Here is a 57,671-nt window from a genome sequence, read left to right as displayed (position 1 = left end):
CGCGTGAGGAAGCGCGTGGCTGGAGAAAGATGACTGATCACCGTCGTCACCAGATTCTCAACGAAAGATCCCGGCGACAGGCGAAGCTTGAGCGCGACGCGCCGCGTGCCACACGCGAGGACTGAGGCAATCCCGCCCCTGGCCCATGCGCTCAACGCGGCGCCATGATGCGCAGCACAGGATGTCCGTCGACATCCTTGAGCGGAAACCACGATTGGTGCGTGGCCGCATCGGCACCAACAACGTGGGCATTTTCCCCCACCCACCCCTCGCTGGTTTTCTGCACGCGCGAAAGATGATGGGTGAGCTTTTTCAGGAGACGGCAGAGCGTGTGAAGACCCGCAATCCAGCACTCGCCGCCAGGCTGCAGCATGCAAATCCCCATTGGCCGCGACATACGGACGCAACACATGCGCTCAATGCAGGTGTTGAGCTTGTGGCCGTATGCGATAACCTGCGACATTCATCAATAGCGACAACCTCGACCTGCCTGCACGGAAACGACCGGCGGCGCGCACATCCGGCAGGCGCTGCATTCGGACGCACCCCATCGCGACACTAGCGCTTAATCCTTCGATAGCCGCACGCACTTCCCCCCAACTGAAGATACGTCGCTCCATTTGGAACAGCCCGCAGGGCGGACGCTCGTTTGATCAAAGAGCAACTTACAGTCTGCAGCAGGCTGTCTCGCCAGACGAGACGTGGGCAAGTAGAAATAAATTACAGCGAAAGGCAAAAGTTCAAAGCTTGTACCGGAAATAACACTTCCGTCTCCCACGTTGCGTTGCTAACCTGTGTCTCGGATGACCAACACAAAGGCAACACGATGGAGCGCCAACAATTCCACCGTTTCTCGAACGATCTGATGCGCCTCGGCGCAGAAGGGATCACAGCGCCCCAATTCAGTCTTGGACAATCAGGGGGCTACGAACTCCGGTACACGCCTTTCGAGTACGTCAACCGAGATGCAAAGCTGGTCATCGTGGGAATCACTCCCGGCAATACCCAGCTTGAACTGTCGTATGGCAAAGCGCAGGAACTTCTCCGACAGGGGCTTCCGTTTGATCAGACCCTGCGCGAAATCAAGAAGTTCGGTGCCTTCGGTGGATCATCGATGCGCCCGAATTTGTTGAAGATGCTACGGCATTTTGAGTTCGAGCGACTGCTTGGAATCAGCGATGTTGAATTGCTATGGGGGGAGCACGCTGACCGTCTGCAGTCAACATCGGTGGTGCCTCACGCTGCCTTCAAAAGAGGAAAAATGTTCGCCGGAAGCTTCGACGAAGTTCTGGCATCATCGCTCCTCAGCGAATGCTTTCGCGACTGCTTCGTGCCCTCGGTAAAGGAAATGAGTTCAGACACGCTGTTTGTCGGTCTCGGCCCCTGTCCTCAAGCCGCGTTAGACTGGTGTATCCGAAACGGCAACCTCCACCCCAAGCAAGTCCTAGGAGCGTTCTGCCACCCCTCCGGCGCGGGCGGCAGTACAACCCGCTACTACCTGAGGGAAGTCGTCAGGGAAGAGCTTGATGCCAAGAATCCGGTTCGCAGTCGGGCCGACTGGCTTGACAGCGCCTACGAACAGATGCGTGCGGCAATCTCTTCGCTTCTCGGTCAAGCTACTCAGGAACTGCCAGCAAAGCGCGACGAAGACCCTGAAATGCCGACATCCAGTATGCCGTTATCTCGACAGACCAACCTGCCTTTGGCCAACGCCAAAGACGCCATGGTTAGCAAAGACACTAACGATGAAGTTGCGGTCATCCTTGTCGAAGTTCAGAGGGCTGGCTACACACTGACAAACCAGACTTTGAAACTCGCGGAATTCGTCGCCCCACGCGGCCAGACCATTTATCTAGTCAAGACTACATCGACGACGAATCGCATCAATCTAATGGTGCATCCCAGCCTGATACCTGCCTCGGTAAGGGCATTACCAGGAGTCGCATCGGTCAGCGAAGAGCATCGCTTCCACTCGAACATGACCCGGTTTCCGAAACGATTGAATCGTGGGAAGACTGCGACCGCGTACGGATGGCTGGTAAATCTCGATGCGCTCGGTGATCTACCTAATTTCCTCGCCGCTTTTGCTAACGCGGAATTTGATTGACCAGCTTACTCTTGAACCGCCGACCGATAAAGTTGGGCTAGTTTGTTCAACTGCAGGCTGGAGAGCCTCTGCATGTCAATAGGCAGCATGTCGATCATTTGAGCGGGAAACTTCACACCGAGAGGGCCCTATTGTCAGTCAATGCCAGAGCCGGGACGTGAATATATCCGCCAGCCGCATCGCCAAAAGCATGCGTCCGCCCTTCCAGTACAAATATCGCAGTTAGCGCGCACAGCGCGGCATCGAAGTCGTCAATTGCCTTCAAACTCTTGTATCGATGTTCGCGCTTTCTAGTCCCTCGGATCGTTGGCGGCGCTTTCCCATACGATGCCCCGCACCAAGGCTTCGTTGATCTACCGACGAACGAAGAACCTTCCGGCGCTGCAGCTATTGCGTGGGCACACCAAGTTGGAAAGTACAATGCGCTACCTCGGCATTTAAGTCGACGACGCCCTCCAGACGGTGGAGCAGACCGAGGTCTGACAGCAGCATGGCCGGCGAGCGAACGCTTGCCGGTCAATCGCCTTGATGCTCGCGCAGACATTCAAACGTCGGCTCGACCCTGCGGATTCAACCGGTCGACGCAATTGTTTTCCCGTTCAGCCGGCGTTTCTGTGCACGGTACTGGGCCGTGACTCGAATGCTAATCAACGCGGAACAAGCGGCCCGATTGCGGACACACGGCGGCTGGTGAGCCGTTGAACCAGACTTGCTCTTTCTCGAGTTGCAGCGACGTCGAGGAAGCAATATCGAAAACGATCTTCAGCGCGCTTCCAATATTGGCGTCTTCTATGGGCAGTTCCCACGTCAGGAAAATCTGGGCGAAGTCCTGGTCCGGGGCGAATTCGGCCGCAGAAAAACTGTCACCCTCACCACGATCACCCTCGGTGGTTCGCTTACCTCGTTATGCGCCGTGCACTTTGCCCCAATTTGCCCCCGGTTTAGGCGGTACTGCGGGTACTGCTGCTCCCGGTACTAGCTGCGCATCGATGTCGATTATTCCTCCGTCTATCGACACTTCATGCCCATCGCTCTCCCGGCGCCGTATTCCCATGCATCGCAGGACGAGGCTCGGCTCTGCGCCTGGTAGATTACTGTACCGTTGGCAGCGAAATATGAAACTCATACGGCCGATGCCTTTGTCTCCGACAAGCACGAAACCCGTCATTGCGCCAGGACCGCGGGCCTCGTCAGGTACAAATTCCGCGCGGTCAATAATAATCGGAGTCCACCCGCATCGACCAGGGCTGTAGCGATCGAGGTAAATGTGAACTGAGAATTTCGATTCCCCGGCAGGCACGCGTACGGTGTCGTAGATCGTCTGCGCTACCTTCGGAGCGCCAGTCAATACCATAGCAAGCGAACGCGCACGGCATGCGTCGTTGGTCGTACTGTAAGTTGCAATAAACCAAAGCTCGATACGGGGATCCTTTTTTCCTTGGATGACAACGTCCGCGTGCGGACTCGGATTCAGTTCCGGACTATCGCTGAACGAATTCTGTGGCTCCCGGCGGTGGCTCTCGAAGTTCATCACCCTCGCCGGTGCGGCTTGTGACAGTGCTGTAAGTACGACCGCACAAATGACGAGACGTCGTGCATTCATGTTGCCTCCCAGCTGTAGTTTTTTCGAAAAGCCACTGGGATCAAGCATCGCATTTGCTTGAGTCCTCAGACATGTTCGTCCCCACTACTGGTAGATGCCCATTTCTTCACCCAAACGAATTGCAGAATCGCGTCTGACTTGACGAGGTGTATGTACGATGCCGAACGATATGCTGTCGAGCTTCGTACCGACCGGCTGTTAGAGTTCAGAACCAGCCGTTCGGCAAAGAACGGGGGAACGGCTGCAACGGGTCGACTACAGGCAACTGAATAAGGCAGAAGCCGACCTTTGAATGATGGCAATCCGTTCGGTCGCCGCCGCTTACTGACCGAACATTGTCGCCGAGTTGTCTGTCAAAGGCGCAGGACACCTCTTCACGCAATGTGAGCGAAGCTCCTTGTGTCGGTGCAACTGACGGTCATCTCTTTTCAGACAGGAAACGCAACAACGCAGCCACAATGGCTTCCGGAGCGTCCTCTTGTACGAGATGCCCGGCGTTGGCAATCACTTGCAGTTGTGCGCCAGGGATAGCGAGCTGCAACTGCCGACCGCGCTCCGCAGGGATCCATTGATCGTCTTCCCCCCAAAGCACTAACGTTTGGCAGCGCACCTTTGAGTAGAGCGCGGAAACTTCCTCGGTGTAGCGCTGATCCATCTGTGCAATCTGGCGGTAAAACGCGGCTTGCCCCACGGCGCCTAGCCAGGGTTGCACATAGGGGTGAATCTCCTCGTCAGTCATGGGACGCTGTATGGCACCACGTACGTAGGCAGGCACGATGGCGCGGTGAATATATTCCGGAAGACCGCCAAACGCAGCTTCGTGCTGCCGGACATGTTGCACGAATGGGGAGCCCCAGGGCGATAGCGCCACCGGATCAATAAGCGTCAGACTGCGGTATTCCTTGCCCCCCAACAAATGCGCCCTTAAGGCCGTAGCACCACCAAAATCGTGTGCTACGACGTCCGGCCGCTCCACCGCCCAGTGATCAAGCAATTCCGCGAGTAGCAGATTTTGCAGGCCTAGCGATACGTCTTGTCCTTGCCGTTGCTCGGACTGTCCATAGCCGAGCAAATCGTAGCAATGCACTCGATGGATCGCGTAAAAGTGCGGAGCAATGCGACGCCACACGTAAGAGGAGAAAGGCGTGCCATGCACAAAGATCAAGGGTGAGCCTTCGCCTCGTATCGAGTAGCGAACTGCCTGACCACGAAATTCGTAACAACGATCGAGACCCCAGCCCATGGCGCCCTCGTCTAACGGTCTAAATGGTATTCACGCATTACTCTACCTTGTTTTCATCTAACGTGTAAAATTAGTTTTAAGCGTTATGTTTCGGTGACTGGAAAGCGACAATGGACGATCAGGAATGGAACGCCGGCAGTTTTGCTGGAGGGGCTTTGTGCCTGGATTTTGCGAACACCCAGGGAGGCTGGGACAAGACGCGGGACCACGAGCGCTTACCTGACTATTCGGCAGCCATCGAATGGGCCTGCGCCGCTGGCGCGGTTTCTGAAAGTGAGAGCCTGCGTCTGCGGGCCATGGCCCAGCGAGTACCCACGGAAGCCGAATGCAACGCCAAGAAGCTGCGATTTTTTCGGGAATGTCTGTATCGGCTCTTTTCCGCGCTAGCAGCTGGCCACGAGGCGAAATCTGAGGATGAGGATTGCTTGCGTGCTGCCATTGCCGCAGCACTCGACACCGCCCGTTTGAAGAGTTACCCCGGTGGGTACGATTGGAAGATCGATCAGGAAAAGGCTGGCCTGAACACGATGCTGAACCGTATCGCTCTAGATGCTCAGAAGCTTATTTTAGGCAGTGAAACGCCCAACGTGAAGGAGTGCGAACGCTGCTCCTGGCTGTTCGTCGATCGCTCAAAGAATAAGCGCAGGCGGTGGTGCAAGGCTGAGACCTGCGGAAATCGGACCCGTGCGTCCAAGCACTATCAGCTAACAAAAGCCTGAGCGTGCATTACGCGTCGGTCGGCAACTGCCGTGGCTAAGCGCCAGCCCGAAATTTCAGGTGACTCGGTCGACCGGTATTCACTGAAACCTGCCTCTGGACGTCGACGGAACGAACGGCAGAAACGGGTCGCACACCGTCACTGACGGTCGACGGCTCTGAGATATGCCAAGCTCAGTGCGTGAACATCTCGGACGAGTGCCGAGCGGTAATCGAGGAACCAGGCGCCGTCAAGATTGAAAAGCTTTAGCAGGTCGGCTTCGTCACGAGGTAAAGGCAACGTGTGCACCTCTTGCGCCATCCAGCGGCGAGCTTCAATCAACTTCGCCCGCTCGAGCCAGTCGCAATATGCCCCATTGGACGATAGCCAGATCTGACAAGATTCGATCAGATGATCGGTTCGCATCTACTCGTCACTCTGGGCATACGCGAGTAATTCTCAAATCGGAAACCACAACCCCGACGTTGTGAACTGCGCTCAAGCGCAAGACGCAGTGTTCTCGAACTCCGTAACAGCCAATCCCGGAGCGCTGCCGAAAGACGCCCTACTCAATGCTCCGGATTGGTCTCCGCCTTCGGGCAATGGGCCTTCACAGCCGCGCCAGTTCGGCTTGCTCCTGCTCTAACGTGTAACGTGTGGCTTCATCGCTCCGATACGTCCAGCAGTCTGCGTGCTTCCAGAAAATATCACCACCCATGTCAGTCCCCGGAACTGCAGCGGAATACGGAAGTACATCCTTGATGACAAAACGTTGTTCCAGCGTTTTCCCCGAATTTAGGAGTTGCTCCTCTAAGCGTGTAGCGTCAAAGCACCTTCGCCATGGAACTCTCAGAAAACGATAGGCGAAACGGGGCATCTTTAACACCGCGGCCCGAATTATCCTCAGTCGTTCGCATCAGTCGCAGCGGTCTTGGCCGGCCGAAAAACAATCAAGCCAAACATGGTGACAGCTATAACGAGCCAAGTGCCGAAGAAAGTCCAGCCGAATGACTCTAGCCAGTCGGGCACCGATGCACTGTGGCTACCACTCACGCCGGCTGCACTTATCAGAACTGCGATGAAACCCGGCCCTGGCGATGCAATCAGAAACACAAGCCCGGTTAAAAATAGCCGGGTTCTTGAAAGATAGGCCCATATATCTCGGGACGTTCGGTTAATCCAGTACAGCTTGCAGGGGAGATAGACGAATAAACCCATACTGTAAAGCAACGAAGCAAAGAACGTTAGAGCAATCGCTTGCACAAGATTTCCCGGGCTTGGATATTGGAAAATAATACTCAATTAGCGATTGGATGCAACGAAAGTAGCGCCTTAGACCCGACGATCGCCATAGCTGGGCAAATCGCCGGCGACGCACCGGATTTACTCAGCCACGCTCGCATCGTCTGTATGCCTCGATTGACAGCCATCCTGCCATCTAGCCGGACGTGACAGTCGTGCCCCTACGTTTCGTAGCATGACACTCCAAGAACCTTTTAGACCAGCTTCACTGATCGCCCTCGGGCAGCAACGGCGAGTGCGCTATCCATTTTTTCCCGACCATGCTCGACTGTTTCACGCAGAATCTCACTCTCCATGGTCTTCATATGGATGCCTCCGGCTTGCGAAGAACTTGTTGCCGTAGCCGTAATAAAAGTAACACCGTTGCGACGATAATTGTGTCACCACTCACGGCGCAATCGAAACGGTGCCAACCGGATCGCGCTGAGGAGCAGGTGCGGCAAGCACCGCCGCCGCCGGCTACGAATTGCTGATCCCGGGCTGGGTCGTTCTTCCACCTGAACCGACCTGGCGCGGCACAAGACCCAATGACGCAGCGAATTCACGCCAGACTTGAAGGTCTCCGCGTCACCGATTGTCACGACGGCTGCTGTCGCTGTCATACGCCCGACGCCAGGAATGGCACCGATTGCCCGCACGCGCGCGTCTTCACTCATTCAATGTTTGAGCAGTTGCTCGATGCGCGCGAACTTCTCATCTCTAAGCATTTACGCAGTCTCGCCAGCTTCCATCGACGCGTACCGTAGCGCATATTCCCCCGTAGGTCAGCCTCACCTCTTTCGCAGTCGAAACGACATCATTCATCTCCCGGCGCGGGCTGGGCAATCAGGATGGCACCACACGTAGTCTTATGCCCCTCGATCGCCATCAGTTGTCCGAAATCCTCACAACCCTCCAGGCCCTCCGCTATTTCAAACAGATGGGGAGCACAACGCGGACAGGTGACCTGGTCGCCCTTCCGGGCGATGGGAATCCTGGCCGCACTCCAGGTCGATGACGGACTGCCTGAAATGACCTTGCCACCGTGACTGGTCATATCGCCCACTACGATCTGCGCTTTTCCCTGCAAGCTGGCTCGTTGCATCCAATCGTCCCTCGCTGATCACTGAGCCCCACCGCTCTGAGCCGAGAAGTCCGGTGCTTCAAATGGCGGCGGCATGTACGAGGTATCAATCTTGAACTCATGCGGATCAAGCCTGGCCTCGACAACATTCCGTTCATTGCGAACCGGTGCCAGCCTGTCGGATAAATACTTCTTCCAGTGCCGCTTCTTGTCATCGTCGTCGTCTGAAAAATACGGCGAGTAATTGTCAGCCGCGGTGCTGATCTTGATACTCACCAGATAACGCCCCACGTCAGGGGCATTGGACGACCAGTACGATAACGTCAGATTCAGAAAAATTCCGTCCGCATAAAATTCCCACACCGGTTCAGCAACAACGAGCCGCTTCCACTCTTCGGGCGTGACGGTATAGGTCGAATCAAGTGAATACGTCTGTCCGGAGTGCGACAAGGCATACAACATTGCCTGTTTTCCCGACAGCCGAGGATCGGATCCTTCGATATACCTCTGCCATCCAGCAGCGCGTAATTGGGCCAGCAAGGACGTGATCTTCTTGCGTGCGTCTTCGTAAGAATCCATTTTCTCGGGGCCTAGTCCGAGCATGAGACTCCAGTTGTCAACGCCATTTTCTGGGAAGTTGCGATCGCCCAATCCCGTCAAGATCGTAACGTTGGAGACTTCGAACGAGTTCTTACCGTGTGAAAACCTTACAACGCCTCGCTCTTTCGCGTCATCCCAGTTCTTGGTGTAGGAGTACACACCCGATGGATGATTCATGACATGGAAGCCCTGATTTTTGACACTACGATCAGGACCCGACTGGATCTCAGTTATCGCTTGATTCATCGCCATCTCCGCCTGCCCAGTTTTTGCCCCCACCTTTCCAAGCAAGATGAACGCAGCGCCAACCACTACAAGTACCAGAAGAACTACCGCTCTCTTTTTTTGCAGATTTTTTATCATTTCGTCACGTCATCCCACCCGTCGCGGCGATTTTATTGAGTTCAGCTACCATGTACGCTTTTTTCTTGTTCATCAAGTAGTGGAAAAGCTCTCTTGTTTTCTTGATCCACGCCATCCGCTCAACATAGTCCTCCAGTTTCATATCAGGCGGCCCGTCCTTCTTCGCGTCTGAGCGGTATTGATTGTCATCAGCATACTCATCTGCCGTGAAACTCAACTGCAGGGGTGGAATCATGGCGTTAAGTGGACGTAATGGCGAAAGCCACCACTTATCGGAGCTAGTCGCCTTATCCATTTTTCGCTGGAATGCGAGCTTATCCATAAACGCCTTGTCATTGTAGATCAGGCATTGCAGCACCTCACCCTGTTCGTGCTGGGCCATGACCCAGAGGTGATTGAATGCAAGCGATGATTTCTTTTTTTTATCTGCTGTTGTTTCCCAGTTTTTGACAAAATCAAAGCCAATGGATACTCGGGGCGTCCACTTGAAATATCCTGGATTTTCCGTATCTTTTCCTATGGGCGCGCCCGATCCAGCGTCACCAGGTCCATTATCGTCACCGTAGCTTTTCGATGACTCATTCACAACCGGACATTTCGGCACGACTTCTGCCGCCCACTTCTGGCGCATCAGATTTGACTTGACGGTCTCATGGAACTCCCGACTATCGCGTTCTATCGCGCATTTTTCGAAGGATTCCGGGTCGGCTGCGTAGCCGTAGCACCACGGTAGAAGATCGTTATAGATCCACAGGTTTCCTTTCCCCAGTGCATCGTGCACCACTCCCATGAGGGGATTGTCCTCAACCTGCCAGGACTTGATATTGCAGGCAACCTGCTTGGCTGCGAACGCGCCCAATCCCGTCCAGTCGAATCGTCCTAGCTTGCTCTCGTCACCGAGGTGAAATTTTTCGAGAAACATCCGTGCATAGCTGGAAGCGACCCGCTGGGCTCTTGCAGCATAATGAAAATACTTCGTGCCTACGAATGACGCATCACCCGATTCAATCGGTGTTTCCTTGATGCTGTGCGAGCTGAACCGGTAGTCTGGCGTGCCGTTCTTCAATATCGGTGTCCGGGTATCGAGCTGAGCCATCGCGTATTGCTGGGCGAGCGACCAGACGAACTTGCAGTTGCAATGCGCGTCAACGCAGGTGTTGCTTTCTGGATCGGTCTTACTTTGCGCCAGGGTATCCATAGCTGTGCGGCCTTTTATTCGTCTGTATCGGTAAAGAGCTCGTCCCAGTGTGGAGCGAATTTCACGTTCTCTTCCTGTTGGGTGTTTAGCGTAGCCGAGCGTCCAAGCTGGTTGGTCTGGAATACATGCTCGCCTGAATCTGCTGTCATCCGGTAAGCGACACCAGGCAACGGGCGCCCGGATGGCGCGAGCATTCTGAATATCTGATCATTGGCCTCGACCGTTGGCGTGCCGGCGGGCGAGACCCCCATCGGCTTGGGTGGCATATTGCTGACCTGCGCATTCACCTGATACTGCCCGGCGCCCACAGTGATCTTTCCCTGTGCAAGCTGGATGTAGCTGTCGCCGCCGTTGAGTAAGACCTGCTTAGTTGCCTTGATGGATATGCTTCCGCCGTCTGGGTGATTTCGAGTTTTGCCAGCAGGTTCAGGTTTTTCTGAAGCGCCTTGATGTCAATGTCGCCCGCGTATGAGACCATCCTGATGCCCAGCTTGTAGGCAAACAAGCGTATGGCGTTTCTGGCCGTAGCGAGCAGATTGTCGCCGCTGCTCACGCTGACATGACCACCGCTCGTCAGCGCTGTGTGCTCGCCACTCGCAAGATGAGTACTGCCTTGAGCGGTCGCCTCGATTCCAGCAGGCGACGCAAAAACCAGGTGCGGCTTTGATAACTCTGGAAATGTTGCGTCGCCTTGCGCCGCCCCCTGTCCTCTGATTTCGTCGTTTTGCTTCCCGATTGCGCTGGTAACGTCAGATCTGTCCTGCTCGTCGTGTGCCTGTGCCTGAACAGCGGCGTTGCCCAGCGTATCGTGTAGATTCGTCGCTTGCGCGAGACGCTGGATCGTCTCCCCCATGTCTTTCGCCGCAGCCATCGCACCGGATCGTGACTCGGTGGTCACCAGCATGCCGCGGTTTGCACGCAGCACGCCCCATGAGTTGGTCGCGAGTTCCCACCCGGTGCCACGCGCCTGCCCTCGACCTGCGTTCCCGTCAATGCGCGTGTTGTACCCGACAACAAGGCGTGACTCCTTATGGTCGCTCGATATTTGCGCCTGAAGTTTTCCTGGGGTGTCGTCGGCGAGAATATGATTTGCCTGCGAACCATCAAGGTCACGAGAGCGCATTCCGGAGAGCGCGCGGTTGTCCGGCAACTTCCACTGGACGAAGTTGGTGCCGTTTGCCACGCGGCCCGTGATCAAGGGCCTGTCGGCTGATCCATCGAGAAACGACACGACGACCTCGTCGCCTATCCGGGGAACCTGGATCACCCCGAATCCCTGGCCTGCCCAAGGATGGCTCACCCGGACCCAGCACGAGCTATTCTCGGTGCGCTGTCCGATCCGATCCCAGTGGAACTGTACCTTTACGCGCCCCAACGCGTCTGTATAGACGGGCTGACCCTGCGGTCCCACCACAGTCGCTGTCTGCATCTGCATAACTGGCTTCGGGTGTTCGAAAGGGCTGTGAAACGGAGCGGATTTGCGCTGCGCTTCGATCTCAACGATAAGCAGACCTTCGGAACCGTCGAAATGCGTGGTGGTAGCATCAGGTTGTCTCGCACGAGCCGCATTCGCCTCGGCCAGCCGTGCCTTCAGACTATGCGGAAAGTCCCCATGATGGGCCGACCCGGGCAGATTATTCTCGATCAGCCACACGACTTCGATGACGGCAAATTCGCGCCGCACGCTCGAGTCACGATCATGCTCCGGATGTCCCACAAGCTCAAACCAGCGGCCGGCGTCGATCGCACGCAAGCTGCCAGTTCCATAGAACCGCTTTCCCCGCGACTCCCATTCTTCCATCCGCACTTTCGTGAGGTGATCTCCGCGGTCCTGGTCCAGGTAGGTGTACGGGCCGGTGTATTCGTACATTTCCAGCTCTTCGGGCAATTCGTGCGACAGCGTCGGAATGCTGGTGCCCTTGGGATTGGCTAGAAGCGAGGGATTTTTATAGTCGAATGTGCGGGTCGTCAGGGACGCACTGTGAATCGATCGCAGGCCGGACCAATGAGTCAGCCCATCGACCTCGCTACTTGTGCCGTTACGGGAGAACTGGACTGTTCGCGGAGCAAGCGGCTCGCACGCGTCGAGGCGGTCCGTAACCGTCAGCGTATGAGACTTGCCATCGTCGGCCTGCTTCCAGATGCCGAACAGACCTTCCTCCTCCATCAATCGATGGACGAAGTTCCAGTCGTCTTCGTATTGCACACAGTACGAACGGGACGGCAGTGGTCTGGAGAGCGCGAAATCAAACCGTCCGTGCGTCTGCGAATGTGCAGCGAATACATCCCCGAGAATCTGGTCGACGGCCTTGTCCTGCCAGATCCGCTGGTCGCGACGGAATTTCAGGAAATGCATCCATGAAGCGAAATGAATCTGGTAGCTGCTAAGCCCGCCTTCTGCGCCCAGTCTGCGCACGGCGTACACGTATCCGTTTCGAGGAAGATAGGTCCGGTCGGTTTGTTGAATCCAGAGCGTGACAGATTTTCCTATCAGTTCCTTCAGCTTAAGATCGCCGCGCGTGGACAGGACATCCAGAGCGAAATCGAAATCCCGACCAATCCGCGACCAGCCTACCATCCGTTGCGGTAGCAACATGTTGTCCCCGATCGGGGTATCCAGCTTGAGGAGTCGATCCTGCTGGAGCAATCCACCTTGCATCGCGCTCACGATGTCCAGCGCACTCATCCCCATCCCCTTTCCGAATTATGCGATATGAGTTTTTGAATTTTTAACTTTTATCTTAAAAAGATTGAGATAGATTAATATATTCTGATTTTCTACTCAAGATACTATATTCCATAGAAATTCGACTCAAAAAACATAGTCGGCAAAACATCCTCAAACCGGGTGATCGTCCGCGAAGCATCGGAAAATTTTCCCGTGACCGACATCCTGCGAGACAGTCCCGACGGTCTGTTCAATCAGTTTGAAGTAGTACCAAATGTGAGAACTACCTGAAGCGACGTCAATCGCAATGCAAAACACTATTTGCATTCGGCCTGAAATGGCCAGAGAATTCGGCGCTTACCGCTCTCCGCAGGAATTCGAATCGACTGACGGGCTACAAACGGGATATCGAGTTGTTGATAAGAAACACCTCCGGCCATGCCGTGATCGCCGATGACCTCGACTTCTCGCTGGAAGAAGGCTTCGTCGATACACCTAAAAGCGGCACCAGCATCGCCCCCAACACAAATTAGAAGAAAATGATGAAAGGCGCATCAATGGACCAATTTCTCCGGATATTCGCTTACAAGTCGAAGGTGTTTGAATGCGGTCTGCTTTTTCTTGTCGGTTTCGCAATCGTTTGTCCCGCGCACGCGTACACGACGTCGACCTGTCAGGAGACATGGTATGCACCAGCCAAAGGCGAGGAGTTTACGGGCTCGATCCATTCATGGACGAAGGTGAAAGAGCAGCCTTGCAGGTCACAGTCCGTGAAAGTTTTGAAGCTTGCAGGCCAGACTCAAGACGACTATAGCGACGTATCCGGCGCGACAGATGCAGAAGGATTCGCGACAGTGAATGGCGGCGGATACCTCGTGCATTTCCTCAGTGTGAGCCAGGGTCCGTATTGCGGCGGGGGCGATGTTCCCGGGCTGGATCCGGAATGCCTTCTGCCGCAGTGGTTGAGGCATTATGAAATACACCGGGAGCGCGATTACTACCAGATCACGCCAGATCGCGAACTGAGTCTGATGGACAAGGAAAAGCCGGATTTGTGCGGAGGCTGGTATGCAACAGACGGCCAAAACGTTTACCTGATATCGCACGCGTTTGATGACGAATCGGGCAACTTCCCCTATACGCCCGTCCGGATCGACAATGCTGACATCGCGACATTCAGATGCTTCGTCCCCGACGGCGCTAAAGACAGCGTTGCATACGAATGGTCTCTCGACAAGGACCACATCTTCCTCTTCGGACGCGCCATCAAGCAGATGTCTCCGGCATTCCCGGTCCATCTGTTCATCGATCAACTCGCGTCGGTCGACAGCCCGGCGATCAATGGACAGCAAGTCTTTAGAATTGGTTTTGATCGCGCGCAATTGATGCCTGGAATCGGTCCGAACATCCGCATCCTGTCGAAGGCGTTCTTCACCGATGGGAAAGCCGTCTTTGATCGAAACTTTCGAAAAATAGCTGGCGTCAGCGGGGATAAATTTCGCGTGGTGATGCCTGTTTGCCCAGTTCCCGGCAACCCGGAGCTCGCTTGCGAGACGTACTCAAGACACGAAACGGATGCAACCATAGAAGTCACAGGCGGTGGGATTGGAGTGCAAAGTGGATCGATCATACTCCCGGTAAACGACTCTCCCAGCAGAGTCGTTATAAACGGAGCAAACGGTGAAAACATCAACTACTTTATCGTTTCAAACTATCCGGGAGCCGTTTATCGTACTGCACCATTCATGCTATTTAACAGCAAGCTGTACAATCTGCTGGCGCTCGCCAGCAAGGACCTCAGCGACGGAGTGCCAATTCACGGATCACTAAGAAGTGCGAAGTGTGGCTACGTCCTGGATGATACTGGAGCAATAAACCTCGTAACTCTGAAGCGAGTTTCCCGGGATAAGATTCCTGAATTTTGCTGACATTTCACTGGCTCGCCCAATGGCAAGCGTCAGTTTCTGGAGAGCCCCGTTGAATATAACCACCGGATCCATGGACGTGGAGAGTGGATGGCAGCGCCAAATGTGTGCGCGTGACGCGCGGTGGTTCGCCGCGCGATCAGCGGCATACCTCACCATCGCGTTGGGCATAGCAACTCACAACACATGGGGCGCGACGTCGGTCGACGCTACCGTTGAGCTTCCTGTCTGGTCCCGCACCTGGACAGGCACGCTTGGCGGCAAGTCCGTTATCGTGGAACTGACACGCACGGCAGACGCGCTGTCTGGCGATTACTGCTACCAGCCATGCGCAGATGCCGTCCGACTGCGCCTGCAGTTGACTGGAACGATTGATACGCAGGAAGCCCTTTTAACAGAGCGCGACATGGGTGCGAAGACACCCGATCAGTCGACAGGGGTCTGGATGCTGAAATCTCTCGATGCCGTTGCGAAGGGCACATGGAGTTCCCCCGATGGCAAACGTACGTTGCCGGTCGTCCTCTCGCAATCCACTTCGGGACGACCATTCCCCTACGATATCCGTCTCCTCGCCGACGCATTGCCGAAAGCCGTTGCCCGTTGTACTTCATCTCACGTCAGCGCAATTCTGCTCTACAGGCAAAACCACCTCGTGCAGGAGTTGCCGACGGACTCACGAGGCACCTGCAGCCTATTCATCCCGGAGGTCATCGACGCGAACTTCGACGGCTGGCCTGATCTGCGCATTCAACTCGGTCAAGGTGCGGGACCTAACGAAGCCTACCAGACCTGGCTGTTCGACCCTAACGCGCAACGGCTTGTTGATGCACCGCGGTCCTTGCAGGACGTGCTATCGCCCGTATTCGATCCGGCACACCGTATGGTGTGGTCTGAAGTTCGCGCGAGTTGTTGCGAATATGGACTGACGACGTATCGCTGGCAGAAAGGTGAACTGAAGGAAATCGAAGCGCAGTCCAGTTACACGCTACCCGTACTCGACGGCACGACGCGACGCTATTGCCTGGCGGCGCCGGATTACGCCGATGGTCACATCTATTTTCCACGTCGCGTCGAGCAATCGGGTCATAGACTGACCCTGACGTTTAAGGATATTGAATCGTGCGATACCGAACTGGGGATGCCCGATGAAGCCGGGGTCGACATCTGGCATACCAATCCCGGCGGTTCGCCTCAACTATTGAAACGGGAAACGAGCACGTGGGCACGTGTATCCACTTCGATTGGGCCACGCTTCTGCCCGGAGGTGCCATTCTTTGCCCATGGCGCGATCCAGCGGATCGTGCTTCGCGATGATCCGGCGCGTTGTTCCGGGAGCGATCCGCGCAAGAACTGAAGGTCCGTGGTCGACTATGCGACCGATTTACCATTGGCTCGTGTGAACATCAGACGAACGCTGCAAGTGCCGATCGCGACCGCCCAGGCTGAACGGCGCATGAACAGCAAAAGTGGAAATTAAGCTATACCGTCGCTGGCGCTCACCGGTTCGTGATGCGCTAGAAGTCCCAGACGCGTCGCGAAGCGCCCTCCGGAACCAACTGATCATGGGGGTAAAATAAGAGGTCTATTGACAGGATAGCGCACACGTCATCGTGACTGAATACACCCTGGAAGACCTTATCGCTCTCGGCGAAAGTGTGGACGTTGAGTTCAAAAAAGGCTGTCGGCCGGGACGGCAAGGGTGAGCTTCCGAAGGAGTTCTGGCCGTCGTATAGCGCTCTCGCGAACACAGAAGGTGGCGAGATTGTTCTTGGCGTCGAAGAGCTTCCCGACGGAGCAGTCCGGCTTCATCATCTTGCGCACGCGTCAGCGATGCGGCAGGAAATCTTCAATCTCGCAAACAACCGGCAGAAGATTAGCGCGAATCTGATTCGCGACGACGACGTGCAGATTGTCCACGTCGGTGAGTGTGATCTCGTCCGGGTTCGCATCCCGCGTGCAGCGCGTCGCCAGCGACCAATCTTCGTTGGCGAGAATCCCCTTCGCGGCACCTACGAGCGACGGAACGAAGGCGATTATCTTTTGCCGGAAGACCGCGTGCGACAACTCCTCGGCGAACAGAGCGAAACACCGCGGGATGCCACGATCCTGCCGCGCTACGACACGGATGACCTGGATCTCGAGACGATCACGGCATACCGCCAGATTTTCGCGAGTCGTGCACCAACTCACCCCTTTATCTCACAGTCGCTTCCTGAGTTCCTGCGCTCGGTTCAGGCGTGGAAGAAAGACCGGGAAAGTGGGAATGAAGGTCTGACCATCGCGGGTTTGCTCATGTTCGGCAAACTCAACTCCATCCTCGACGCTGTCCCAAACTACATCGTCGATTACCAGGAGCGGGCGGAGGCGCGAACTGAAGCTCGGTGGGTTGACCGCCTTACGACCGACGGGTCGTGGTCCGGGAATCTTTTCGATTTCTATCGCAAGGTTCTCGGTAAATTGACCGCGGACCTCAAGATTCCATTTGTGCTCGACGGCATGGTGCGCAAGAACGTCACGCCCGTTCACGAAGCCATCCAGGAGGCACTCGTGAACGCGATCGTTCACTCGGACTTTTCAGGCCGTGTGTCGGTGCTGGTCGTCAAGCGTCCTGACATGTATGGGTTCAGGAACCCGGGACTCATGCGCGTACCCATTGAGCAGGCGATCCGTGGGGGCGACAGCGATTGCCGAAACCGCCTCATACAGAAAATGTTCCAGCTCGTTGGCGCCGGTGATCAGGCGGGTTCCGGTGTTCCCCGCATCTTTGGCGTATGGAAAGAGCAATCATGGCGCTCGCCTGTGGTTCACGAGAAACGTGAGCCCGAGCAAACGCTGTTTGAATTACGGATGGCCAGTCTCCTGCCCTCGGACGTTGTTGCCGAGCTAGAGGCCGCTCACGGCGCCCAGTTCACCGGCTTGAGCGCACTAGAAAAAATGATTGTGGTCACGGCTGCGGTCGAAGGCTTTGTCGATCACAAGCGGGTTCGTGAGATCACTGACGAGCACCCCGCCGATATCACCAAAACCCTGAGCAAGCTTTCCCGCGAAGGCCTGCTCGTGCCGTCGGGCCACGGACGGGGCACCATTTATTTCGAGCGCCACTACGTTCAACGTCTTTCCTCCCCCGACCTGGCCGAATTCCAGCGCATCGAGCCCGCTGTGACAGGGCTCAACGTGCCGCCCGTCAACGCGCCGGACTCGGTCACCCTCGCCAGCCGTGCAAACTCCGGTGGTTTGAAGACAAGCTCCGGTGGTTTGGACGGGAACTCCGGTGGTTTGGAGACTGGAAGTCCGGATGATAGCGATCCGCTCGCGATGGCCGAAAAAGTTTTGGCGCGCGAATTCCCGAGCGGCCTGCCTGGCAAGCTGCGAACGGAAAGCATGCAGAAGCTGATCGCCATGCTGTGCGCGGCCGACGGACTCACTCTCAAGGAATTGGCTACGGTACTCAAGGGCCAACGTCGACTTAACGCCATGAAGTATTGCGATGCTTTTGCCAACGGTTGAGATGGTCATGGCGCTACTCCACAATGGGTCGTCAACGCGACCAGCGCTGGACAATGACTTGAGAATTTTTCGGTGTCCGAATAGTAGACGGCCCTGCCTGCAAGCGGGCGGTAGATTGGCGGGAGAGTCCGTTCGCGGATAATCGACTTGCCACAATAAAGCCCGAGAGTCGCCAGATATCTTGGACTCGCGTTCAACTTCACTCCCCCTTTCGCAGCACATCTGGGCAGCTGACTGATCTTCAGAAAATCACAACTTCGAGTGCGAATTAGGCAGCCCATTCACGACGACATAGCTGCTTGAGTTCGCCTGTGATCCGATGGACAAGAAGGACAGCGTCTTCGGGATCAAAATTCCACTCGTTTGATTTCCCGCGCCAAGGTTCCTCGGACGAAGCCGACGACTTCCAAGTCTCCCGCGTCGCGCATTGCATCCCAGCGTGCCACAGTTACGCGAAGCACCCGCTGCCAGCCGCAGCGGCGCAATTCACAATACGGATGGGTGTCAATGCAACCGCTTCTTCTGATCGCAGTGCTTTTCAAATACATCGATTCCCGGGTACACACAGCGTGCCCTGAACTCCTGACCGATGAACCACGTAGGCTTCGCGGCGTGTTTCTGGAAATGGTAGAGCCGCCTCGCTTGGGTCGACCGCGCTCGAGATTTTCATCCGGACTCGGCGAACCTCAGCAGCGAGAGTCGCAGCTCGGCCAGTTTCCCGACCACTCTATTGCGACGTTTCGCTGCGCCATTCACAACGTCTTGAATATGTGATCGCGCGCCATCACGTTCGCAACGGAAGAGACCATCGCTATTGACTAGCGCCGTAGTTACACGTCGATAGACATTCCCTGTTGTGTGGCGACAAGCTTCGGAGGCGGGGCACAATTACAGATACACAAATCATCGCTTAGTGCTGTCCGGCGTCCGTCGGGTCCTGGCATTGAGAGGCGCGGGCCATCGCACTGAATCTTGCCTGTAGAATTGCACACCGGACACACCACGTCGTCGCCTTCATGTGCGACTTGCCGACCGCTAAATGACAGGGTCGTCGGCTGTGCCCGAACCTTTCCTGATACTGTCGTGTGATCGCCGTCAAGGATTAGATATCGCTTCACAGTCTGCCCCCTATAATCGAAACGTCTCGCTTCATCGATGTACGCCACGTGTGCCATACGAATGCTGCTCGGCCTACGATTTCCTCCTCGAGAACGTCGATAGCGGCAGACCAGTGGCCGGATCGAGTTGCTTCGCCTTTGCGAGCTGATCGATGAGTTCGTCGGACGGTTGCCTTTGTAGCGCCCGTAAGCCGCTGCGATGCGATAGAAGCGTGCAAAATCGTTAAAGTCTTTCGGTCCATCCTTCGTTTGCAGAAACCTTCCATACTGGAACAAGGCATCGACCTTCGGATCGAGAGCGGGCAGATGATCCGACTCGTGCGTACACGTGAACGCGAGATTGGCGCGAACAGCGCTCATGTCGGGTAGCGAGGGTGCCACTGTATTTTCTTTGGACGTGCAGGCACAGGCAAGCAAAGCGAGTGAGGCAAGCAAGGATACTTTCGTCAAAAGGTCGCCACCCTGAATCAAATATCGCTTCACCCTCTTTCGAGAGGATCGCAAAGTCTCATGCTCGCTCAATGTACGCTACCAGCTCCCACGCAACCTTAGCAGTCCTCTGGCGCCTCCCCACTATGCGATCCAGAAACGCAAGCTGGCGCGCCTCGCGGACGTTGAGGGAAGGCAGAGTGTTGCCCTTGAGGAATCGTTGCTTCGAATCTCCCGTCTGTCCAACCTCAAGCTTCGCTTGCCAGACGCCATCTTCTGGACAGGCTTCGCCAGTCTTCGCGAGGGTACCAAGCGGAACACGTGCCCCGATGTTTGAGGATTCGTCAGCCTGCGATGTCTTGTCCGTAAATCCAGATAGGGGCAGGCCCGTAGCCGGATCGAGCTGCTTCGCTTTTGCCAATCCATCAATGAGTTCGTCGGACGGTTTTTGCGGCGGTATCGCAGCATCCTGATGTTTCTGCCATTCGAACGTGCCATCCCACGCCGGTAGCTTTGCAGGCGGTAGCGGCACGATCTCGTCGATGTCAGGAACCTTTGGATTTAGCCCATCGTTCGCGCGGAGGAACTCCTGAATCGCGCGGTATCGTGCCGAACGCTCGGGGTCGTCGTTCAATCTAAGATAGTACAAACTGTCAGATGGAGGTGGAGCCTTAAACCCATTACTCAAATATGAGGCAGAGGTAATATCGCCCGCCTCTACGCCTTTTTGAAACACCTTAAGAGCATCGGAGTAATCCGACTGATTCTGCAAAAAAATCCCCAACATATTTGCGGCATCGCCATAACCCTGATCAGCGGCGCACTGACGCATCTGTCGAGCGATATCGGGAGCCTTATCGTGTGGTGCAAGCTGTTCAGCGACATAGGCCTGTGCTTCGGGACTTCCTAGATCAGCCGCCTTGCGGAAATAACGTAACGCCATTTCCTCGTCCTGCTTCAGGCCATAGCCTGTTTCGAGGTAGTGGCCGATGTCATAGTACCCACCTGGAATCTCCTCCCTGACCAGTTGTGCAGCAAGCGCAATCGCTTCTTTCGGCCCGTCGGGAGAGTTCGCAAGCCCCTGAGAAATCAGCACCTGCGCATTGTGATTGGCCTTGTAGTGCCCATAAGCCGCTGCTATACGGTAGTAACGTGCAATGTCATTGAAGTCCTTCGGGCCATCCTTCTTTTGCAGATATCGTCCATACTGGAACAAAGCATCCGCCTTCGGATCAAGAGCGGGCAGATGATCAGACTCATGGATGCAGGTGAACGCGAGATTGGCGCGAACAGCGCTCATGTCGGGTAGCGAGGATGCCACGGTGTTTTCCTTGGACGTGCAGGCACATACGAGCAGGGCGAGAGCAACGAGCGAATATGTTTTTTTCATTAGTCAGTCCGAGTAACTACGGACATTGGACGTGCGCGTAAAGCCGACGAGCGAGGCATAGGGCTGTTGCGTGCCCCCCTGCTGCCGGACCGTGTTCTGCTTGACGATGTCTGTCCACGAATCAAATGCATCCCCTGGCTTATCCTGGGTGCCTATATTGTTCGTATGGAGACTCCACAACTGATGACGCAGCGTCTTCGTCACCTGACTGTTCTCGTGACAGATATTCAGTTCGCTATCTGCTTCCATGCTTCGCGTGTTGATATTCGCAGAACCCAAGGTCATAAATGCGTCATCGATTGTCATCAACTTCGCGTGCACGTAGACTGGGACCCACTTGCCCGCAGGAGAGTCCGGTGCGACGAGCGTACAGATCTGTACTTTCAATCCAGGGTAGTCCCGATTCATGGGCTCTTGCGGTGCACTTTTCATCTGCGATTCTATCTGAGACCTTTGCTGCTTCAGTTGCGCAACCTTCTGCTGCGCATCCGCAACACGCTGTTGGGTCGCAGCCGAATCAACCATACCTTGCATCTGTAGCGCGCCGAGCAGATTGTTATTGGCATCCTGCTGGTGGTACGCGACATCCACTAACTGCTTCTTCAGTTCTGCCTGCCGCGCATCTTCTTGTTCGAGGGTTGCGACACCTGGAATGCTCTTTGCCTGCCCTAACGCGTCGAGCATGCGATAGGTATTGACAGTCCCCGAGCCGACCGCGTCGTCACTGGAATTGGTAATGACGAACAGGTAGATCAGACCATGTGTGCGCGCATCGCGTCCTTCCCGAACATGATTTTTCGCTGTGTCCTTGATTTTCTCTGCAAGCGGCACCCAGCGAAAATACTGGTTCTGGATGAAGATGTGCTGCGTGGCGTTATTAACGGCCTGAAGATACAGCTTCTCGATATCCCGCTTGCCTTTCTGCGATTGCGTGCGCAACACCTGCGCCATGACGGGCGTGTCACCGCCCGGTTCGTACTTTACGGTGAGCCGCTTGTAGAGGCCCTTACGCGCCTCGGTCAGATTCTGGCCAGTGGCGTCGTCCCAGGCCTCGCAAAAATTCGCGTTCAGATACTGAAGCACGGGTCCTGTGACCCAACTGGACATGTCCTGCCACGGATACAGGCCGTTGCGTCCCGTCGACGGCGTCTTGCGTACGCAGCTATGCGCGCTCGTATCCCAATATTGATCGAGCATGTTGTGCCCCATCACGAAACCTTTGGCATTCTCCGGGTCTTCATAATCGACCAGAACCATTTTCTGATGATGAGTCGGCTCGGCCCATCCCATTATGACGCTGTTCTGTGCCGCTAACCGCGTATCGCGCTGCTCGTCCTTGCCATGCCAGAAGGTATGCCATGCAATCTCAGCGCGATTCCCTGCGCTGAAACCGCGCGTGGCGAAGTCAATATTCTTGAAAGCCTGTTTCCGGTAGTAGAGGGAGTGCGCTGCCTCGATCGCCCTCGCAGTAAGCGGGGTGAGGATCGAGTGGCTCGTCACGTTGTTCAGATTCGCGTGCCAGTACCAGGCCTCATCGAACTTCCGCTCATCATCCGTCTGATAATCGCGCGAAAGCAGTGAAAAGCGCGCATAGGCAGAGTTGGGCAATTTCTGCTTCAGCTCAGTGACTGAGCCATTCCCTGGCATATTGTTCTCACTGAGCGACGAGACCCCAAGGGGATCACTCCAGCAGAGTAGTCGTACCTTAACCCCCGCTGCACCTTTTTGTTCGAGCAAGGTACCAATCGGAACGCCCTGTCCGTTTCGCAAAAAATACATCGACGGCTGAAAGCCCCAACAGATAATGTCAACGGAATATTTCGCCTTTGAGATAGCGTCGTATACATGACCAAACGCTTCCTCTCCGTTGACAAGCGGACGGAATGTGGCATTGATTGGAGAGTACTCCGTATGCTGCACAAACCAGCGCATGGAAATATTCCCGCTGTTCGTCTGGTTTAGCGCAATCGGAGTCGTCGCGATAAAAACATCAGTCGTTGTTGCCATCACCTATTCTTCCGAAGAAGGATTAAGCAGATTGCTATAAAGCTGCCGGTGTTCAGAGCGGTCAACGGTTGCGGTATCGCCTTCCGGCTGCCCCTGGTGAAACTGGAATCCCTGATTCGCAAGCGTCCCGTTAGCGGCATCGCGATAATCACCCGGAACCGGGATTTCATGCTTGTCGCCGTTCGCCAGCTCAAGGGTGTACTTCTGCGTCGTGACCTGATGATCAATGGGTAATTGCCCGGTACGGTCAAAAACACCCTGCTTCACCAATGCCCCGTCCGCATAGAGCTTGTATGGCATGCCGATGGGCACGACGTTCGTGGCGGAAGGCGACGCCATCGTATTTAGTGCCAGGCGCCGCGTTGGCATGTCCTTGAAGGCCGGATTGGTCACGTCCATTCTCGTCGGCCCGCTGAACGGGAAGCTCGCGCCCTTGAAGTCGATCGTGCCCGGCGCGTGGATCTCGATGTTGCCGTCCTTGATGCGGATATAGGCACCACCGGACGTCCAGAGTATTTCCTGTTGCGCGGCGCCTTGAATCTTTTCCGTGGCTGATGCGAGCAACAGCGATCTCTGGGCAGTCAATTCGACATTGTCTGCATGCGCCTGAACTTCAATCTTTCCTTTCGCGGCAAATAGCTTCATGCCTGCGTTCTGTACGAACAGGCTCAGCTTCTGTGTGACGCTGGCCACCAGCGATTTGCCCGTTGCGATGTGCGTGCTCTGACCGCTTACCAGATTGATATGCTGGTCCGTCGCGACATGGGCGGACTTCTGGGTCGATAACGCGATGCCTGCAGGCGTAGCGAATAGCATGACGGGTTGCTTAAAGGTATTCGCGTTACCGGTCCCGCCTCCTGCCGTGTTACCACCACCTCCTGCCGGGCCCGCTACACTGTGCTGCGTCGCATCCGTGAAAGACTTCAGGGCGTCCTGTCCGTCCTTCAGGCTTTCTGCATTCGATGCTTCGCTTGCCTGCGATGCAGCTTCGAGCACGCCCTGCGAGCCCACAAGCTGGTTGCTGGCGATTTGCGTGTCGAGCGGCTGCCCAGCGACAGGATGCGACGACACGTATAATCCTTGTCCCGCACGCAGCGCGCCGTAGGCATCGGAGCTCAAATCAAATCCGCTGCCGAGGAAGTTGCCGCGCGTATTACCGGCGTGATCAATCAGATAGCCCAGATGCAGTTGAGCATTCGTGCTGCTGCTATATAGTTGAACGCGATTCTGGCCGGTTGCATCGTCCATCACCATCTGGTTGAAACCACTACCTGAGAATTCATTCGAGCGGAAGCCCGAGAGCAATCCATTTGAGTGCCATTGCGGTTTCGCCGCTCCGTTATATACGCGATGCAATGCAATCGGCCTGTCGATGTCATTTCCGATGTAGCCGATCAGCAGCTCCTCACCTGCGCGCGGCATATGCACTGCACCGTATCCGTCACCCGTATCCGACTGAGCAACCCGCACCCAGCAGGATGCGCGTTCGTCGCCGTCGTTAAGCCGGTCCCAGACGAACATGACCCTGATCCGGTTTAGCTCATCGGTGTACGCCTCAGCTCCCTTCGGCCCGACCACGATCGCGGTCTCCAGCTTGGCTTCCGGTTTGTCGTGTTCAAAAGGGCTGCGATAAGGCACAGTTGTGCGCTGCGCCTCTATCCCAACGCGGTAAAACCCGGTTGATCCATCCGCGGAAGAAACGACAAAGCGCCGTCCTGTATCGGCTTTTTGCGCCAGCTCAAGATCCTGGGCCAGGCTGTAGGGGAACGATGTCTCATGCCCAGATGCGGGCAGGTTGTTCCCGATCGTCCAGCTCACCTCGATAGCCGCGAATTCGCGCTGGTCCGCGGCGTCAAGGTCATGCTCAGGATGCCCGGCAACCGCAAATCGCAACCCCGCATCGATTGCGCGAAGCCCTCCTTCACCGAAGAAGCGTTTTGCCTCCGACTCCCATTCTTCCATGCGGATCTTCGAGAGTTCGTCGCCGCGCGACTGTTCCGCATAGGTATAGCCGCCCGTGTATTCGTAGACTTCCGCCTGGGACGGCAATGAACCTTGATTGGCCATGGTCGGCACATTTGTAGCCTTCGGATTGAATGACGTCGAAGGGTTTTTGTAATCAAATGTGCGCGTGGACAACAATGCAGATTGCAAGGTCCGCGTTCCCGACCATTGCGTCAGCGCATTTGTCTCACTGCCCGTTCCAGCACGATAGAAGTCAACCTGTTCTGGTGATATCGCGGGGAGGCTCTGCAACTGGTCGGTGACGACAAGCGTATGCGATTTACCATCGGCGCCCTGCTGCCAGAAACTGAAGAGGCCTTCCGATTCCATCAACCGATGGACAAAATTCCAGTCCGTCTCGTCTTGCCGGCAGTATGAACGGGAAGGCAGCGAGCGCGAGAGCACGAAGCGGTACATCCCCTGTGCCTGCGGGTGCTGGGCGAAGATATCCGAGATAATCTGATCGGCAGACATATCCTGCCAGTATTTCTGGTCGCGTCGGTAGCGCAGAAAATGCATCCAGGATGCATAGGCAAGTTGATAAGATGTCAGTCCGCCGTCTGTACCAAGCCGACGAGCCGTATGTACGTATCCGTGATGCGGCAGATAGGTGCGGTCGGGCTGCTGGATCCAGAGTGCCACCGGCTGCGCAATCAGCGTTTTAAGCTGGATGTCATTAGATGTGGAAATGACATCAATCGTCCAGGCGAAATCGCGACCTATCCTGGAGCGCCCAACAGCTCGTTGGGGAAGCAGGATATTGCTTCCCAGAGGCGTATCGAGCCTGAGAAGACGTTCATTTTGCGAAAGACCATTGCCGATTTCCCCGGCTAGATAGCGGGTATCCATAGAGCCCCTGATTTTTATTTTTAATAATATCGACCAGATTCTACATCGCAATCATCAAGTTGAAAAACAAAACAATTAGAGAATAGTTAAACAAGATAAAACAGGAACTTATTACACACGAAAATAAGTTCAAGTACAAAATACCACTGCATATGCATTTAACATATTCAATCCGTATTCCAACGCGCTATCACAATCCCTTCGGACGCCACGAGCCTTAGCGCCGGTAATTATGTCCGTAACGACGATCATGTTCGCGTCGAGCACGTGACGCTCGACACCAGTTGGTTTGCTGTGGGGTCAGTCCACTCTCATGCTTCCGAAGTGCATGGCAGTGCAATAAATCGCGACCCTCAGGGTGCAGGGTGAGCATGCTGGAGGGGCGCGCGGGCCTCCGCGGCGCGGATCAACGTCTAAACGTTGCCATTCCGTCTGGGCAAGACTGCGGGCGGAAACGACAATACCTTGTCCAGATTAGGAAGTTTCAGTCGACCTCCGTACCCTTCGACCGTCAACATCCGTTAAGCGATCGCGAACCTGCCTCGGAACAGCTGGTTTCGTGCTCGGATGCACACCAGTGCGACACGATTGGTAGCAGGATCGACTTCGGATGAGACCGACCGGAATGCAGGCAAAGGCATATTGAAAGTGAATCAGATTCCGCAGGCTCTTTCCAACCATCGCAGATCAATCGGAGTCCGAATGATTTTGATTTGAAATCCAGTTCCGTGGCCACCTTGCGCCCCGACAATCAACCGCGCCGGAGCAAGTTGTCCGTCCGTAGCGCTCGATACGCGGTAGCCTATCGCAGGCGTCGGACAAAATGTGCGACAGGCAGGCCACCACAGGACATGATGCGACGGGGGACGCAGAAACGTTCATGAACGGGCTCAACTACGAAGCGCTGCTCGCGCACCGGCATTTCCCGCGTCGGATCGTAGATCACTCTTCGGCTATGGTGCCGTGCCAGGCAAACCGGCAGGAATTGCTGACAGCACAGCTGGTCATCGCCGGCGAGGGTCTGCAGTCGCCTCAATCGCGCACAGCACCAGGTGATGCCGACCACGACGCGCCAGTTCGCCGATAAGCGCGTCGTCAAGACACGAGCGTTAAGTAACTATGGTAGCCACTGCATGGAACCGTCGACACTGACAGGCTTGGGCATCCGGTAGTAACAATGGCGGGACGTTTCACAGCATGGGGCAGAGATCGGGCGGTTGATCTACAGCACCGGGCGAACCGGGATCTGTGCATCCAGCAGAGTGAGCGGCCCTTCCAGCGCTTGGTAGCGCAACGGCGCTGTCAGTACGATGGTAGCCAGCTATCCCGTTCGGACCTGCCATTGCCCTCCGTCCTCGCGAGTCCCCCGGTTTCGGAAGGCGGGCTAACTACTTTCGTTCCCCACGCGCAACCTTGAGCGCGCGGCTTCAATCGACTGATGGAGTTTGGCTTCAAGCGTTTCGCGCGGTGGGAGCACCGTCAGGTACTCTGCAACATGAATACCGCTCTTGCCCAGTTCCAGCAACTCGATCTGCTCCTGCTTCTTTCCCGCACACAGGATGATACCGATGGGCGACTCTTCCCCTGGCTCCTGCTCGTGCCTGGCCAGCCAGCGTAAATAGAGTTCCATCTGGCTTTTGTATTCCGCCTTGAATGCGCCGAGCTTCAGTTCGATCGCCACCAGCCGCCGGAGCTTGCGGTTATAGAAGAGCAGGTCGAGATAGAAGTCATCGTCGTCAATCAGCAGGCGCTTTTGCCGCGCGACGAACGAGAAGCCCGCCCCCAGTTCGAGCAGAAATTGCTCCATCTCCCTGAGGATGGCGTCTTCAAGATCCTTTTCCAGATACCGGTCATTCAACCCCAGGAAATCAAGCAGGTAGGGATCCTTCAGTACCAGCTCCGGCGTGACCTGCTGCTCAGTCCGTAGTTGCGAAAGCTCCTGCTGGATCAGCTCAGTCGACTTGCGTGACAGCGCACTTCGCTCGAACAACATCGAGTGGATGCGTTCTTGCAGTTGTCGGGACGACCAGCGCTCAAGCTTGCACAGCTCAATGTAAAAGTCGCGCTTAAGCGGATCATCGATATAGATCAGCGTCTTCAGGTGTGTCCAGCTCAATTCTCTCCGCACTGCGGAGAAATCGGCTCGTCCGGGAAGATTTCAGCGGCGCGGATGCAATGGCGCAGTTGCTGGACACTCCACCCCCGTCCGTATTCGACGGTCAGCTGGCTGGCGAGCGCCGCAATCATCTGCTGACCGTATCCGGCCCGCTCACCGCCCAGTACTTCCTTCCCAACGATCCGGCCAATCTGCCAGTACAACAGGCTCAGTTCAGCGTTGACAGCGGCGGCGGCACGCGCGCGGGCGCGGGCGATCAGGGTGCTAACTTCTTCAAACAGGGCTTTGGGTAAAAGCTGATTCATGCGTCTGCCCGAAACGTGATTTTTACTCGGAAAGGGGCACGTTACCCTAACAGCCGCGCCACCGGTGAATTGTCTCCGCACTGCGGAGACAATTCACCATCACAGGCTTGCAGGACATCACTGCGCGACCTACTTGCTCGACCTATGAACAACAGCGACTAGAAAAGTCCCCCCTGCCGTGCATCGCGCGGAGGCGGCAGCGACACCTTCGCCCGTCGCGCCCCACGCCGCCGCACGAACCGCATGTGCGCGATGAGCTCGGCGCAAACCGCCTGCGCCACCACACGAGCAAGTAACAACGCGCGCCCTCGAGAGCAGCAGCCGCGGGAGCTTTTATGACACGCTGCGAGGCTCGCAGGGCCAGCCACCGTGCACAGTCCAGCAGGTTGGCGCGCCTCATGCCATTCCAGCAAGCCGCGATAAACGCCGAGATGCACGCGGGCAGGGATTCCGGCGCACAGTCTGTGCGACAACGCTAGTGCACGAGTTCGAAGCGGTCCACCATTGTGCGCATGACTCTCTCTACACAAACAAGGGGGCGATGCGGGAGAACGGTGGGAACAGGGCCACCTGAATGAACATGTGCCCGGGGAACTCGGCACGTCAGGGAAACGGGCGCGCACAATTTCCCTCACCTTTGGATGACGGCCCTACACTACCTTCGTCGCTTGGCCGCCAGGGTTGCGGCTGCGGCGCATCGATCACGTAGTCCTCGAATCGTTTGCTCGCCAACCACTTCGGACGTGGCGCGCTGCCCGACCACTTTTTCCCGGTCGCGGGATCGCAGTATTTCGCGGGCGGGTACCGCTCGGTCATAGCCCAGCGTGCGCCGGATTTCCTGTTCGGTGATCCCCACCAGCGCGACGTCCTCCCGCAGTCGGTCGAGCACCGCCGCGACTTCGCGCTCAGGGTTTTCAGGTCGGACATGGCCCTTCGTGGCAGAAGCCGGCGCAGCTGCGATGTTCCGATTCTAGCGTGCACCACCCAGCGGCATACCTGTGGCGCAGTCAGTATCGCGTCGCCAGTCGAGCGGGCAGTCGGACCAGTCGTGCGTCGCTGACATGGCTCGACGCGGGCCATTACAAAATACGTATCAAACGGTACATTCATCCCGCAGGCGGCGCTAACAGGGTGCCCGAACGGTAACTAGGGCGGCTCCAGCGGCGAGGACCAGCCGGATTGCCGTGAAACAATGTCGGACAATTGATCAGTTAACGCTAAAAATCATGAGCTTAGCGCTATCCACAAACCGTCCCCGATTGTTTCACGAACACGAGCGGTGAAGAGGCGAGACGTAAGCCACATTACCCCCTAATGCGACCTAGCTTGCACTATGCTTCACCACCGCTGTCCCTTCTCTCTTTACCCAGAACGCCACGAATCATTCGGCGATCTAGACAACCTGCGACGCAACGTCATCGCCTTCTCGGCCTCCATCCTCGCGATCGCCGTCCTCCGACTCAAATTCAAGTCCACAGGCAGTCTGCTGGACTTCGTCTGAGTAGGCAACGTCAGCCCATTCAACGGTTGGCTTGCGCAGTCCTCGGAGCTACCGTAAGTTCGGTGTCGCTACCGCCATGCCGATGACACCCGCGAAGAACGAAACTTCGCATGCCACGCGTTCCGCGATTACCGACGCGCAGCCCTCATCCGATGCACCGAATCAACAATGTGCCGCTTCTTTCGCCGGTGTGATGCCATACGCCGGTGTGATGATGCAGCGCAGTTCGTCGATGCAGAGATGCAGCGGTACATACATCAAGATTGCCGCGCGAACGAAGTCTGCAATCTGCAGGTTGGCACGGCGGAGCTTCGCCCGAAATGCCCATGATGGAAAGGTCGCGTTGGTGTGTCGGTCCAAGCTATGTGGCCGCATGGCTCATAAGCCCGGCACGGAAGCAACGACACTGCAGTCACCCTGCTCCCGAATGACCTCGTGCGCCCCGTCGCGACCGTTTTCTGGTGAACAACCGTGCTCGACGTCGCTCTGCCCTACCTCTTGTGCCGCCTAAATGCCGCCGTCTGTTGAATATCGGCTGTTATTTCGGTCGGTTACCGACGACAGCTCCCCCTTGCTCCCGCCTCGACCTAGAGGCTTGGGCAAGCCGAGCGATCGGCCTGATCGTGCCGCCCGATCTATCAGATGGCGATGTCGTCGCGCTGGCTCGCGGCCACCACGCTCGCTCAATACCGCACCGAGGCGCAACGGCTTTTCTGGTGCGCACAGCAGTCAGGCACCCCCATTCTGCCTGTACGCTCGATGACTTCAGCCGCTACCTTCCACGCCCTCGCGCTTGGGGCGAACAGCGAGCGGGGCGTGCGGCGCGGCTCAGCGGACGGCCGGTCCCCAAGCATCGTTACATCACCGTTCGGCTAGTCTACGAGATGGGCCACCTTCAATTGAGCCTAGCCGCCGGCCTGCCTAGGTTCGGGCGCATCATTGCGGGACGGCGGGCGCGCTTTCCCCCATCCACCGAAATGGCCCTGCTGCGCGGGTCCATCGCTGTCCGCCCGGATGCCACCCGCGAGGGCCGCCAGTAAAAGACGCGACCTCTTCGATGTGGATCTGGTCAAGCGCACAGGCTTACGCGCCAGCGAAGCCACCTCAAGCCAAATTGGCCACGTCTTAATAGAGCCAATGCCCACGCACTACGCAAGAACTCCCCGGGTGCACCGTTCGGCTAGCAACTATGCGTGGCGCCCCGCAAAGGCAGCGAGGCAGCGCTAAATGCCCGGTGACGAGATCGCACTGTCTCTCAAGGCGTGCTGGACTGCGTTGGGATTCCCCCTTGCCGACACCGAATGACCAACTCCCTTGCTTCGGTCAGTGCACCGCACGAAGTTCAGCCAGTGGAAAGGTATGCATGCCCGGACATCAGTCTGAAAGCTGGTCGCGGGAATGCGCGCTGGAGAGGAGCGCACGGTCGACACACAGCGCCTGCGCGAGGCCCCGACAGACTGGCTGCTCCACTCTCGACGTGCTTACCAACATGGGGCATACGGATATGTAAATCTCCAACCATTACGCCCATTATGGTCTCGCACCGTGTGCACTGCCGACGACGCGTGCGCTACAGGCCAACAATCTTAAGAGCTTCCGCCCTAGCGCACCGCCGGACACCCCGCTTCGAAACTCCGGGCAAATCCCGGACTTTGTCCAGGAACTCCGGAATTTACCCGGAGTTCTCAGATCGCGCTTTTACTATCTCCGGGTTAATGTCCGACTTTCCAAAGAATTAGCGCCACGGTTCTTTTGTCGTCTGATTTGATTCGAGCGCATTTCCCGCCGGCTCACGGGACAATCGACATCGTAGCGAAGTGTCTCTAATAGAGACACTTGATAGCAAGCTCTCAGCATCAATTGCTCGTTTCGTTTGATCTTTGTGTACAGAATGGAGACATACCTGACAGGTGTATTGGCACATGGTCGACACTTTCGGGCAGTCCTACGCCCGAATCCTCACCATGCCTTGGAACGTAAAAGACGCGATGAGTCTCCGAGAAAAATTTGTCAGCCTTGCGGCCAGTCGGACGGAGCCTTTCAGCGAGTTATGCAGACGTTGCAGCATCAGCCGTCAGACCGGTTACGAGTGGGTTGAACGCCATCGCAATGAAGGCCAGCAGGGGCTGGCTGAGCGCTCGCGTCGCTCGAATTACACCGCACGCGTTCGCCTAAGGGCATCGTTGCGCGCGTGCTGGCGCTGCGTCAGGTGCACGGTAGTCGCAAGATCGAGAGGCGCCTGCGTAACCTCAGTCATCCGTAGGTTCCCTCGCCGGCCACGTTCACCGAGATCCTGCGCCGTCACGCGATGATTGCCGCGCACGAGAGTGCCCAGCGCCGCACTGGCAGCGCTTCGAGCACATCCGAACTCGCTGTGGCAGATGGATCTCAAGGGTGATTTCCTGATTCTGGCGAGTGGGCGCTGCTAGCCGTTGACGGTCATCGATGATCACTCGCGCTTTAAGATCGTGCTCAAGGCCAGCTCGCGCGCCACGATCTCAGTGGTGCAGGCTGAACTGGAGCAGGTGTTCCACAGCTATGGGCTACCTTCACGTCTCACTACTGACAACGGCGCACCGTTGGGCTCGCCCAGTGCGCCTGGAAAACTCACCGAGCTTGCTGTGTGGCTGATCAGGCCGGGCGCTAGGGTGAGCTATAGCCGGCCTCACGATACGCCAACCAATTGCAAGGATGAGCGTTTCCACCCGACGTTGAAAGCCGAAGTGCGACAGCGGCATGCCTTTACCACGCACGAGCATGCTCACCGGTGGCGCCAGGCGTCCTTTATCCCAGTATTGAAAGGAGGACGCTGCACTCGAGAATCAGTGTCTCTATTAGAGACACTTTGACCGCATTGCTTTCACGACGCCGTTGTTAGATGAGTTCCTAAATGGATCACCGCCGTGGATCTCAATGGACAGCCGACGACTCAAGTGCCGCCACTCAGAAATCACGGGCACCGGCACTAACCGACTCGCGCACAGTGTCGGCCCTGGAGCTTGAATTGTGCTGTTTTTTCAAACAGAGAATAATGTACGATCCGTAGACCTCGGCAGATACCTTCGCTGTCAACCAAGCACAACCCAGCTCTCAGATTGCTTCGTCTTTTTCAGCGCACCGGCACCATTTCATGGACCGTGAAGGCGTTCCCTGATGGCTCACCCGCAGTCGGAATTTGGCGCCGCTGGACAAAGGTGGTGACAGCCTCGGTAGGCTCCGGTGGCGATCTCGAACGCCAAAAGCCCGAACTTCTTGAGTGCATGACAGCAGGTAAATGAACACCCGCTGAGTCGCCTGGTCCTCGCTGCGTATCGACCGACCCCGACTTTCCCTTTCAACGCAAATTCCCCACGCACAACGACGGTAGTCTCCGTCCCGGAAAATATTGTCCGTCTCGCTCTGCCGTGCGCCCAGTTGATCGACGGCGAAGTCACGCACTCGCGCCACCGACTCGGAAAGTTTCAGAACTGCCGCGATTAGACCGTAGCAAAGAGCCGCTAGGGCGCCGCATCGGCAAGGTCTGACGCAATTCCTAGCCGGGTCAGACGAACTCCGAATCCCAAAGTGTCTCTAATAGAGACACTGCAACACCTGCCCGTCGGGCGCGCGTTAAGACACGCAAACGTAACTATTGCGCCGATAAGCCAAAAGTCGAAACTCCTCAACATCATCGCTCTGCCGACAGGCGTAAAAAAAGCCCGACGAGTCGGGCCTTTTTTGAGGATAGGACGCTTAAGCCGCGCCGGCAAACAGTTGAACAATTAGCTCACGAACCTGCTTTTCCTTCTCCGCTGTGAGCATTCCTGCTCGAATCTTGACCGTCAGTCCGTCAGAGTCTCTCGTAATCGATCCGGCCTGATTCCCCCCTGCAAAAATTTTGTCGATCTTACGATCGCTGACGTTGTTATCGATCTTTCCGTCAGCATCAATCGCCTGCTTTATCGTCCTGGCGAGTTTCGTTTGATCCAGATCCCCTGCGACAACCTTCGCCCACACTTCCTTCGCAAGATCGACAGCCCTCGCGTCTTGATCACGCAGCACCGAAACCATACTCTGGGCAGCGTTCGCACCAAGCAATCGCGGCTGCACGTCCAGATCCCGGATGACGAAGTCTGGCAAATCGCCAAACGAAAGGAATCGATAAAGTTCCGAACGCGATATGCCCAATGCCTCGGCAACTCGCTTCCGGTTTGGAAACTCTTTCTCTGACCGGCGGATTGAGCGCGAAATCTCGTAATCAGATAAGTCGTCCCGCACAACATTTTCGACGAGAGCGAGCGTCGCCATCTCTTCGTCCGAAAGATCCACCACAAAAGCCTTGATGAACTCCTTCTCGATCATCTTGTGAGCTCGCCAGCGACGCTCACCGGCTACAAGCTGATAACCCGTGTCCTTGCGACGAACGACAATAGGTTGAACCAGACCTGATTCGCGAATTGACTCCGCGAGTTGCGTAAGCTTTCCTTCCGCAAAAACCTGACGTGGCTGCCACGGATTGGGAACGATGTCGGTTACTCTAACCTCCGACGACGGACCCGATTTTTCCAACTCCGATATCCGCAGTTGTGCTTGAGCCAACGCTCCTGCCATACCCGGTGCAGTAAGCGGGGTCTTATTCTTTTCCGACTGCTCATCGAGCTTGATATCTTTCGTCGCTCGAACATCGGCCGTTTTGGCCATCATACGGTCACGCAGGCTGCTCATTGGCCGGCCCTCCACTGTGCAACGTACTGGTCATCAATCCACTTGCAATAATCCATTAGCGGTTGCTTCACCCGCGCGAGCGTCTTTGCCACCGTATCGGCTCGGGACAAATCAAAAACGGTCGAGAATGCCAGTGCGCCATTGCTCATCACGGAACTGGCTGGAATTTCGATCGCGTGGAGCCAGTCTCCGTATGCACGTTGCGTCCATGAACGGACGACTGGCGCGGATGATGTCGTCCCATAGTCAACCTTCGAGAGCAGCACGGAAACAAAGTCATAGGTTTTATCGACGTCGTGTTCAGCAAAGCCGTTAGCTACCTCAGCGAACAACGACCAAAACGACGAGGACGAAATGAAATCGAGACTCTCCGGCACCAACGGCATCACCATCGAATCAGCGGCCATCAGTCCATTTAGCGTCATGTAGGAAAGCGACGGCGCGGTGTCGATAATGATGTAGTCATACTGCGCGCGCAGCGGCTCTATCCCATTGCGCAAAATCGACCAGAACTTGAACCCAGGGTTCGTTTTCTGCTCAGCAGGAAGATGAAACTCCGCATCATGCAGATAGTTGTGTGCCGGAATGATGTCCAACCCATCCCAGTAAGTAGTCTGGACTTTTGAACGAAGGCCGCCCTCAATGTTGGGGTCGTAGATGTAGGGGAGGACAGTGTCGTCCCAATTGATATCTTTCTCTGCGTAAAGGCCACACAGTTCCGAGAGCGATGCCTGAGGATCCAGGTCGATCATGAGGACTTTGCGCCCGCGCAGGCTCAGCCCTTGCCCAAGGCACATCGAGGTTGTCGTCTTGCACGACCCTCCCTTGAAGTTCGCCGTTGTCAGCACGCGGCCACGTTGCTCTCGGGTGCCGGTCACGAGCGGCGTCTGATAGATCGTCGAGACCTTTTGCACCCAGTGCCTAGCATCTTTCAACGAAAAGATGCGTGCGCGGCCCGTGCCGTGCGTCTCACCACTAGGAAGCTCGCTGCCGTCCTTGGTCGCGAGGTAATTGATCTTCTGCCGATCAAGGCCGCAAAGATCTGACAGTTCGCCAATCGTGAAAACCGGCGCGTTTTTGCGGGGACGCGGCGCTAAGATCTGGTCGCGAAGCTCGTCGGTCATGACTTTCAAACGGTCCGCGAACTCACTGAAATCCGTGAGTTTCACGCGACGATCAATGCTTGGAAGCTCACTCAAATTCATGTTGGAAATTCCTTTTTGTCAAAGGTGAGGCGATTTCCGGACGCCCACCCTTCATTTCTACGGTTTGGCAGCATTCGCCCGTCGAAGCGTAGAATACTCGTGGTGCCGGAGAATTGCCATTACATTCGACCCTTTCGACACTTTTTGCTCCGCTTTAAGTGAAAAGGTTTGAATTTCAATCGCTTAGCCCGTAGCTTTTCGCTGCTCAACGGGTTTCGACGCCGTACGTTAGCGCGCTCGAGTCCAATTGACGTTCCTTGCCTCCTCCCCGTCAACACAAAACACCTCACCTTTGCGATTGAAAAGCTGTTCGATTTGGATCAGCTTTCACTCGGTAGCACAATTCGCCTCACCTTCGAGACGCCCGTTTCTTTACCGAACACTAAGCTTTTGGGATCTATGAGTCTTGGGCCAGCTACGACTGCCGATGAATTTTTTTCTGATGATCAGCTGGGTCGGTTGGTTTGTTTTCGTAAACATAAAACCAACCAACCACTAACATCAGATCGACAACTCAATAGAATCAATTGGTTAACTCGAAAAGGTGAGGTAGTTTGTGTTCACGGTGCTGTGGATTGAGCGCTATGGTGAAACGTTTACCCCGCTGAGGTGAGGTATTTGGGGTCTGGAGGTGAGGTGTTTACGCGGCGGAGGTGAGGTAAGTTGTGATGGCTATTGCCGAAAGGTGAGGTGTTTTGGGCTGATCGGGGTTCCAAGGTGAGGTGATCTGTGTTGACAGCGCACTTTGCCCTCGGTACCGTACGGCACAAACATACGGCCACGAAGGCGAGGGGAGTCGGATGACGACAGGAGGGCAAGTGGCCACGTCAAGGCAGTTGGCGTTGGCACTCTTTGACGATGCGCGGGGTGAAGACCTACCGGTCGAAGCCGCACGAAAAGATATCGGCTTTGCCCGAAAGAATGTTCTCATCAGGATCGTAGATCTTGGCGTTGCCGCTCGCCGATTGATCGACGCCGCGTATTTCGTCGTTGCTCAGGAGACTGTGGTCCACGATCTTTACGACGTCGAACTTGACTACTTCAAATGGCTCATGCGGTATTCAAGCCGCAACAACGCTCACCTTGAACAGGTCATCACAGAAGCGCAGAGAGCTTTGATCCAGGCGACGGCGGAAGCTGAGGCTGACGGAACGAAGCCGTTTGGTTCCGTTCAATTAATCGGCCGAATCTCCTACGCTGGCGGCCGCTTCCAGTTTCGGGTTCCTCCTGATCTCATCGGCATTATCCGCGGCCCAGGAAAGTCACACTGGTTGAGCCTTCGCATCACGTCGCTGTTTACGCTGAGCTACGCGCGAGTGATGTACGACCATCTTCTGCCATACGCCGACGAGGGTGTAACCGAATGGTTCACGCTGGACGAATTGCGATCGTGGCAAGGAGCGATTGGAGCGAAGGCGAAGGAGTTCAAGTATTTCAAACGCGACTGGCTTGGGCCGGCCGTGGAGCAGATCAATGCGGTCTCCGACTTGCACCTGTCCTTCGAGACCCGCAATGAGCAGGGCTCGCGTAAGATCGGTCGTCTGCGCTTTCGTATCGAACGAAAAGCCGTCGAAGAACGCTTGTTGCATACGCATGAGCAAGCGAAAGCGCTGTACGAGACGCTCAAACAAGAATTCGGTCTCTCCAGTGCGCAATTCGGCCAGATAGCTTCAGACCGCGATACTTACACCGACGAGCGCTTGGAACAGGCGATTGAGCGTACTCGCTTCAGTCTTAAGCTCGGCAAGGTGTCGAAGAGTCCTGCTGGTTTTTTCATGAAAGCGCTAAAAGAGCGATGGATCGTCTCCGATGCAGAACGTCAGATGGTCGAGCAGCAGAACACGCTCGCTCTTGCTGAACAACGCGAAGCGGACGAACGAGAACATGTGGAGACTCGTATAGCTCTGCGAATTGCCGCGCAGGACGTACACGCACAAAATCGTGTCGTTGATGAGGTGCGGCGTGGGTGGGAAGCCTATGACGCAGCGACGCCGAGGCAGCGTGAAGAGTGGAGGCGAACGTATAAATCGAGCGCCGCTGGCAAGCTGACGCTGCGTCGATTGGGAATCGAGCCGTCGATTGAACTGCTTGAACAAGTTATTCAGCGATACCCCGATCTGAGAGATGCTTTCGCAGGGTACGTGTTCACAAAAACGCGCACCGGCAAAAGTAGGGCGGGGTGATTTGGCACGGCAATTTCCTCAGGTGCAAAAATAGCCGCGTGTAGCGTCGCAGTGGCTAGTGTTGCACGTAGGGAGAGGGCCGCCGACGAGCGTCGTTTAGACGAAATTTGAGACGCTCGTGAAGCGCTCCTCGGGCTAAACACGAAGGAACGCGAGAGCCCCGTGAAAAAATTCACGGCGCACAACAATAGTCTCGGTATCCGTCGCATCGAACGCCAAGGGATGAAGCCCGCCCAGATCAACGAGGTAAATGTATTGCAATGGCCCACAATTGCCGAAACGTTCTGCATTTTTGTGGCTGGTGAGCTTCGCAAAATCAAGCGGGTGAAGACGGTCACACCCTAGTCAATTCCGGCGTCGGGTTCGGGAGCGGTGAATCCGAGCGGTCCGCGCGTCGTGGGCGGCACTGCGTCGCTCGGCTATCAGCGTGGCTTCGAACAGAGTAAGGGCTGAAGATAGCCAACTTTCGAGCTTAGCAAAACTACCCGTAAATCGGGATAGATCGCCCATCTCGACGCGCAAGCTTTGCTTATCACGCCCGATACGAACGCGAACTGGCGTTAGGTCTGCTTCGGGCAGACGATCTGCTACAACGTATTCAAGGAGGTCATCTATCTCCCAATAGCCTGCCTCCTTCGCATCGCGGATACGTGTAACGATCACCTTTTCTCCGAGCCTCTCGATTGCATCAAGGATTAGCTGCCCCGTACGATAGGTGAGGGCGCTAGCGCCGTCTAATGCGCCAACTATTTCCGGTGAGATTCGCGCCAGCGATAACAGGCGAGACATGGCAGGAGCTGAGACACCGACAGCTGCCGCGAGATCCCGTTGCGTAGTCCAAACTTCTGCGGTAAGCAAAGATTGATAGAAAACGCCGAGTTGATAGTTCGAGCATTGAATCGCACGGATTTGGTCATGCATCGCGCGAGCCGTAATTTGGTCGAGTTTGGAAGTAAAACTAAAAGGTCGGTTCATTTTGGAGTATGCGAGCGCGTGAGTCTTAACTTACCCGCCTCATAGGTGTGTCAAGCACAGCCTCTCGTTTCGGTCATGCCAGGGTCCACGCAGAGCGGACAGATCATGAAGAGAGAGTTTCTAAGCGCTTTAGAACTTTGCGATGCTCTTGCGCCTTAAGTGGCTGATTTAATGTAGAACTCGTGTGGCCTGAGCGTGTTAAATTTTTGAAATTTCAGGCTAACACCGATTTCCCCCGCCGCAAATACTCAAAAGCTCACTAAAAACTGCACCATTTCGCTGAAACCGTTGCAGGCGCCTGGAAAGCGTGCTGCATAAAAGCGATGCTCCGAATGGTGTGCAAAATCGTCCTGCTTTTGACGCTGAGCACTTGGGCCGCCACTGTTTCAATTGACGCGAACCCACTCGTGCGCGCCATGTCTTTATTCCTCAGGTCCAAGAAACAGGTTGCTCTCTCAACAGCTCCGGGCGGCTATTCCGAAGAAGATCCCGAGGGGGCATCTTCGACGGCGGCACGCGCCTGCGGGTTGAGGCCAACCACTGGAAGCTTGCGGCCTTCGCCCTCGCGGTCATCGCGGGTGGCGCAGTGTGGACCCGGCAGCCGCCGCCATCCGTGGTGAAGGCATACGGCGTTTCGGCCGACGCGGGGGGGCACCCCCTCATCAAGGAGCTCGCGGCGTACAAGCCTGACGACCAGGCGCTGCGCAAATCCATCGCCGACTCGGTGGGCTACTGGTTCACGATTGAACCGGTTCTCACGCCCACCATCGAGACGTCGCGCCTTGGGCGCAACATCAACGCCGTCAAGGCGCAGATGCTCGACAACGCGAAGAACCAGTTTGCCGACTGGCTCAAGAAGGACGCGCCGTTCCAGACCATTACGGCCAATCCCAAGTACGTGCGCGAGGTGTCGGTCAAGAACGTGTCGGTGCTTGACGATTCCACCGTGGTGGCGGAGTTCACGACCACCACGACCCAGTTCCCTTCGGACCGCCCCGTTGAACAACGTTTCGCGCTGACGCTGCGCTACCAGATCGTGCCGGCGAGCTCAGACGACGCGGTGGGCACCAACCCGTTCGGGATTTTCTTCCCGTTCTTCACGCTCCAGAAAATCGCATGACGACTCCGGCCCGCTTCCTGCTGCCTCCTGCCGCGCTCACCTGCGCGCTGGTGTTTTCCCATACGGCCCTGGCAACGCCGAAGCCCTCGCTTGCGGGCGGTTCGCTGGATGTTGGCGCGATCATGGGCGATCCGATGAGCCCGGTGAATCCGTATAACGCGGGCACCGATCCGGTGACGCAGCCTAACGATGCGCGCATTGCGATCTTCCCGTACAGCCGCGACCAGATTTTCAGGATTCTCACGGCGCCGGCGAAGCTCACGACGATCGAGCTCGCGCCTGGCAAGAAGCTGACCGTCGATCCGGCCATGGGCGATTCAGTTTCGTGGGCGATCGATACCGATGGCGCGAACCACGTCTACATCAAGCCGATGAAGCCGGGCATGGTGAACACGCTTCACCTGACCACGAACCTGCGCGAGTACGACATGACGCTCGTGTCTTCGCCCATCCTCGTCGGCAATCTCGGCGCGGAGCCGGAAGTGCGTTATCTGCCCAGCGGCGACGCTGTGGCCAATATCCGTCTTGCTACTACCGATCGCTACAAGGACAAGGCATCGGGCGGGTTCAAGGAATTGACCGAATGGCATCGCATGAGCTTTTTCGGGCGCCTCGCCGAGATCGTCAGCGAGTACCTGAAAAAGGGCTCGTCGGTCTATATCGAAGGCCGCCTACGCACGCGCAAGTGGCAGGCGCAGGATGGCATCGATCGCTACTCGACGGAGATCGTCGCCGACCAGATGCAGATGCTTGGCGGCCGCAACGGTGGTGGCCAGCGCCGCGATGACGGTCAGCACGGCGATCACGGCGACGACGGTGGCTTCGAGTCGGCACCGCCGGCGCGTGCTTCGGAGTGCGCACGCGGTACCACGCGCAATCAGGCTTCGGGCGTCGTGTCACGTGCACGGCCGCCGCAGTCGTCTGATGGTGGCGGCGCGGGCACTCGCGTTCCATCAGGCGGCAGCTTCGACGAGAGGGATGACGATATCCCGTTCCGCCCACAGTATCCGCGGGCGGAATTGGCGGCCATCTGATCCCGGAAGTTCTCACCCTTCGGATTTGCTGATCCCGCAAATCCTCACCGACGTTTCGGGGCGCACCTTCGGGTGCGTCGTGTGACGCATCCCCTGCGCCGCGCTTCGGCATCCCCGCCGCGCGCCGGTCGTCTTGAATCCGACACAGGAAACCTGCTCAAAAGAGCCGCCCGCGCCGCGCGCAGGCCGCTCTTTTGAGCACCCGTTTTCACGCCTGTCTCAGGCACTGACCCAACCCACTTCCATCCGGGAGAGCGACATATGAGTACGCCTGGACGCGGGCTTTCGCCCGAGCAGCGCGACTGGCTGCAACGCACGCTGAAGGGATTTGCGCTCTCGCCTGAGGCGTGGATCTCAACCTTGATGATATGGCATCGCAGGCAGTTATCTGACTGAAGGCGACATCCTGCCCGGTCTGCCGTGGCGATGACCGCTTTACCTATGACAACAGGAATGGTCGCGGCGACTGGGTGTGCCGCAAGTGCAACGACGGCGATCCCATGGCCGGCGATGGCCTGCAACTGATCGCGCGTGTGAACCGGATCGGCCTCTTCAAGCGGATGCGGAACTCACGGGCGGCGCGCCTTCTTCAACGCGCAGGCTTGCCGACTTTAAGGCTCCCAGGCCGAAGCGAAAGGCCAGCCCGGCTTTCGTTGAGAAGCGCCTTGCGGGCATGTGGAGTACCGCACGGCCACAGGCGGTCGGCGACCTCTCGATGCGTTATCTGCAGGAGCGCGTGCCGGGCCTGACGGCTGGGCCATCCAGCTCACTTCGGCTCGGCATGCTGGAGTACCGGCACGAAGGCAAGGTGCTCGGCGAGTGGCCGGGCATTCTCGCGCGCTTCGAGCTACCCGATGTATGCACCGGTGCAAGCGGCGCTGGATCGCGCGTTACCGGGCTGTTGATTCATGTTGACACATCGAACGTGAAGTCAAACTGCCGACGTCGGACGGGCCGCGCGTATGTACCGGTGCATATAGGGAAGTGCAGGCAGGGATGTTGTGAATGCACCGGTGCATAAGGGCCCGCGGCGAACCTTGTTCAAGTTCGCGCGCCAAGCGCGGCGCGCTGAGACCTCAAAGGAATGCGGCGCTTTCGAGGTAGCTACCGAACACGTCGCCCGACGAATCGGAGTCGTCAACCCGTACAGGTTCGAAGCCTGCTGCGGCTATTGCCTGCGTGGCATTCGTTGAGGTCGTTGCCACCGTTGCAGTTGGCGTGGACGATGCCGTTGTGCTCGTCAACGGCGGCCGCGCAGGAGCGTCGCGAGACGCAGAGTGCAACGAGGTCTCAACCGGTGAGGCATCGCGCTGGTTACGTGCGTTGCCTGCCGTGCTGTGATCGCCCCGCAGCTGAGCCTCAGCAAGTGCGCGAAACACGGCTGCGCGCTCGCGCAGGCGCTCAGGCGTTCGTACAGTAGCGGATGCTGCAACTGTGGAACCGTGACCTCCATCACGAATTTGCCGTTCATGCTGCACGGCGCTCGCGTGCGAGGCCCGCTTCGCCGACAAGCAGGTAGCCCCGTGCATTAGCAATGCATGGCGAGTCGATCATTTCGATCACGAGACGCGGGAACGCGCGCCGCAGGACTGCCGCATAAAGCGCAGCACCGCCGCCAGAAAGAATGATGGAGCGCAGGCTTGGCATCTTGCCGACATTGTTCTGGATCGCCTGTACGACGCCCGCGATGATCGGCTCGGCGAGCTCGATGTATGGCGTGAGGTCGATGTCCTTCCCGTAAAAGAGGAACGTTGTGCGCTCTCGCAATGCCTTGTCGATCATTTCGAGATCTTCGACCACTTCACCTTCGTCGCGCGAAATCAGGTTCGCAATGCGCTGGTAGATGTGGGAGGCGCCTCCGGGCATGCCTCCACTGCGGGTGTTGTCCATTGCGAAGCCCTTCGCGTAGACCCAGTCGGTCGTGAAATAGCCAACGTCGATGACCAGATGCTCGTCATTCGGGTTGAATTTCGTCCCACGCGTGCTGGACGCCAGAATGAGCGAACCCAGCGGTTGAGGGATGACCTTGACCTTGTCGACCTTGACACGGCCGCAGCCAAAATCCTGTTCGCCCGCGAAGCGCTCCTTGAGCGTCTCGGAGTACTTCTCCATGTTATGAACGGGCAGGCCAAGCACGAGGCACTCGATATGCGTCACGCCGGAGAAGTGGATCGCGCCGAAGAGGAGTGCTGCATGGTTGTTGCTAAGCACGTAATCGTCCGCAAGCGCGCGGCCGGTTTTGCCGTAGGCCGCCGTGAGCGAGACTTCGGGGCCGACTTCATATTCGATCTTGTCGATGGTCACGGTGGCTACCTTGCGCGTGGCCAGCACGCCTTCACCGTAAGCCGAGAGCGAGCGTGTGGCGGCCAGTGGCGCAAGCGAAGGGAACATATCGGTGACGATCGAGCCGCCGGCTGCACGGTAAGCGTATTTGGTGTTGCCGTAACCGACGTCGATAGCGAAGACAGAAGTTTTCATGTGTTTTTCTCTCCAGAAAAATGATCGGTTCGAATGCTGACGAACTGCCGGATACCCTCCGCGTCCGTCTGCGTGATAAATGCCAACTCCGGGTATATCCCGGAGTTTGTGGCGTGCGGTCGACCAATCTCCGGGATATACCCGGACTTTGTGAATCGCATACCTTCAAACTCCGGGTTTATCCCGGAGTTACCTGGGCCTGCCAGGCAAACTCCGGGAAAATCCCGGACATTGCTGAATCCAGTCTATCGAGCCGTTTGCGAAGTCAAGTCAGCGAAAGCGCGCCGGATCAGGGCATCTTTTGACCGGTTGCGATTGCGGGGAGGCCGTATCCTTGCCATACCTGCCGCGTCTTTGACGCATCGACCAGAAGTGCAAGGCACTTCGTGCGTCTTCTCTCGGGCCCGATGGGCCCAAATCCTCGGCCCGCCAAGGCCAGACATCCCCGAATGTCCGCGCTCCACCGTGACGCGGATTTTTTTTCAGTCAGATCAAGTCCACAGTGATCCATCTTGAGGATCACTGGACAGTGCGATATCCATGCGATTGGCGGGTGTCCGCCGCAATGTGGCGTATTGAGGAAATGTGGACGCGGACAGTTGGACAGTTGGACAGTTCGCGGCTCACGTTTCCGATGCGCCTGCACACGTTCCTTCAGCCTCAGCGCTGGGTGCGTTCACGAAGCCCGATACACCGCGGCGGAGATGAACGTGCTTCGGAATGGGGGAGAGCCTGCGCGCTGGCCACGCTAGTGATTCGCGCCTCCTCGTACGGAAGACAGAAACGGTCCGCGCAGCCGTCACCAGAAGTGCGCAACAGGAATTACCCGGCAGCTGGCCCGGGTGCGTGAACGGCCATGTGTCGTACACGCCATCCAGACGCTTCAGGGCGTCCGGGGCCGGTCGGGTAGCCACGGCAGGCGGTAATGCCAGGCAGCACCAGGTAACGCGATAGCAGGAGCAAGTGGGCATCTCGCCCGACGGCTTCGGCAGGTTGCGGTGGTGTTGGCGTCGGTTGGCAGTTGCCACGGATGACCAGCCAGGCAGAAAACGCGGGAGCGGGTCTGCGCGAAGCGCTGATCGGCCCCGTGCTGCAGAAAGGTGGACAGTCGGAACGCATCTCTTCCGTGCGTCGGGCTGATCGGATGGAATCGCTAAAGGACAGGAAGGCAGGACAGGAGCGGTAAACCCGCGCCGGGGACATCGGCGAAGCCGCGTAGCGAAAGCTGGGCGGTGAACAGTACAGGCTGGCGCAGGCGGCATGTGCGATGTCTGGCAGGGACGTCGCGCCGCAGGCGCTGGATATGGGCACAAGGGTTAGCGTTCTCACGACAGCCATAAGGGCCGCATGCGGGAGAAAACATGGCAGCAATATTGAACGTGCGCGCGGTTGTGCGCGGATATCGGCTCACGCCCTCGATATCGGAGGCGCTGCTCCGCTTGCTCGATGATCACGTATCGGATGTGCACAGCAAAACGCGGATCAGCGCACGAGCGCTGTCGATCAAGACGCAGGAGTACCGCGTGCGGGGTATCTGCGCAGCGCTGGTCGAATTGCGCGAAGGTGGATTTGCGCTCGCCACGCCGTGGAGCCTGAAACGCAAGCACATCGAATGGCTGGTGCAGCACTGGGTTGGCGCGCGACAGAGCGGCGGGACGATCGAGAACAAGCTTACTTACCTGCGGGCGCTGGCCGCTTGGATGAACAAGGCCAATCTTGTGGGCACACTCGACGACTACGTGAACCGCAAGGAAAACGGCCTTGTGCGCTCGTATGTGGCAGAGGTCGATCGCTCATGGGAAGCGAACGGGGTGAATGCGCACGAGAAGATTGCGGAAATCGCCTCGACGTGCCCGCGCACAGCGGTGCAGTTGCGATTGCAGGTGGCGTTTGGCCTGCGCATCGAGGAGAGCTTCATGCTTCAGCCGGTGCGCGCGGTCAATGACATGACATGCTGCTGGAAGTGACGCGCGGCACGAAGGGCGGACGCGATCGGGTGGTGCCGATCGAAGAGAAGTATGCCGTGCTTGAGGCTGCCGCCCGTCTCGCGAATCCGCTGACGGGTTCGACCGTGCCGGCCGACCGCACGCTCAAGCAGTGGCGGGACTCGGCGCATGCACCCATGCCGAAATGCAACCGCAGGCAAAGCGCCTGGTGATCATCGACCACTCGCCGAAGCGCGAGGAAGGCGACTTCCGTATCTGCGACGACGGACGGGTACTGGTGTATCCGTCTCGTCATCCGAAGTCCTGCACCTGATCGGCGCGCAACTGTGCTCTGGCTTGAAGGCCCTGTCTCCTCATGGAGCGGGGCCTTCGCCTTTTCATCGACTGGATCCACACCATGAACCGAAAGATCTTTCTTGCAACGCTGGTGGCATCACTCGCGGCAGTCGGTTGTTTGCTGGCGTGCCCCGCGCGCGCGAGCGCTACATCGATACCTCGAAACGTGACTGCGTTCACCCTTACAGCGCTGCACCGCTGAACAAAGGCTCTATATGACCTATTCCAGTAACGACTTTTCTGAAGATATCGTTCGCTGTCTCGTCGACACGCACGGCGTGAATGACGCAAACATTCACAATCCCGATATCGGCCTCCAGGCAGATGCGGCTATTGCCGCCATCACTGCGGCCGCAGCCGCGGCGCGGATTGCGCGATTTATCGCCACCGTGATTGAGAGCCAACGTTCGCTCGACGCATTGGCCAAAACCCGCGGTGCCCAGGTGTTCGCCGACACCCTGTACCTCGCCGATGCGATTGCGACCGGCTGCACGCTTGAGATACCACCTGAGCATGCGAGCTTTGTGGGATTCTTCGAACGTCTACCTCGTGGAAGGGAATGGACAAGCCATCTTCGTGTGCGCCCGGTGTAGGATGCGCGCCATGATGCACGATGCTACCGTTTCAACCTGGTCACGCGGCACGCGACCTGCCCACGCGGCACTTTCCTCTGACTGGCTTCCGGATTTCGCCCGCATACGTAGGGGCGCATCCCATCCGCCATTTTGCAGACCAGATCGAGGAAGCTGTTCTAGCAGGGATTCTGCGTGCGGGCGACAAGCTGCCCACGCAACGGGATCTCGCCGAGGCGCTTCATCTCAACACGATTAATGCCGCTTTCCGGGGGGCCGAGCGTCGCGGCCTAATTGAGAGCCGCACTCGTCGCGGGTCGATGGTCTCTGCAATGTGTTGATCGAGTTTCTGCTGCAACAATGTCCGCGCCCCCGAAAGGGTGTCGCGGGCTTTCTTTTTCTGAGAAAGCGATATGTCATCAGCCTCCGCAGATAAGCGGAAATTGCGACTAACGGTCGATCATTTTCCCAACCAGAAAATGAAATCTTCGACCCGGTTTGCGCCGAGATGACGTACCGCGTCTTCGCGTCGCCATACGCCGTAGTTGGCCAGCAGGGCAGAATCCAGCGCCTTATGACGGAGCTTCTCTAGCGCCGACTGCCCGACAATCACAGCTACGCTGTAAGATTTCGATTATTCATCATATGATTACGCGATGAACACTCTTACTAAAACCTTCATCAGCATCTTGGTGGGCGCAACCCTCGTGACGGCCTGCTCATCTTCGAAGGACGCGACGGAAGAGAATTTCTCAAGAGCGATTTCGACGGCTTTTGAGAATCACGGTGCGCTGTGTTTTGCATACATCCCGGTCTCCGAAACTTATGCGGACGACGATCAGAATGAGCAATCGGGGCACCCGGCCTAGCAGATTTTCTCGAGTGAAAAATACAGTTCTGCGTAAGCGGGGTTACATCGCCACACCTTTTTCCCTTACGTCCGAAGATCGCAACGTCGTGGCTTGCTTCGCGCCTTGTGTGCGATACGCACGCGCCGTGCTGTTCATCGCAGCGGATAGCGGATTCATCTCCTTACAGCACACCAGATAAGTCAGGTCTTGCCGCGTCATAATCGCCCACGGTGTTTGCCACCGCAATCCAACCCGAGCAGTCCTGTCGTCAAGGTTGTGTGCCAGCAGCCAGTCGTCGCTGTGTTCGTCTGTGCGGACGTCGCCCCCCGACGTGCCCAGACAGCGCATCTACTAAGCAAGAATCTATAGCGATGGCACATTTCGAATGACCAAGCGTAGCCGCCCCGCCATACACTGCTTTCCGTCATTTGAAGACAACCGGGACGAGAGCCCGGACGAATCGACACATGGCCTGCGCTGCTGGCGCGTGGCACAAAACGATGGAGGCGTTATGCGCAATTTGATGTTGGTCGGAACCGCGGTGACCCGGCCCGAGGCGATCGGCTCGCTGTTCAGACTCCAACCCGGGGGCGAATGGGAGCGGGTTAGCGATATACCGGCCGATGCGTCGGTTCAGGCGATCACGCCGCATCCCACGCGTGAGGATGTGATCTACGTGGCGGCGCGAAAGGGTGTGTTCCGCTCGACGGACGGCGGCGAGTCGTGGCAGAAGCTGAACGTGACCGACGAAGATGTGCAGTTCTGGACCATCGTCGTCCATCCGCAAGAACCCGACGTGCTGTTCGCGGGAACCGGCCCGGTAGGCGTCTATCGCAGCGACGACGGCGGCGACACCTGGCGCAAATGCAATGCACACCATCCCGAACGCTTCCAGATTCGCTTTGGCCACTCGCGCGTGATGCGCATCGCGTTTCATCCGACGAATCCCGCGATCATGTACGCCGTCGCCGAGATCAACGGCTTTCTGGTGAGCGAAGACGGCGGCGAGAACTGGCGCGGCGAGCCGGCGGGGCTGGTGAAGATGGCTGAGGCGCCGAATCTCAAGAGCAAGATTGAAACCGACGATGACAGCGAAGGCATGTTCGACGCTCATTCGGTCTGCACGTCACACACTACGCCCGATTCGCTGTTCTATATCTGCCGTCTCGGTATTTTTGAAAGCAAGGACAAGGGCAAGACCTTTCGCGATCTCGAAGTGGGGAAGTTTGCCCCGTTTCAATACACCCGCGAATGTCGCTTTGTATTTGGCAATCCTAAAAAAATGTATGCCTGCTTCAGTATCTCGTCACGTAGCGCGGCGGGCGCGCTCTATGTCAGCGACGACCTCGGCGAAACATGGTCGCGCGCGGACGCCGCGGTCGAACCGCGCAGCACCATGATGGGCTTCGGCACCCATGTGAGCGACCCTGATGGCGTGATTACGGTCACGCGCGGTGGTCAGGTCTTCTTCACCACCGACGGAAGTCAGAGCTGGACGGAAAAGCAGTTGCCGGCACAGGCGGGCGACGCATTCTGCGGCGCCATTCTTTAAGAGCGGAGACAGACGACATGTCGGAACGACTCAATGGGATCATCCGCGCGTTGGAAACCGGCCGCGGCATCGCCTTCACCTCCTTCATCCAGGCCGAAATCGAAAACGCAGTCAGCTTTGCGCAATCGTCGAACGACGGCGTGGTCTTCGAGCTCGAACACACGCCATGGGACATCGGTGCGCTGCGTAATGCCATGCAGTTTCTGCTGCTGCGCCAGCGCATCGCGCAGAGCGTGTCCGTCGCCTGCCAGATGACACCGCTCGTACGCATTCCGCCGAGCGGCAGCGAGATGAACCAGTGGTTCGCCAAGCAAGCGCTCGATCTCGGCGCGTACGGCATCGTATGGCCGCGCATCAGCACGGCCGAACAGGCCTATAACGCGGTGGCGGCGTGCCGCTATCCGCGTCTGCCCGGCAAGCCGCACTACGAACCGGCCGGCCTGCGCGGCGACGCGCCCATGCCCGCTGCGCGCTATTGGGGCCTGTCGCAGCAGGAGTACTACCGTAAGGCCGACGTCTGGCCGCTCGCGCCGGAAGGCGAGATTCTCGTGACCTTGATGATCGAGGACACCGCAGCGATCGATAACCTCGAGGAGATGGTCAAGCGCGTGCCGGGTATCGGCGTGCTGCTGATCGGCGAGGGTGATCTTACGCAGGAACTCGGCTGTCCGCGTGAATACGAGAACCCGGAACTCCTACGCCTGATGGCGCATGTGCGCGAGATCGGCAAAGCATACGGTATTCCGGTCGGTCATCCGCACGTCAATGAGAGCAACGTGGCGCGTGTGATCGACGAGGGCTATCGCTTTCTGATGACGTTTCCGAAGCGCGATTTCGGCGCGCTCGACAAAGGCCGTCAACTGGCCGCTCGTGTTTGAGCGCATAGCGTCGACGCAAACAGGGGAACTCAAAATGACTGAAAAATACTCCATCGTCCTCGGTCGCCATGGCCAGGTCGAAGACCTGCGTAGCGGCGCGGTGCGGCTGGAGGGCGTCGATCTCGATTTCATCGACATCAAGCGTATGCCCGACGCCTATCGCAGCATGGCACGCAGCCAGCCTTACGACATCTGTGAAATGGCGCCCACCTCGTACCTGATGGCGCTCGCAGCGGGTGCGCCGGTCACGGCACTGGCGTTACCCATGACACGGCGCTTTCGGCATGCGGGCTTGCAACGACTGAAGGATTCGACAATTCGGCATCCGAAGGATCTGGAAGGTCGGTCGATTGGCGTGCGCGCCTATTCGGTGACGGCGGCCGTCTGGACACGCGGCATTCTCGCTGACGAATACGGCGTGGATTTCGACAAGGTGACATGGCTGACGGAGGAGGACGAAAACGTCGAGTCCTTCGTGCTCCCGTCGAACGTGCGGCGTGTGGCGAGCGGTACTTCGCTCGCACAGATGATGAACGCAGGCGAGCTGGAAGCCGGTTTTGGCGGTCTGGCGGGTGTGGGCGCCGATCTCGACGACCGGCTCGTCGATCTGGTCGACAACGCGGCCTCCCGTGAAGCCGACTGGTATCGCCGCACGGGCATCTACCCGCTGCATGGCGTGATCGTGGTGCGCAACGAGTTGCTCGCGCGTGACCCCGATCTGCCCCGGCGTTTGTTCGTAGCGTTCACGGCGGCCAAGGAAAACTATCTCGCGCGCGTCAAGAGGGGGGAGGCGGACAGCCCCGAGGACCGTCGCTATCGGCAGCTCGCGGAACAGGTTGGCGACCCGCTGCCCTATGGGCTCGTGCAGAACGAAAAATCGTTCGAAGCGCTCGTGCAATACGCCCATGCGCAACGTCTGATCGCAACGCGTCCACCGATCGCCGACGCGTTTATCGACCCGTCGATCCAATAGTCTTCCAATCGTCAGCGCCAGCATTCCTATTGAGGAAAACGATGAATACGGCTTCAATCCTCACCATCCCCACGATGTTGGGCACGTATCCGAAGACGCAGCCGCTCAAGGATGGCACGCTCGCCTCGTCGCTCGTGCAACTGGACTTCGCCAACGTGGACACCGCGCAGAAAGCGTTCAAGGACGTGGTGCGCCATGAGAAATACGACGTCGCGGAACTTGCGATCATCACCTTCCTGCAAGCCTTCGAGGCAGGCAAACCCTACGTGATGCTGCCGTTCGTGATGAACGGCGGATTCCATCACAAGAGCATCCTCGTGCGCGACAACGCGACGTTCTCGGCGCGCGAACTGGGCGGCAGACGCGTGGCGATGCGTGCGTACACGCAGACGACGCCCACATGGGTGCGCGGCCTCCTTACCGATGATTACGGCGTGCAACTCGCCGACGTGCAATGGCTGAGCCAGGAAGACGCGCATGTCGCCGATTACGCTGAACCCAGCTGGGTTACGCGTCTCGACTCGACGGCGAGCCTCGAGGCGATGCTGCGCGCGGGCGAAGTGGACGCCATCATCGCGGGCGGCGGTCTGTCGGGAGAGGCTGGCATTCGTCCGCTGATTCCCACGCCTGCCGAAGCGGCGGCGGCCTGGCACGAGCGCACGCAAGCCGTGCCGATCAATCACGTCGTGACCGTCAAGCGTTCGTTGGCCGAAACGCATCCCGATGCGATCCGGGAGGTGTATCGGCTCCTTTGCGAGGCGCGTGAGCGCGCACCAGCCGGCAATCCGCCGGGCAGCCCCGACCTGCAACCCGTGGGTTTCGAGAAACTCGCATCGGCGGTCGAGATCGCCGTTCGGTACGCGCTGGAACAGCGGCTCATCACGCGCCGTTATACGCTGGAGGAGCTATATGGTCCGGTGCAGGCGATACTGGCCTGACGCACCAGCGCTACCGCAGATCGCATGCCGCGACATTGCATGACCCAAAACCGGAACATGGAGACACACTTGGCCTCGACCATTTCAGGCATCGCCTACGTTCGGCTCAGCGCCCCAGACCTCGGGCGCATGGAAGCCTTCCTCGAAGACTTTGGCATGGTGAAAGTCCATCGTGACGCGCGGCGCCTCTACATGCGCGGCGTGGGCGAAGCCCCCTTCCTGCACGTGACGGAGCTGGGCGAGCCTGGCGTCGTCAGCTGTGCCTATGAGTTGCGCGACCCGGCGCTGCTCGACGAAATAGCGAAACTGCCGGGCGCGCGCGGCGTCGAGCAGATCGACGGTCCCGGCGGCGGCAAGCGCGTGCGGGTGCAAGACCCGGACGGTTTCTGGCTCGAATTCGTCACCGGCCGCGAGCAGGCGGCGCGCCTCTCGCCACGTGCGCTTGTGCGCGGCGAGGCGGGCGAAAGCCGCGCGCTGGGCGCGGCGCGCGTGGAGCGCATCGCGCACACGGCGTTCGCTACGCCCCAATTGCAGCAATCCATTGCGTGGTATCAGCGCACGCTCGGGCTGCTGCCCACCGATGAGCTTTACGTCGGCGAGCCGGAGAACGTGATTGGCCGTTTCAGCCGCGTAGATCTTGGCGACACGCCCGTCGATCACCACGTCGTCTTTCTGTTGCGTGGCCAGCGCGCAGGATTGCATCACGTTTCGTATCAGGTGGAAGGCGTCGACGACATCTTCTTCGGCTACGACCATCTCGCGCAGCGCGACTACGACCATGTGCGCGGCATCGGCCGCCATGCGCTGGGTAGCCAGATCTTCGACTACTGGATGAGCCCGTTCGGGCAGATGCACGAGCACTGGATCTCGCAGGAGCGCATGACGGCGACGAGCCGCTTCAACCACATCCGCATCGGTGACGGCATGAGCTACGACACCGGCGAAAAGCCGCCAGAGCGCTTCGTCAAGCAGGCTACGCCGATGGTCGCCTGGCAGGACTGAGCGCGCCTCATTTCCACTCTTTCTCAGGTCATCAGACTATGATCATCGATTGTCACGGTCACTTTACGACCGTTCCCAAGGCGCTGCACGAATGGCGCCGACGCCAGCTCGAACACGCGGGCCCTGTGTACGGCGCGCCGCTCGACATCAGCGACGACGAACTGCGCGAAGCGCTCGAATCCGGCCAGCTCAAGGTGCAGCGCGAGCGCGGTCTCGACCTCACGCTGTTCTCGCCGATCGCCGGGCAGATGGGTCATCACCTCGGTACGCTCGAACAGGGCATCGAATGGGCGCGCGTGTGCAACGACCTCATTCATCGCGTCGTGCAACTTTATCCGCGCAATTTCGCGGGCGTGTGCCAGTTGCCGCAATCCCCGGGCAAGGACGTGAGCGCCTGCGTCGCGGAACTGGAGCGTTGCGTCAACGAACTGGGTTTCGTGGGCTGCAATCTCAATCCCGATCCCTCGGGGGGCTACTGGACCGATCCGCCGCTGACCGATCGCCGCTACTACCCGCTCTACGAGAAGATGGTCGAGCTCGACGTGCCCGCGATGATCCACGTGAGCAGTTCGTGCAATCCGTGCTTCCATCATGTGGGCGCGCATTATCTGAATGGCGACACCACCGCGTTCATGCAGTTTCTGCTCGCGCCGCAACTATTCGACGACTTCCCGACGCTGCGCTTCGTGATTCCGCATGGCGGCGGCGCGGTACCGTATCACTGGGGCCGCTATCGCGGTCTTGCGCAGGACATGGGCTTCAAAACGCTTGAAGACGGTCTGATGAAGAACCTTTTCTTCGACACCTGCGTGTATCACCAGGCGGGTGTGAACCTGCTCACCGAAGTCGTGCCGCACCGGAACATTCTGTTCGGCTCGGAGATGATCGGCGCGGTCAAGGGCATCGATCCGCGCACCGGCCATAACTATGACGACACGCGCCGTTACGTGAGCGCGACGCCGCATCTGTGCGATGCGCACCGTCACGACGTGTTCTGCAACAACGCTATGCACGTCTATCCCGGCTTGAAATATCGCTGCCAGGATTGATCGCAACGAACGTAAGAGACAAACCATGAATCTTGGAATCGCTGAAAAAACGGCGCTGGTGTGCGCCTCGTCGCGCGGACTCGGACTCGCTTGCGCGACCGCGCTGGCGCGAGAAGGGTGCCGTGTCTTCATCAACGGCCGCCATGCCGATGCACTCGAAACAGCCGCGCATCAGATCGAGGCGGCAACCGGTCAGCGACCGCAGATTATCGTTGCGGATCTGAACACCGAAGCGGGGCGGACGGCGCTTATCGCCGCGTGCCCGGAGCCCGATATTCTCGTCAACAACAACGCGGGCCCGGAGCCGGGCAAGATCGCCGACTGGAGCCGCGAGGACTGGCTCGACGCGGTGGAAGGCAACATGCTCGCGCCGATCTTTCTGATCAAGCACTTCGTGCCTGGCATGCGCAACCGCAAGTTCGGACGCATCGTCAACATCACGTCAGCGATGGTGAAGTCGCCCAGCGCCACGATGGGCTTGTCCGCAGCGGTGCGAGCCGGCCTCACTGCACTCAGCAAATCGGTGCAGCGCGATTCGGTGGTCGACAACGTCACGATCAACAACATGCTGCCCGAACGCTTCGACACCGATCGCCAGCGCTATATGGCTGATCGCATGTCGAAGAAGGACGGCATCACGGTGGCGGAGGCGAAGCAGCGCATCGCCGCGACCATCGCCGCGAAGCGTCTGGGCGATCCGATGGAATTCGGCGACGCCTGTGCGTTTCTGTGCAGCGCGCAGGCGGGTTTCATCTCGGGACAGAATCTGCAACTCGATGGCGGCTCGTATGCCGGTCTCGTCTGATCAAGATTGTTATTCACAATATTTAGGAGAACATCATGAAATACGCAAGCTTTGTGGTGGACGGCAGTGAGACCTGGGGCGCAGTCGATGGCGAGCGCGTGATCGATCTCGGCAAGCGTATCGGCGATCGCTATCCCACACTCAAGGCGTTCTGCGAAGCGGATATGCCGCGCGACGCGCTCTCGCGCGCTGAAGGTCAAACCGACTACGCGCTCGCCGATATCAGCTTTCTGCCGCCGATCGCCCAGCCGGTCCATATCTGGTGTCTCGCGCTCAATTACGTCGAGCACCACAACGAAGTGCAGGGCGCGGGGCGCGTGCAGGAATTGCCGAAGCAGCCCGCGCTTTTCGCGCGCGCCAGCGACTCGCTCGTGGGCCACGGCCAGGCGCTGCGCCATCCGGGCGTGAGCGAGCAGTTCGACTACGAGGGCGAGCTCGTGGTGGTCATCGGCAAACCGGGTTATCGCGTGAAGGCGGAGAACGCGTTCGAACACGTGGCCGGCTACACGATCATGAACGAGGGCAGCGTGCGCGACTGGCAGTTCCATACGCGCCAGATTACGCCGGGGAAGAACTTCTACCAGAGCGGCGCAATCGGTCCCTGGATCGTTCCGCGCGACGAAGTGGGCGACGCCGGCGCGCTGCGCATCCAGACGACGCTCAATGGCCAGGTCATGCAGGACGACACCGCGGCGAGCATGGTGCACAAGATTCCGCGTTTCATCGAGTATGTCTCGTCGATTGCGCCGTTGCACCCGGGCGACATTCTCGCGACTGGCACGCCCAGCGGCGTTGGCTTCTCGCGCACGCCGCCGGTTTTCATGAAGCCCGGCGATGAATGTGCGATCACCATCGAGCGCATCGGCACGCTGCGTAATCGCGTGGCCGGGTAGGAAACCTGGTCGCGCAGCGCCGGGGCGCTGTGCTATATGGAAACCTTCTCACCTTCGGAAACCGGCATCATGGCATCGGTCGTGGCGTCACCCATCGAGCAGAATGCAGTGTCGGTCGAACAGCCGAGCCTCTGGCAATTGCGTGTGTTCGAGGCGGTGGCGCGCCACGAGAACGTAACCCAGGCTTCGCAGGAGCTGTTGCGCTCGCAGCCGGCGACCACGTCGTGTCTCGCGGCCTTCGAGTCACTCATGGGCGTGAGCCTGTTCGAGCGCTCGACCACCGGCACCTGGTTGGCCCCGGCCGGCGTCGCCGCGCTGGTGCGTACGCGCAAGATCTTGCAGGCGGCGCAGGATGCCGTGAGCGAGGTGGGCAGCACGCGCAACGTGGCGGCGGCTGTGCTAGTGGGCGGCATCACGCGCACGCAGATGCGCTGTCTGATTGCCATTGCTGAGTGCGGCTCGTTCCGCGCGGCGGCGCGTCTGCTCGGCATTACCGAGGCCTCGTTGCAGCGCGCGGCGCGCACGCTGGAGCAGAACCTGGGCGCGCCGCTCTACCGTCATTCAGCCTCGGGCGTTACGACCACCGAGGCTGGCAAGAACTTCGCGCGCCAGCTCAAGACGATCGCGAACCTGATCGCGGCGATGACCGATGCGCTGAACGCCTACCAATTCCCGCGCGAGCGCAGCGTGACGGTGGGCGTGCTGTTGCTCGATCCGTCGATTCTGATCGTGAGCGCCATCCGGGAGGTGAGCGCGCAGTTTCCCGACGCGCGCGTCGTGATTATCAACGGGACGTATGACCAGTTGCTGACCAAGCTGCTGCGAGGAGAAGTCGACTTCATGCTTGGCGTGCTCAAGCATCCCGACGCGTCGTTCGATTTCGTCGAGTCGCCGCTCTATCACGAGCGCTATTGTGTGGTCGCGCGCCGCGATCATCCGCTCTCGCGTGAGCCGGTCGTGACGTCGGACGCGCTGCGGCAATTTCAGTGGATCGTGCCGCCGCGTAGTTCGCCGCGCCGTGAAGCCTACGAATACGTGTTCTCCGATGGTGCGCCGCCTTTCGCGAGCATTGAAACGTATTCGCTTTCGACGATCCGCATCACGCTGTTCGACAGTGACATGTTGACCGTGCTGAGCTGGACCGAGGTGTTGAGCGAGCGGCGTTTTGGCTTGCTCGCGCCGTTGATGATCGACGTGCCGTGGGATGGTCCCGTGGTCGGCATCACGGCGCGCCGCGACTGGCGGCCCAACGACGTCCAGCAGACGTTCCTGCGCAGCGTGCGCCGCCACGCGCAGGCGATCAACGGCGGCGCTGCCGAACCACCCGGCTGACGATCCGCAGCATCCCGCACATTCATTAACGCGTCGATATGTCGACGCGTGCCTCGCCGCGCGCGCTCGCGAAGCGGCTGTGTGCCCCACACAACACCTTCGTATTTTCCCGCCATGTCTACCGAAACTTCTGTCGCGCCTACGCCCGCGTGCGCGGATCTCCCGCTATTTTCCTGCGTGCCGTTTCGCTGCCTGCTGGCCGTGCGTGTCGCGTGGACCGTGAGCATCCAGATGCTGTTCGTCGCGATTGGCTGGCAGATGTACGCGCTCACCCATGACGCGTGGTCACTCGCGCTCGTCGGGCTCTATCAGTTCATTCCAGTGCTGGTGCTGACCTTGCCAGCGGGGCACGCCGCCGACTGCTGGCCGCGCTCGCGCATCGTGGTCGTTTGCCTGTTTGTGCAAGGACTGATCGCCGCGGCAATGACGTGGACCACCTGTCGCAACGGCCTCACGCGCGACGGCCTGCTGTACGCATCGCTGTTGCTCGGCGCCGCGCGCGCGTTCCAGATGCCCGCGTTACAGGCGCTCGTGCCCGCAACAGTGCCTCCACGCGCGTTGAGCCGGGCCATGGCGGCCGTCTCGACGGGCTCGCAGACGAGCGTGATCCTCGGGCCCGCGCTTGGCGGGCTGCTCATGAGTCTCGGCATCGGCACCGTGTACGCCGTCGCCGCGCTGCTGTTCTTCGCGGGCCTCGCACTGGCGACGCGGCTGCGGTTGCGAGGCGCAGATGGCCCGCCTCGCGGCGCGTCCCTGGGCGCGATCGCAGGCGGCCTCGTATTCGTCTGGCGCAAACCGGTCGTGCTTGGGGCCATCAGTCTTGATCTTTTCGCGGTGCTGTTTGGCGGCG

The 57,671-nt window shown here is 58.0% G+C and carries 44 protein-coding genes and 7 pseudogenes (2 of these 51 cut by a window edge); 30 read left to right on the top strand and 21 right to left on the bottom strand.

The genetic code is table 11. The features are described from left to right. Positions 1 to 125, top strand: partial view of a DUF1289 domain-containing protein gene (locus U5782_RS33630; RefSeq protein WP_322048165.1) — the 3' portion only. Its footprint begins 76 nt before the window's first position; 125 of the gene's 201 nt are visible here — the last part of the coding sequence; its start codon lies beyond the left edge, outside the window; the stop codon is at positions 123 to 125. Between the two features lie 26 nt (positions 126 to 151). Here U5782_RS33630 and U5782_RS33625 read toward each other — a convergent pair whose 3' ends face one another. Further along, the gene (locus tag U5782_RS33625) at positions 152 to 373 is read right to left on the bottom strand and encodes a hypothetical protein (RefSeq protein WP_322048175.1); all 222 of its coding nucleotides are present in this window, start codon (positions 371 to 373) and stop codon (positions 152 to 154) included. 453 nt (positions 374 to 826) lie between these two features. On the opposite strand from U5782_RS33625, the gene U5782_RS33615 reads away from it, so the two are divergent. Both U5782_RS33615 and U5782_RS33610 read left to right on the top strand, forming a co-directional pair. Next, entirely contained in the window at positions 827 to 2,107 is a 1,281-nt protein-coding gene (locus U5782_RS33615) for a hypothetical protein (RefSeq protein ID WP_322048163.1), read from the top strand. Positions 2,108 to 2,425: 318 nt separating this feature from the next. Next, positions 2,426 to 2,548: pseudogene (locus U5782_RS33610) on the top strand (integrase); the annotation flags it as partial. Positions 2,549 to 4,128: 1,580 nt separating this feature from the next. Here the strand turns inward: U5782_RS33610 and U5782_RS33605 are convergent. Beyond that, a complete protein-coding gene (locus U5782_RS33605) occupies positions 4,129 to 4,953 on the bottom strand; it encodes an alpha/beta hydrolase (protein ID WP_322048162.1) in 825 nt (274 codons plus the stop codon). Between the two features lie 110 nt (positions 4,954 to 5,063). Here U5782_RS33605 and U5782_RS33600 point away from each other — a divergent pair, with 110 nt between their 5' ends. Next, entirely contained in the window at positions 5,064 to 5,672 is a 609-nt protein-coding gene (locus U5782_RS33600) for a CGNR zinc finger domain-containing protein (RefSeq protein ID WP_322048161.1), read from the top strand. A gap of 137 nt (positions 5,673 to 5,809) precedes the next feature. On the opposite strand, the gene U5782_RS33595 is transcribed toward U5782_RS33600, so the two are convergent. From U5782_RS33595 to U5782_RS33560, 8 genes and pseudogenes are all read right to left on the bottom strand, one after another. After that, entirely contained in the window at positions 5,810 to 6,076 is a 267-nt protein-coding gene (locus tag U5782_RS33595; RefSeq protein ID WP_322048160.1) for a hypothetical protein, read from the bottom strand. 960 nt (positions 6,077 to 7,036) lie between these two features. Then, a pseudogene (locus tag U5782_RS33590) lies at positions 7,037 to 7,254 on the bottom strand (IS3 family transposase); the annotation flags it as partial. A gap of 166 nt (positions 7,255 to 7,420) precedes the next feature. Then, positions 7,421 to 7,602, bottom strand: a pseudogene (locus U5782_RS33585) (transposase); the annotation flags it as partial. A gap of 146 nt (positions 7,603 to 7,748) precedes the next feature. Then, complete coding sequence (locus U5782_RS33580) at positions 7,749 to 8,036, bottom strand: PAAR domain-containing protein (protein ID WP_322048159.1); 288 nt, start codon at positions 8,034 to 8,036, stop codon at positions 7,749 to 7,751. An 18-nt stretch (positions 8,037 to 8,054) separates the two neighbouring features. Beyond that, entirely contained in the window at positions 8,055 to 8,978 is a 924-nt protein-coding gene (locus U5782_RS33575; protein WP_322048158.1) for a hypothetical protein, read from the bottom strand. A gap of 4 nt (positions 8,979 to 8,982) precedes the next feature. Beyond that, positions 8,983 to 10,176 (bottom strand): DUF2515 family protein, encoded by a 1,194-nt coding sequence (locus U5782_RS33570; protein ID WP_322048157.1) that lies wholly within the window; start codon positions 10,174 to 10,176, stop codon positions 8,983 to 8,985. A 14-nt stretch (positions 10,177 to 10,190) separates the two neighbouring features. Continuing rightward, positions 10,191 to 10,463, bottom strand: a complete 273-nt coding sequence (locus U5782_RS33565) for a hypothetical protein (RefSeq protein WP_322048156.1) — start codon at positions 10,461 to 10,463, stop codon at positions 10,191 to 10,193. Next, positions 10,460 to 12,862 (bottom strand): type VI secretion system Vgr family protein, encoded by a 2,403-nt coding sequence (locus U5782_RS33560; RefSeq protein ID WP_322048155.1) that lies wholly within the window; start codon positions 12,860 to 12,862, stop codon positions 10,460 to 10,462. The genes U5782_RS33565 and U5782_RS33560 overlap by 4 nt, the downstream gene beginning before the upstream one ends. Before the next feature lie 539 nt (positions 12,863 to 13,401). Here U5782_RS33560 and U5782_RS33555 point away from each other — a divergent pair. The 3 genes from U5782_RS33555 (at position 13,402) to U5782_RS33545 (ending at position 18,276) form a co-directional block, all read left to right on the top strand. Beyond that, complete coding sequence (locus tag U5782_RS33555; RefSeq protein ID WP_322048154.1) at positions 13,402 to 14,772, top strand: hypothetical protein; 1,371 nt, start codon at positions 13,402 to 13,404, stop codon at positions 14,770 to 14,772. A 49-nt stretch (positions 14,773 to 14,821) separates the two neighbouring features. Beyond that, positions 14,822 to 16,123 carry an XAC2610-related protein gene (locus tag U5782_RS33550; protein WP_322048153.1) on the top strand — a complete coding sequence of 434 codons (1,302 nt, stop codon included), beginning with the start codon at positions 14,822 to 14,824 and terminating at the stop codon, positions 16,121 to 16,123. Positions 16,124 to 16,431: 308 nt separating this feature from the next. Beyond that, on the top strand, positions 16,432 to 18,276 hold the full coding sequence (locus U5782_RS33545; protein WP_322048152.1) for an ATP-binding protein: 1,845 nt from the start codon (positions 16,432 to 16,434) through the stop codon (positions 18,274 to 18,276). An 830-nt stretch (positions 18,277 to 19,106) separates the two neighbouring features. On the opposite strand, the gene U5782_RS33540 is transcribed toward U5782_RS33545, so the two are convergent. The 4 genes from U5782_RS33540 to U5782_RS33525 form a co-directional block, all read right to left on the bottom strand. Beyond that, positions 19,107 to 19,394: a PAAR domain-containing protein gene (locus U5782_RS33540; RefSeq protein ID WP_322048174.1), complete on the bottom strand. Its 288-nt coding sequence runs from the start codon at positions 19,392 to 19,394 to the stop codon at positions 19,107 to 19,109. A 508-nt stretch (positions 19,395 to 19,902) separates the two neighbouring features. Beyond that, a complete protein-coding gene (locus U5782_RS33535) occupies positions 19,903 to 21,213 on the bottom strand; it encodes a sel1 repeat family protein (protein ID WP_322048151.1) in 1,311 nt (436 codons plus the stop codon). Positions 21,214 to 21,216: 3 nt separating this feature from the next. Then, positions 21,217 to 23,220, bottom strand: coding sequence for a phospholipase D-like domain-containing protein (locus tag U5782_RS33530; protein WP_322048150.1), 2,004 nt, complete (start codon positions 23,218 to 23,220; stop codon positions 21,217 to 21,219). A gap of 3 nt (positions 23,221 to 23,223) precedes the next feature. Further along, positions 23,224 to 26,073, bottom strand: a complete 2,850-nt coding sequence (locus tag U5782_RS33525) for a type VI secretion system Vgr family protein (RefSeq protein WP_322048149.1) — start codon at positions 26,071 to 26,073, stop codon at positions 23,224 to 23,226. 880 nt (positions 26,074 to 26,953) lie between these two features. On the opposite strand from U5782_RS33525, the gene U5782_RS33520 reads away from it, so the two are divergent. Next, entirely contained in the window at positions 26,954 to 27,160 is a 207-nt protein-coding gene (locus U5782_RS33520; RefSeq protein WP_322048148.1) for a hypothetical protein, read from the top strand. Between the two features lie 297 nt (positions 27,161 to 27,457). Here the strand turns inward: U5782_RS33520 and U5782_RS33515 are convergent. The 3 genes and pseudogenes from U5782_RS33515 to U5782_RS33505 form a co-directional block, all read right to left on the bottom strand. Then, positions 27,458 to 28,494 (bottom strand): annotated as a pseudogene (locus tag U5782_RS33515) (PDDEXK nuclease domain-containing protein). A 655-nt stretch (positions 28,495 to 29,149) separates the two neighbouring features. Beyond that, positions 29,150 to 29,383 (bottom strand): hypothetical protein, encoded by a 234-nt coding sequence (locus tag U5782_RS33510; protein WP_322048147.1) that lies wholly within the window; start codon positions 29,381 to 29,383, stop codon positions 29,150 to 29,152. A gap of 774 nt (positions 29,384 to 30,157) precedes the next feature. Then, positions 30,158 to 30,355, bottom strand: a complete 198-nt coding sequence (locus U5782_RS33505; protein WP_322048146.1) for a hypothetical protein — start codon at positions 30,353 to 30,355, stop codon at positions 30,158 to 30,160. Positions 30,356 to 31,917: 1,562 nt separating this feature from the next. Here U5782_RS33505 and U5782_RS41710 point away from each other — a divergent pair. Continuing rightward, a complete protein-coding gene (locus U5782_RS41710; RefSeq protein ID WP_415914450.1) occupies positions 31,918 to 32,307 on the top strand; it encodes a helix-turn-helix domain-containing protein in 390 nt (129 codons plus the stop codon). Positions 32,308 to 32,427: 120 nt separating this feature from the next. Continuing rightward, a complete protein-coding gene (locus U5782_RS41705; protein WP_415914449.1) occupies positions 32,428 to 32,844 on the top strand; it encodes a DDE-type integrase/transposase/recombinase in 417 nt (138 codons plus the stop codon). Between the two features lie 883 nt (positions 32,845 to 33,727). Here the strand turns inward: U5782_RS41705 and U5782_RS33500 are convergent. Both U5782_RS33500 and U5782_RS33495 read right to left on the bottom strand, forming a co-directional pair. Continuing rightward, on the bottom strand, positions 33,728 to 34,699 hold the full coding sequence (locus tag U5782_RS33500) for a ParB/RepB/Spo0J family partition protein (RefSeq protein WP_322048145.1): 972 nt from the start codon (positions 34,697 to 34,699) through the stop codon (positions 33,728 to 33,730). Next, positions 34,696 to 35,904 carry a ParA family protein gene (locus tag U5782_RS33495; RefSeq protein ID WP_321889615.1) on the bottom strand — a complete coding sequence of 403 codons (1,209 nt, stop codon included), beginning with the start codon at positions 35,902 to 35,904 and terminating at the stop codon, positions 34,696 to 34,698. Before U5782_RS33495 ends, U5782_RS33500 begins: the two co-directional genes overlap by 4 nt. Before the next feature lie 800 nt (positions 35,905 to 36,704). On the opposite strand from U5782_RS33495, the gene U5782_RS33490 reads away from it, so the two are divergent. Then, positions 36,705 to 38,087: a replication initiation protein gene (locus tag U5782_RS33490; RefSeq protein ID WP_322048144.1), complete on the top strand. Its 1,383-nt coding sequence runs from the start codon at positions 36,705 to 36,707 to the stop codon at positions 38,085 to 38,087. A 162-nt stretch (positions 38,088 to 38,249) separates the two neighbouring features. Continuing rightward, positions 38,250 to 38,432 (top strand): hypothetical protein, encoded by a 183-nt coding sequence (locus U5782_RS33485; protein ID WP_322048143.1) that lies wholly within the window; start codon positions 38,250 to 38,252, stop codon positions 38,430 to 38,432. Here U5782_RS33485 and U5782_RS33480 read toward each other — a convergent pair whose 3' ends face one another. Beyond that, on the bottom strand, positions 38,433 to 39,062 hold the full coding sequence (locus tag U5782_RS33480; protein WP_322048142.1) for a hypothetical protein: 630 nt from the start codon (positions 39,060 to 39,062) through the stop codon (positions 38,433 to 38,435). 407 nt (positions 39,063 to 39,469) lie between these two features. Here U5782_RS33480 and U5782_RS33475 point away from each other — a divergent pair. The 4 genes and pseudogenes from U5782_RS33475 (at position 39,470) to U5782_RS33465 (ending at position 41,965) form a co-directional block, all read left to right on the top strand. Then, a pseudogene (locus U5782_RS33475) lies at positions 39,470 to 40,182 on the top strand (type IV secretion system protein). Further along, positions 40,179 to 40,583 (top strand): annotated as a pseudogene (locus U5782_RS41700) (TrbG/VirB9 family P-type conjugative transfer protein); the annotation flags it as partial. The pseudogenes U5782_RS33475 and U5782_RS41700, both read left to right, overlap by 4 nt. Before the next feature lie 27 nt (positions 40,584 to 40,610). Continuing rightward, the gene (gene ssb, locus U5782_RS41695; protein ID WP_415914453.1) at positions 40,611 to 41,216 is read left to right on the top strand and encodes a single-stranded DNA-binding protein; all 606 of its coding nucleotides are present in this window, start codon (positions 40,611 to 40,613) and stop codon (positions 41,214 to 41,216) included. Between the two features lie 392 nt (positions 41,217 to 41,608). Then, a complete protein-coding gene (locus tag U5782_RS33465; RefSeq protein ID WP_322048173.1) occupies positions 41,609 to 41,965 on the top strand; it encodes a primase-helicase zinc-binding domain-containing protein in 357 nt (118 codons plus the stop codon). A 718-nt stretch (positions 41,966 to 42,683) separates the two neighbouring features. Here U5782_RS33465 and U5782_RS33460 read toward each other — a convergent pair. Then, complete coding sequence (locus U5782_RS33460) at positions 42,684 to 43,694, bottom strand: PRTRC system protein D (protein ID WP_322048140.1); 1,011 nt, start codon at positions 43,692 to 43,694, stop codon at positions 42,684 to 42,686. Positions 43,695 to 45,055: 1,361 nt separating this feature from the next. Here U5782_RS33460 and U5782_RS33455 point away from each other — a divergent pair. The 14 genes and pseudogenes from U5782_RS33455 to U5782_RS33385 form a co-directional block, all read left to right on the top strand. Next, a pseudogene (locus U5782_RS33455) lies at positions 45,056 to 45,801 on the top strand (integrase domain-containing protein); the annotation flags it as partial. Between the two features lie 390 nt (positions 45,802 to 46,191). Further along, complete coding sequence (locus tag U5782_RS33445) at positions 46,192 to 46,569, top strand: hypothetical protein (RefSeq protein WP_322048137.1); 378 nt, start codon at positions 46,192 to 46,194, stop codon at positions 46,567 to 46,569. A gap of 20 nt (positions 46,570 to 46,589) precedes the next feature. Further along, positions 46,590 to 46,889, top strand: a complete 300-nt coding sequence (locus tag U5782_RS33440; RefSeq protein WP_322048136.1) for a GntR family transcriptional regulator — start codon at positions 46,590 to 46,592, stop codon at positions 46,887 to 46,889. Positions 46,890 to 47,204: 315 nt separating this feature from the next. Next, positions 47,205 to 47,417 carry a hypothetical protein gene (locus U5782_RS33435; RefSeq protein ID WP_322048135.1) on the top strand — a complete coding sequence of 71 codons (213 nt, stop codon included), beginning with the start codon at positions 47,205 to 47,207 and terminating at the stop codon, positions 47,415 to 47,417. Positions 47,418 to 47,784: 367 nt separating this feature from the next. Further along, positions 47,785 to 48,951, top strand: a complete 1,167-nt coding sequence (locus U5782_RS33430; protein ID WP_322048134.1) for a hypothetical protein — start codon at positions 47,785 to 47,787, stop codon at positions 48,949 to 48,951. Positions 48,952 to 48,968: 17 nt separating this feature from the next. Beyond that, complete coding sequence (locus U5782_RS33425) at positions 48,969 to 49,829, top strand: HpcH/HpaI aldolase family protein (protein WP_322048133.1); 861 nt, start codon at positions 48,969 to 48,971, stop codon at positions 49,827 to 49,829. 34 nt (positions 49,830 to 49,863) lie between these two features. Then, a complete protein-coding gene (locus tag U5782_RS33420; protein ID WP_322048132.1) occupies positions 49,864 to 50,802 on the top strand; it encodes an ABC transporter substrate-binding protein in 939 nt (312 codons plus the stop codon). Between the two features lie 41 nt (positions 50,803 to 50,843). Continuing rightward, positions 50,844 to 51,740 (top strand): hypothetical protein, encoded by an 897-nt coding sequence (locus tag U5782_RS33415; protein ID WP_322048131.1) that lies wholly within the window; start codon positions 50,844 to 50,846, stop codon positions 51,738 to 51,740. A gap of 69 nt (positions 51,741 to 51,809) precedes the next feature. After that, positions 51,810 to 52,742, top strand: coding sequence for a VOC family protein (locus tag U5782_RS33410; RefSeq protein ID WP_322048130.1), 933 nt, complete (start codon positions 51,810 to 51,812; stop codon positions 52,740 to 52,742). A 38-nt stretch (positions 52,743 to 52,780) separates the two neighbouring features. After that, positions 52,781 to 53,791 carry an amidohydrolase family protein gene (locus U5782_RS33405; protein WP_322048129.1) on the top strand — a complete coding sequence of 337 codons (1,011 nt, stop codon included), beginning with the start codon at positions 52,781 to 52,783 and terminating at the stop codon, positions 53,789 to 53,791. 25 nt (positions 53,792 to 53,816) lie between these two features. After that, entirely contained in the window at positions 53,817 to 54,596 is a 780-nt protein-coding gene (locus U5782_RS33400) for an SDR family oxidoreductase (RefSeq protein ID WP_322048128.1), read from the top strand. 35 nt (positions 54,597 to 54,631) lie between these two features. Further along, the gene (locus tag U5782_RS33395; protein WP_322048127.1) at positions 54,632 to 55,489 is read left to right on the top strand and encodes a fumarylacetoacetate hydrolase family protein; all 858 of its coding nucleotides are present in this window, start codon (positions 54,632 to 54,634) and stop codon (positions 55,487 to 55,489) included. A gap of 36 nt (positions 55,490 to 55,525) precedes the next feature. After that, positions 55,526 to 56,821 carry a LysR family transcriptional regulator gene (locus U5782_RS33390; RefSeq protein WP_322048126.1) on the top strand — a complete coding sequence of 432 codons (1,296 nt, stop codon included), beginning with the start codon at positions 55,526 to 55,528 and terminating at the stop codon, positions 56,819 to 56,821. Between the two features lie 114 nt (positions 56,822 to 56,935). Then, positions 56,936 to 57,671, top strand: partial view of an MFS transporter gene (locus U5782_RS33385; protein ID WP_322048125.1) — the 5' portion only. 509 nt of this gene lie beyond the right edge of the window; the window shows 736 of its 1,245 coding nt (coding positions 1-736); its start codon is at positions 56,936 to 56,938; its stop codon lies off the right edge, out of view.

Origin of the sequence: Paraburkholderia sp. J67, from assembly GCF_905220265.1 — a bacterium.
Classification (GTDB): domain Bacteria; phylum Pseudomonadota; class Gammaproteobacteria; order Burkholderiales; family Burkholderiaceae; genus Paraburkholderia.
This window is presented reverse-complemented; position numbering and strand designations above follow the sequence as displayed.

Coding starts and splice junctions, on each gene's coding strand:
- U5782_RS33615 (WP_322048163.1), top strand. CDS start 827: ATGGAGCGCCAACAATTCCACCGTTTCTCGAACGATCTGATGCGCCTC.
- U5782_RS33445 (WP_322048137.1), top strand. CDS start 46,192: ATGACCTATTCCAGTAACGACTTTTCTGAAGATATCGTTCGCTGTCTC.
- U5782_RS33425 (WP_322048133.1), top strand. CDS start 48,969: ATGTCGGAACGACTCAATGGGATCATCCGCGCGTTGGAAACCGGCCGC.
- U5782_RS33525 (WP_322048149.1), bottom strand. CDS start 26,073: ATGGATACCCGCTATCTAGCCGGGGAAATCGGCAATGGTCTTTCGCAA.
- U5782_RS33460 (WP_322048140.1), bottom strand. CDS start 43,694: ATGAAAACTTCTGTCTTCGCTATCGACGTCGGTTACGGCAACACCAAA.
- U5782_RS33530 (WP_322048150.1), bottom strand. CDS start 23,220: ATGGCAACAACGACTGATGTTTTTATCGCGACGACTCCGATTGCGCTA.
- U5782_RS33600 (WP_322048161.1), top strand. CDS start 5,064: ATGGACGATCAGGAATGGAACGCCGGCAGTTTTGCTGGAGGGGCTTTG.
- U5782_RS33415 (WP_322048131.1), top strand. CDS start 50,844: ATGAATACGGCTTCAATCCTCACCATCCCCACGATGTTGGGCACGTAT.
- U5782_RS33395 (WP_322048127.1), top strand. CDS start 54,632: ATGAAATACGCAAGCTTTGTGGTGGACGGCAGTGAGACCTGGGGCGCA.
- ssb (WP_415914453.1), top strand. CDS start 40,611: ATGACGCTCGTGTCTTCGCCCATCCTCGTCGGCAATCTCGGCGCGGAG.
- U5782_RS33595 (WP_322048160.1), bottom strand. CDS start 6,076: ATGCGAACCGATCATCTGATCGAATCTTGTCAGATCTGGCTATCGTCC.
- U5782_RS33440 (WP_322048136.1), top strand. CDS start 46,590: ATGCTACCGTTTCAACCTGGTCACGCGGCACGCGACCTGCCCACGCGG.
- U5782_RS33560 (WP_322048155.1), bottom strand. CDS start 12,862: ATGAGTGCGCTGGACATCGTGAGCGCGATGCAAGGTGGATTGCTCCAG.
- U5782_RS33575 (WP_322048158.1), bottom strand. CDS start 8,978: ATGATAAAAAATCTGCAAAAAAAGAGAGCGGTAGTTCTTCTGGTACTT.
- U5782_RS33555 (WP_322048154.1), top strand. CDS start 13,402: ATGGACCAATTTCTCCGGATATTCGCTTACAAGTCGAAGGTGTTTGAA.
- U5782_RS33570 (WP_322048157.1), bottom strand. CDS start 10,176: ATGGATACCCTGGCGCAAAGTAAGACCGATCCAGAAAGCAACACCTGC.
- U5782_RS33580 (WP_322048159.1), bottom strand. CDS start 8,036: ATGCAACGAGCCAGCTTGCAGGGAAAAGCGCAGATCGTAGTGGGCGAT.
- U5782_RS33390 (WP_322048126.1), top strand. CDS start 55,526: ATGGAAACCTTCTCACCTTCGGAAACCGGCATCATGGCATCGGTCGTG.
- U5782_RS33605 (WP_322048162.1), bottom strand. CDS start 4,953: ATGGGCTGGGGTCTCGATCGTTGTTACGAATTTCGTGGTCAGGCAGTT.
- U5782_RS33420 (WP_322048132.1), top strand. CDS start 49,864: ATGACTGAAAAATACTCCATCGTCCTCGGTCGCCATGGCCAGGTCGAA.
- U5782_RS33520 (WP_322048148.1), top strand. CDS start 26,954: ATGAACGGGCTCAACTACGAAGCGCTGCTCGCGCACCGGCATTTCCCG.
- U5782_RS33490 (WP_322048144.1), top strand. CDS start 36,705: ATGACGACAGGAGGGCAAGTGGCCACGTCAAGGCAGTTGGCGTTGGCA.
- U5782_RS41710 (WP_415914450.1), top strand. CDS start 31,918: ATGGTCGACACTTTCGGGCAGTCCTACGCCCGAATCCTCACCATGCCT.
- U5782_RS33500 (WP_322048145.1), bottom strand. CDS start 34,699: ATGAGCAGCCTGCGTGACCGTATGATGGCCAAAACGGCCGATGTTCGA.
- U5782_RS33495 (WP_321889615.1), bottom strand. CDS start 35,904: ATGAATTTGAGTGAGCTTCCAAGCATTGATCGTCGCGTGAAACTCACG.
- U5782_RS33625 (WP_322048175.1), bottom strand. CDS start 373: ATGCTGCAGCCTGGCGGCGAGTGCTGGATTGCGGGTCTTCACACGCTC.
- U5782_RS33405 (WP_322048129.1), top strand. CDS start 52,781: ATGATCATCGATTGTCACGGTCACTTTACGACCGTTCCCAAGGCGCTG.
- U5782_RS33430 (WP_322048134.1), top strand. CDS start 47,785: ATGACCAAGCGTAGCCGCCCCGCCATACACTGCTTTCCGTCATTTGAA.
- U5782_RS33400 (WP_322048128.1), top strand. CDS start 53,817: ATGAATCTTGGAATCGCTGAAAAAACGGCGCTGGTGTGCGCCTCGTCG.
- U5782_RS33480 (WP_322048142.1), bottom strand. CDS start 39,062: ATGAACCGACCTTTTAGTTTTACTTCCAAACTCGACCAAATTACGGCT.
- U5782_RS33435 (WP_322048135.1), top strand. CDS start 47,205: ATGAACACTCTTACTAAAACCTTCATCAGCATCTTGGTGGGCGCAACC.
- U5782_RS33535 (WP_322048151.1), bottom strand. CDS start 21,213: ATGAAAAAAACATATTCGCTCGTTGCTCTCGCCCTGCTCGTATGTGCC.